Source organism: Thermoleptolyngbya sp. PKUAC-SCTB121, assembly GCF_016919485.1.
Classification (GTDB): Bacteria; Cyanobacteriota; Cyanobacteriia; order Elainellales; family Elainellaceae; genus Thermoleptolyngbya; species Thermoleptolyngbya sichuanensis.
Genome location: NZ_CP070366.1, coordinates 2,126,730 through 2,184,400 on the forward strand (window position 1 = coordinate 2,126,730; position 57,671 = coordinate 2,184,400).

At 55.9% G+C, this 57,671-nt stretch carries 43 protein-coding genes (2 of these 43 cut by a window edge); 27 read left to right on the top strand and 16 right to left on the bottom strand.

Features of this window, described 5'->3' with window-relative positions:
• Both JTM80_RS23330 and JTM80_RS08970 read right to left on the bottom strand, forming a co-directional pair.
• A protein-coding gene (locus JTM80_RS23330; protein WP_172358408.1) for a calcium-binding protein crosses the window boundary here: on the bottom strand, positions 1-1,097 show its 5' portion. The gene continues 895 nt to the left of window position 1, outside the view; 1,097 of the gene's 1,992 nt are visible here — the first part of the coding sequence; its start codon is at positions 1,095-1,097; its stop codon lies off the left edge, out of view.
• Positions 1,098-1,313: 216 nt separating this feature from the next.
• Positions 1,314-2,300, bottom strand: a complete 987-nt coding sequence (locus tag JTM80_RS08970; protein WP_172358407.1) for a GntR family transcriptional regulator — start codon at positions 2,298-2,300, stop codon at positions 1,314-1,316.
• A 450-nt stretch (positions 2,301-2,750) separates the two neighbouring features.
• Here JTM80_RS08970 and JTM80_RS08975 point away from each other — a divergent pair, with 450 nt between their 5' ends.
• Positions 2,751-3,797, top strand: coding sequence for a hemolysin family protein (locus JTM80_RS08975; RefSeq protein ID WP_172358406.1), 1,047 nt, complete (start codon positions 2,751-2,753; stop codon positions 3,795-3,797).
• Positions 3,798-3,828: 31 nt separating this feature from the next.
• Positions 3,829-4,704, top strand: coding sequence for an RNA methyltransferase (locus JTM80_RS08980; RefSeq protein ID WP_172359102.1), 876 nt, complete (start codon positions 3,829-3,831; stop codon positions 4,702-4,704).
• Between the two features lie 25 nt (positions 4,705-4,729).
• Here the strand turns inward: JTM80_RS08980 and JTM80_RS08985 are convergent, their stop codons facing one another.
• A complete protein-coding gene (locus JTM80_RS08985) occupies positions 4,730-4,957 on the bottom strand; it encodes a hypothetical protein (RefSeq protein WP_172358405.1) in 228 nt (75 codons plus the stop codon).
• Positions 4,958-6,291: 1,334 nt separating this feature from the next.
• Here JTM80_RS08985 and JTM80_RS08990 point away from each other — a divergent pair.
• On the top strand, positions 6,292-8,370 hold the full coding sequence (locus tag JTM80_RS08990; protein WP_205371012.1) for a choice-of-anchor Q domain-containing protein: 2,079 nt from the start codon (positions 6,292-6,294) through the stop codon (positions 8,368-8,370).
• Between the two features lie 281 nt (positions 8,371-8,651).
• Positions 8,652-10,781, top strand: a complete 2,130-nt coding sequence (locus JTM80_RS23335) for a bluetail domain-containing putative surface protein (RefSeq protein ID WP_276568589.1) — start codon at positions 8,652-8,654, stop codon at positions 10,779-10,781.
• A gap of 262 nt (positions 10,782-11,043) precedes the next feature.
• Here JTM80_RS23335 and JTM80_RS09000 read toward each other — a convergent pair whose 3' ends face one another.
• The gene (locus JTM80_RS09000) at positions 11,044-12,483 is read right to left on the bottom strand and encodes a hypothetical protein (RefSeq protein ID WP_205371014.1); all 1,440 of its coding nucleotides are present in this window, start codon (positions 12,481-12,483) and stop codon (positions 11,044-11,046) included.
• 642 nt (positions 12,484-13,125) lie between these two features.
• Here JTM80_RS09000 and JTM80_RS09005 point away from each other — a divergent pair.
• The 3 genes from JTM80_RS09005 (at position 13,126) to JTM80_RS09015 (ending at position 17,214) form a co-directional block, all read left to right on the top strand.
• The gene (locus tag JTM80_RS09005; protein ID WP_172358402.1) at positions 13,126-15,852 is read left to right on the top strand and encodes a C45 family autoproteolytic acyltransferase/hydolase; all 2,727 of its coding nucleotides are present in this window, start codon (positions 13,126-13,128) and stop codon (positions 15,850-15,852) included.
• A 232-nt stretch (positions 15,853-16,084) separates the two neighbouring features.
• Positions 16,085-16,615, top strand: a complete 531-nt coding sequence (locus JTM80_RS09010; RefSeq protein ID WP_172358401.1) for a hypothetical protein — start codon at positions 16,085-16,087, stop codon at positions 16,613-16,615.
• Between the two features lie 227 nt (positions 16,616-16,842).
• A complete protein-coding gene (locus JTM80_RS09015; protein ID WP_172358400.1) occupies positions 16,843-17,214 on the top strand; it encodes a phage holin family protein in 372 nt (123 codons plus the stop codon).
• A gap of 41 nt (positions 17,215-17,255) precedes the next feature.
• Here JTM80_RS09015 and JTM80_RS09020 read toward each other — a convergent pair whose 3' ends face one another.
• Entirely contained in the window at positions 17,256-17,570 is a 315-nt protein-coding gene (locus tag JTM80_RS09020) for a TMEM14 family protein (RefSeq protein WP_172358399.1), read from the bottom strand.
• A gap of 147 nt (positions 17,571-17,717) precedes the next feature.
• Positions 17,718-18,002 (bottom strand): DUF4090 family protein, encoded by a 285-nt coding sequence (locus tag JTM80_RS09025; protein ID WP_225906807.1) that lies wholly within the window; start codon positions 18,000-18,002, stop codon positions 17,718-17,720.
• Between the two features lie 322 nt (positions 18,003-18,324).
• On the opposite strand from JTM80_RS09025, the gene JTM80_RS09030 reads away from it, so the two are divergent.
• Together JTM80_RS09030 and gndA are read left to right on the top strand one after the other, a co-directional pair.
• Positions 18,325-20,205, top strand: coding sequence for a CHASE4 domain-containing protein (locus JTM80_RS09030; protein WP_205371016.1), 1,881 nt, complete (start codon positions 18,325-18,327; stop codon positions 20,203-20,205).
• 179 nt (positions 20,206-20,384) lie between these two features.
• Positions 20,385-21,821 carry an NADP-dependent phosphogluconate dehydrogenase gene (gene gndA, locus JTM80_RS09035; protein ID WP_172358397.1) on the top strand — a complete coding sequence of 479 codons (1,437 nt, stop codon included), beginning with the start codon at positions 20,385-20,387 and terminating at the stop codon, positions 21,819-21,821.
• 226 nt (positions 21,822-22,047) lie between these two features.
• Here the strand turns inward: gndA and JTM80_RS09040 are convergent, their stop codons facing one another.
• On the bottom strand, positions 22,048-23,742 hold the full coding sequence (locus tag JTM80_RS09040) for an NAD(P)H-quinone oxidoreductase subunit 4 (RefSeq protein ID WP_205371018.1): 1,695 nt from the start codon (positions 23,740-23,742) through the stop codon (positions 22,048-22,050).
• Between the two features lie 340 nt (positions 23,743-24,082).
• On the opposite strand from JTM80_RS09040, the gene JTM80_RS09045 reads away from it, so the two are divergent.
• The 3 genes from JTM80_RS09045 to JTM80_RS09055 all read left to right on the top strand — a co-directional run bounded on the left by JTM80_RS09045 (position 24,083) and on the right by JTM80_RS09055 (position 25,663).
• Entirely contained in the window at positions 24,083-24,727 is a 645-nt protein-coding gene (locus JTM80_RS09045; RefSeq protein ID WP_205371019.1) for a hypothetical protein, read from the top strand.
• Between the two features lie 5 nt (positions 24,728-24,732).
• On the top strand, positions 24,733-25,182 hold the full coding sequence (locus JTM80_RS09050; protein ID WP_172358394.1) for a hypothetical protein: 450 nt from the start codon (positions 24,733-24,735) through the stop codon (positions 25,180-25,182).
• 139 nt (positions 25,183-25,321) lie between these two features.
• Positions 25,322-25,663: a hypothetical protein gene (locus JTM80_RS09055; RefSeq protein WP_172358393.1), complete on the top strand. Its 342-nt coding sequence runs from the start codon at positions 25,322-25,324 to the stop codon at positions 25,661-25,663.
• A gap of 258 nt (positions 25,664-25,921) precedes the next feature.
• On the opposite strand, the gene rpsU is transcribed toward JTM80_RS09055, so the two are convergent.
• From rpsU to JTM80_RS09075, 4 genes are all read right to left on the bottom strand, one after another.
• Positions 25,922-26,101 carry a 30S ribosomal protein S21 gene (gene rpsU / locus JTM80_RS09060; protein WP_058881784.1) on the bottom strand — a complete coding sequence of 60 codons (180 nt, stop codon included), beginning with the start codon at positions 26,099-26,101 and terminating at the stop codon, positions 25,922-25,924.
• Between the two features lie 207 nt (positions 26,102-26,308).
• On the bottom strand, positions 26,309-27,616 hold the full coding sequence (locus tag JTM80_RS09065; protein ID WP_172358392.1) for a hypothetical protein: 1,308 nt from the start codon (positions 27,614-27,616) through the stop codon (positions 26,309-26,311).
• 609 nt (positions 27,617-28,225) lie between these two features.
• Positions 28,226-29,920 (bottom strand): hypothetical protein, encoded by a 1,695-nt coding sequence (locus JTM80_RS09070; protein WP_172358391.1) that lies wholly within the window; start codon positions 29,918-29,920, stop codon positions 28,226-28,228.
• A complete protein-coding gene (locus tag JTM80_RS09075) occupies positions 29,917-31,749 on the bottom strand; it encodes a hypothetical protein (protein WP_205371020.1) in 1,833 nt (610 codons plus the stop codon). Before JTM80_RS09075 ends, JTM80_RS09070 begins: the two co-directional genes overlap by 4 nt.
• A 132-nt stretch (positions 31,750-31,881) precedes the next feature.
• Between JTM80_RS09075 and JTM80_RS09080 the strand changes: the two genes are divergently transcribed.
• Positions 31,882-33,687 (top strand): DUF6798 domain-containing protein, encoded by a 1,806-nt coding sequence (locus tag JTM80_RS09080; RefSeq protein ID WP_172358389.1) that lies wholly within the window; start codon positions 31,882-31,884, stop codon positions 33,685-33,687.
• 35 nt (positions 33,688-33,722) lie between these two features.
• On the top strand, positions 33,723-35,420 hold the full coding sequence (locus JTM80_RS09085; RefSeq protein WP_205371021.1) for a glycosyltransferase family 39 protein: 1,698 nt from the start codon (positions 33,723-33,725) through the stop codon (positions 35,418-35,420).
• Here the strand turns inward: JTM80_RS09085 and JTM80_RS09090 are convergent.
• Together JTM80_RS09090 and JTM80_RS09095 are read right to left on the bottom strand one after the other, a co-directional pair.
• Positions 35,367-36,380 carry a lysylphosphatidylglycerol synthase transmembrane domain-containing protein gene (locus tag JTM80_RS09090; RefSeq protein ID WP_205371022.1) on the bottom strand — a complete coding sequence of 338 codons (1,014 nt, stop codon included), beginning with the start codon at positions 36,378-36,380 and terminating at the stop codon, positions 35,367-35,369. The genes JTM80_RS09085 and JTM80_RS09090 overlap by 54 nt on opposite strands.
• Positions 36,381-36,643: 263 nt before the next feature.
• Positions 36,644-37,621, bottom strand: a complete 978-nt coding sequence (locus tag JTM80_RS09095; RefSeq protein WP_172358386.1) for a two-component system response regulator — start codon at positions 37,619-37,621, stop codon at positions 36,644-36,646.
• A 1,217-nt stretch (positions 37,622-38,838) separates the two neighbouring features.
• On the opposite strand from JTM80_RS09095, the gene JTM80_RS09100 reads away from it, so the two are divergent.
• The 5 genes from JTM80_RS09100 (at position 38,839) to JTM80_RS09120 (ending at position 42,691) form a co-directional block, all read left to right on the top strand.
• Entirely contained in the window at positions 38,839-39,738 is a 900-nt protein-coding gene (locus JTM80_RS09100) for a sulfurtransferase (protein WP_225906808.1), read from the top strand.
• A gap of 420 nt (positions 39,739-40,158) precedes the next feature.
• Complete coding sequence (locus JTM80_RS09105) at positions 40,159-40,674, top strand: NYN domain-containing protein (protein WP_172358384.1); 516 nt, start codon at positions 40,159-40,161, stop codon at positions 40,672-40,674.
• A 296-nt stretch (positions 40,675-40,970) separates the two neighbouring features.
• A complete protein-coding gene (locus JTM80_RS09110; protein ID WP_172353202.1) occupies positions 40,971-41,180 on the top strand; it encodes a hypothetical protein in 210 nt (69 codons plus the stop codon).
• Entirely contained in the window at positions 41,177-42,169 is a 993-nt protein-coding gene (locus JTM80_RS09115; protein WP_172358383.1) for an NAD(P)H-dependent glycerol-3-phosphate dehydrogenase, read from the top strand. Before JTM80_RS09110 ends, JTM80_RS09115 begins: the two co-directional genes overlap by 4 nt.
• Positions 42,170-42,199: 30 nt before the next feature.
• On the top strand, positions 42,200-42,691 hold the full coding sequence (locus JTM80_RS09120; RefSeq protein ID WP_172358382.1) for an ureidoglycolate lyase: 492 nt from the start codon (positions 42,200-42,202) through the stop codon (positions 42,689-42,691).
• A gap of 465 nt (positions 42,692-43,156) precedes the next feature.
• Here JTM80_RS09120 and JTM80_RS09125 read toward each other — a convergent pair whose 3' ends face one another.
• Positions 43,157-44,329: an FAD-binding oxidoreductase gene (locus tag JTM80_RS09125; protein ID WP_205371024.1), complete on the bottom strand. Its 1,173-nt coding sequence runs from the start codon at positions 44,327-44,329 to the stop codon at positions 43,157-43,159.
• Positions 44,330-45,614: 1,285 nt separating this feature from the next.
• On the opposite strand from JTM80_RS09125, the gene JTM80_RS23450 reads away from it, so the two are divergent.
• From JTM80_RS23450 to JTM80_RS09145, 5 genes are all read left to right on the top strand, one after another.
• Positions 45,615-45,806 carry a hypothetical protein gene (locus JTM80_RS23450; RefSeq protein WP_068509894.1) on the top strand — a complete coding sequence of 64 codons (192 nt, stop codon included), beginning with the start codon at positions 45,615-45,617 and terminating at the stop codon, positions 45,804-45,806.
• A 245-nt stretch (positions 45,807-46,051) separates the two neighbouring features.
• Positions 46,052-47,632, top strand: coding sequence for a hypothetical protein (locus JTM80_RS09130; RefSeq protein WP_205371026.1), 1,581 nt, complete (start codon positions 46,052-46,054; stop codon positions 47,630-47,632).
• A 159-nt stretch (positions 47,633-47,791) separates the two neighbouring features.
• Entirely contained in the window at positions 47,792-48,871 is a 1,080-nt protein-coding gene (locus JTM80_RS09135; protein WP_205371028.1) for a glycosyltransferase family 2 protein, read from the top strand.
• 88 nt (positions 48,872-48,959) lie between these two features.
• Positions 48,960-49,277, top strand: a complete 318-nt coding sequence (locus JTM80_RS09140) for a hypothetical protein (RefSeq protein WP_205371030.1) — start codon at positions 48,960-48,962, stop codon at positions 49,275-49,277.
• Between the two features lie 27 nt (positions 49,278-49,304).
• Complete coding sequence (locus tag JTM80_RS09145; RefSeq protein ID WP_205371032.1) at positions 49,305-49,652, top strand: hypothetical protein; 348 nt, start codon at positions 49,305-49,307, stop codon at positions 49,650-49,652.
• Positions 49,653-49,720: 68 nt separating this feature from the next.
• On the opposite strand, the gene JTM80_RS09150 is transcribed toward JTM80_RS09145, so the two are convergent.
• On the bottom strand, positions 49,721-51,427 hold the full coding sequence (locus tag JTM80_RS09150; RefSeq protein WP_172358378.1) for a hypothetical protein: 1,707 nt from the start codon (positions 51,425-51,427) through the stop codon (positions 49,721-49,723).
• Positions 51,428-51,513: 86 nt separating this feature from the next.
• Between JTM80_RS09150 and JTM80_RS09155 the strand changes: the two genes are divergently transcribed.
• From JTM80_RS09155 to JTM80_RS09165, 3 genes are all read left to right on the top strand, one after another.
• Entirely contained in the window at positions 51,514-52,920 is a 1,407-nt protein-coding gene (locus JTM80_RS09155; RefSeq protein WP_172358377.1) for a 16S rRNA (cytosine(967)-C(5))-methyltransferase, read from the top strand.
• 95 nt (positions 52,921-53,015) lie between these two features.
• Entirely contained in the window at positions 53,016-53,876 is an 861-nt protein-coding gene (locus JTM80_RS09160) for a hypothetical protein (RefSeq protein WP_205371034.1), read from the top strand.
• A gap of 31 nt (positions 53,877-53,907) precedes the next feature.
• On the top strand, positions 53,908-54,324 hold the full coding sequence (locus tag JTM80_RS09165) for a DUF1824 family protein (protein WP_172358376.1): 417 nt from the start codon (positions 53,908-53,910) through the stop codon (positions 54,322-54,324).
• 306 nt (positions 54,325-54,630) lie between these two features.
• Here JTM80_RS09165 and JTM80_RS09170 read toward each other — a convergent pair whose 3' ends face one another.
• Positions 54,631-57,671 carry the 3' portion of a phycobilisome rod-core linker polypeptide gene (locus JTM80_RS09170; protein ID WP_172358375.1) on the bottom strand. It continues 370 nt past the right edge of the window, so only the last 3,041 of its 3,411 coding nucleotides appear in the window; its start codon lies beyond the right edge, outside the window; its stop codon occupies positions 54,631-54,633.

Here is a 57,671-nt window from a genome sequence, read left to right on the forward strand (position 1 = left end):
GTGTCGTTGCCAGCGCCGCCGCGCAAGGTGTCGATGCCCACACCGCCATCGAGATAGTCGTTGCCAGCGCCGCCGTTGATGATGTCGTTGCCTGCCAGACCAAACAGGAAGTTGTTTCCTGCGTTGCCGTTGATGATGTTATTCAGTGTGTTGCCCGTGCCGTTGATATTGGCAGCACCCAGCAGCGTCAGGTTTTCAACGTTGGCAGAGAGGGTATGGCTGACGAAGGAGCGGACTTCATCAATCCCTTGCCCGGCGAGTTCAACCACCACGTCTGAGGCAGAATCGACAATGTAGGTGTCGTTGCCAGCGCCGCCGCGCAAGGTGTCGATGCCCGCGCCGCCATCGAGATAGTCGTTGCCAGCGCCGCCGTTGATGGTGTCATTGCCTGCCAGACCAAACAGGAAGTTGTTGCCTGCGTTGCCGTTGATGATGTTATCTTTGGCGTTGCCTGTGCCGTTGATATTCGCAACACCACTCAGGTTCAGGTTTTCCAGGTTGAGGGAGAGCGTATGGCTGACGGAGGCAATCACTAGGTCGATACCGCCCGCCACTTCACCCGCCACGTCGCCTGCCGAGTCTACGATGTAGGTGTCATCTCCAAAACCACCATTCATCGTGTCATTACCTGTCCCGCCATCGAGGTAGTCATTCCCATCGCCGCCGTTGAGTGTGTCGTTGCCTGCTAGGCCAAACAGGAAGTTGTTGCCGCTGTTGCCGTTGATGACGTTGTTCAGGGCGTTGCCTGTGCCGTTGATGTTGGCAGTGCCCAGCAGCATCAGGTTTTCGACGTTTAGGGGGAGGGTGTAGCTAATAGAGGAGCGGACTTCATCAATGCCTTGTCCGGCTAATTCAATCACAACATCGCCGGGCGCATCGACGATGTAGGTATCATTTCCAATACCGCCGCGCATGGTGTCGTTGCCTGTGCCGCCGTCGAGTAGATCGTTACCTGCAAGTCCTTCTAAGATATCGTTGCCTGCTAATCCAAAGATGGAATCGTTAAGTAGGGTGCCGACTAAACGCCGTCTGAAAATTAGAGGAATCCCGTTGACGGTGTCGTTGTCATTGAATTGAGAGCCGATGATAGTGGCCATGTTGAAATTCTCCTTTTGAGGACGCAATATCCGGGCGTCTTTGGTATGGGAGGTTTGGCTGTGGGGTGAAGCCCCCTGTTTAACCTCTGAGGAGTTATCGGAGTGGGTGCGGGGAATTACGCAGGTTGTGCGAATTTTTACAAAAAGAAATCCCTCGCTTGAGTGAAACGAGGGATGAGTGATTCAGATTAAGTATTGAGAGACGAGGTGTTCGAGCTATTCCAGTCCTAATTCTCGCTTGAGCAAACTGATGGATTTTTCACCAATGTAGTTTTCACAGCATTCGATTTTGGGTGGACGAATGATGTGGTCGCGGGAAAGCTGGATGGCGGCTTTGACGCTGGGCAGGCTGGCCTGGTCGCAGATGATGACCTGGGCGCTGCGAACCATTGCGCCCAGCTTGTAAGCATCGTCTGCCTTGGCGGTCATGATCAGCAGTTCTTCGCCCCGCAGGCTGTGAATGATGACTTCGGCTGCTCGCAGAATGCCGGAACTAAGGCTGACGAAGCCGATGCAGGTGTCTTTTGGGAGTCCTTTCATCAGCTTTAGCTCTTTGCCGTAGTCGTAGATATCGACCGGGATGACGCGGACGGATTTGGGAGAGGCGATCGCCTCTGCTTCGCCAATGAAATAGCGACTGGTGACCACTGTGCCGCCCCGCGCCTGATCCAGCACACTTGCCAACTCCTCCATCGGCACCAGTTGGACAGGGATTTGCAGCGCCTGCTGGAGTTCGCGCACCATGAGTTCCCCCGCGCCGATGTCGTAGCCCGGAGCCGTGACCAGCACCCGCGCACTGCACCGCAGCCGCCAGTCGATTTCTGCCAGAAATAGCTCCCGCGCCTGACTGAGGGAACAGCCCTGGTTGAGCAGTTCATCCAGGCTTTTTTGCACCAGCTTGTAGGCCTGGGGATGTTTGGCTAGCACGGGCGATTGGTTGCCTTTGGTGTGGCCTTCGTCGCCTTGGGATTTAACAAAGATGCCCGCACCCGCCTTGGCATCTACAATGCCGTCGTCCTCCAGCATCCGGTAGACCTTGCTGATGGTGTTGCGGTGTAGCCCGGTCTGCATGGCCAGGGCGCGGGTGCTGGGGAGCCGCTGTCCGGGGGGAAACTGGCGGGAGGCGATCGCAAAGCGGATCTGGTTGTAAAGCTGGGTAGAGGCGGGGATTTCGCCGTCGGGCTGGATATGAAACTCGACCATAACCATCTCCAGGGGAGTGTTGAGAGGCTTGAGACAGAGGCAGGGGCGATCGCACCAAGACGTGCACTCGAATACACGCTCAGCAACTTTAGCAAAACAGGCTTAGAAAACAGGCCTAAGAAAAGGCTCAGGAAGCCGCTTTAGAATCGCGCCTGTTAAACATGCCATTGAGACCTGTCTAATCTACGTTACGAAAAGTGTCTACATACCGGATGTGACAGTTTCCAGAATACACAGCCTGAGAAAGTTTGAACCTTTTGCCAAATATTTTTTGAGGGAGCCGCTTCAAAGAGATGCCCCAAGCAGCGCATGAATCCCTCGCCGCCTCTATGAACACGCATCCCAGGCTTGCCGCTAATCGGAGATAGCTGCCCATCGAAGACAATAGAAGGAATGCGCTAGGCTAGGTCGCAAGCCTGGGCACCTTCCATCTGGGTCAACCTCCTTGCCATGTTGCCGCTGCTGACTGTCACGCTGTTTGTCATTTGTGGTTCTGCGCTTTGTTCTTGCACCGAGGCAGCCCTGCTGTCGATGCCGATCCTCAAAGTGCGGCAACTGGCGCAGTCTTCTAACCGGGCTTCTGCCAAGGCGCTGCTGGCGATTCGAGAGAAGATGAATCGGCCGATCGCCACGCTGGTGATTTTCAACAACCTGTTCAACATTCTGGGAAGCATCGTCATCGGCTCACTGGCTGCGTCTGTGCTGAACAGCGCAATGATTGGCGTTTTTTCTGGCGTTTTAACGTTTCTGATCATCATTTTTGGGGAAATCTTGCCGAAAACCATCGGCGAGCGCAACGCCGAAAGCATTTCCCTGCTGGTTGCCATTCCGCTCACCTTGCTGACGCGCGTGTTTACGCCCGTGGTGCTGCTGCTGGAGAAGGTGACGGCTCCGTTTGTCAGTGGCAACCATCGCCCCACAACCAATGAAGCGGAAATTCAGCTTTTGACCACCATTGGCCGCGACGAAGGCGTGATCGAAGACGACGAAGCCGAGATGATTCGCCGTGTGTTTGCGCTCAATGATGCCACGGCGGGCAAGCTGATGACCCCCCGCGTGGCGATTACGTATCTGGAAGGAGAGCAGACGCTCGAAGCCTGTAAGCCCGATATTATTGACTCGCAGCACAACCGTCTGCTGGTGATTGGGGAGACGATTGACGATGTGCTGGGGATTGCGCTGCGGCATGAACTGCTGACGGCGCTGATTGAGGGGCGGGGCGATCGCCCCATTTCTTCCTTTGTCCGCAAAGCCTGGTTTGTGCCGACGAGCCTGCGGGCCGATCGCCTGCTGCGGTCATTTCAAACCAGCCGCGAACATCTGGCCGTGGTGGTCGATGAATATGGGGGCGTGGCGGGCGTGATTACGCTGGAAGATGTGCTGGAAGTCATTACGGGTGAAATCGTGGATGAAACCGATTACATCATCGACATGCAAGATGTGGCCCGTCGCCGCCGCGCCCGCATTTTGAATGAAAATCCGAGCCTGCTAGACTGATGCGCCGACTGCTGTTGCCGTGGAAAACGTTGTGAATACTGGGCTGGAGCAGATTCGCATTGTGCTGGTGGAACCCGCCGGGCCGCTGAATGTGGGGGCGATCGCCCGCGTCATGAAAAACTTTGGGCTGCGGCAGTTGGTGCTGGTCAACCCCCAGTGCGACCCACTCAGCGCCGAAGCGCGGTTGCTGGCTGTCCACGCGGCCGACGTGCTGGAAGCCGCCCAACAGGTTGCAACGCTATCGGAAGCGCTGACGGGCTGCCAGCGAGCAGTTGCCACGACCGGGCGCGATCGCACCACGCTGCCCATTCGCCTGGAATCTCCCCAAGACTGCCTGCCCTGGCTGCGATCGCCCCTAGCTGACGGCACTTTGCCCGCCGCCGCCCTCATCTTCGGCCGCGAAGACTCTGGACTCACCAACGCCGAACTTAACCTGGCCCAGCGCTTCGTGCAAATTCCCACCAGCGAAGCCTATGCCTCCATGAACCTGGCCCAGGCCGTCGCCGTCTGCTGTTATGAACTGGCCGCAGGTCAACAGTCCGCCGCCCGCCGCCCGCAGGCAGGCTGTGACCACGGAACCGATCAAGTCATCGATCAAGTCACCGATCAAGCTATCGATCAAGCCATCGACAAAATCGACAAAGCAGAGGTAAGCAGGCGCAACCCCCACTCCTCCGCTACTCCTATCGCCTCCCTCGACACCCTAGAAGCCTACTTTAACCAGCTCGAAGCATTGCTGCTCGACATTGGCTACCTCTACCCGCACACCGCCGCCAGCCGCATGGAAAAATTTCGCCGCCTGTTCCTGCGGGCCCAGCTTTCAGAGCCAGAGGTGGCGATGCTGCGGGGCGTGCTGAGCCAGATGAAGTGGGCGATTGGGCGGGGGAGTGGTGAAGTTAGGGAATAAAGTTAGGGAGTCGGAGAAACGGGTTCTACGATTCCAACCGGCTGTCACTTGGTTCCCCGCTGCTTTGCCCTTGATCCTTGTTGATGCAGCCAGGGCGCTTGGCATACTGACAGACGCGAGTCCAGAGGGTGGCGCGAGTGCCCGGTGGGCCAGCAGAAAACAGGACGCGATCGCCCGTGATGCCGCCGGGGGCAATCTTGACCCCGCAGGCAGGACAAACTTTCAACCCAGATGATTCAGCAGACGTAGACATAGAAACGGCTCCTCATGCGAAGGGGGATAACTTACCTTTCAGCGCGACGGGCCTAATTTACTCAGGTCGATAGAAAACGTTAACTTTGGAGGTTGCTGCTTATCAGTAACCGCTCCAGCGTCAAGATGTGCTGCGGTGTGTGCCACATCCGGAGTAATTGACGAAGTGGCTGACAACAGTGGTCGCAGAAGTGCAGGTGGCAATTAACAATGCTGAAAAATAAACATTTTCAGCGGTTTCACGGAATGTTTTATGCATGGTGTGGGCTATTAATGAAAGCGTGGAATCAGATCGGGTGCCTCGTTCTAGCAGATCTGGTCATGTTCGTAGCCATTTTCTCTGTCAGGATCTTCCACCCATTCTTTTAATCAGGGTTTCTGAAAGATCGCTCACTGGACTTCTCTGCTGTCCGCTCTAGACTGCATTTCTTAGATATTTCTTGGGGTGTTATTTACGCAGTCTACTCGTCTTCCTTATCCCCTAGTCCAGACTTTTGGGTGCTTTTTGACTCGTTTCTTGAATACTTCTTGCATCGTAAAACAAGACGAAGTTCGTATCCTATTTCATATTTCGAGCAGTCAAGAATTACCGTTTAATCGTGAGTTCTTGAACCATTACTCTGCGTCTATGGCTTCATCCAGAATTCCCGTCTCAGTATTTTCACGGTAATTTTTGCAGGATCTTGATTGAGTTGGACGGGGCGATCGCCATCGAGTGCATCCCACTTTTGGAACCCTCACCCTAAATCCCTCTCCCGCTTTGGGGAAGGGACTGCCAATCCGGCTCTCCTTCTCCCTTTTTGGGAGAAGGGGCTGGGGGATGAGGGCAAACTTGCAGAACTAGGATGCGCCCTCGCCATCTCGTTTTATCGTGAACAAAATCCTGCACTTTGCGTCTACTCAATTAACCCAATTACGTTCTAAAACCTGACTTGATGCAACTTGATTTCCTGCAATCGAAAGAACCTAATCTGGAATGAGAAATGTTTCTTTTTTTGTTTGCAAAAGCGATGATTTTGCCATCCCTGTGTCAGGGGTAAAAAGGTTCGGCGTTAATGCAAGTCTTCCTTCATTGGAGAGAATATAAAGCAAGTAAATTGACCGTCTTCTAGATGAGCATTGACGTTCTAGTAAGGTGAATTACAGCCTGCATCATTGCGTCCGTTTTGCCCCCCTTTTTTGCCCTTTTCGCGTATTCCGTTTCGGCTGATTAGCTTCCATAAACACTTATGAATTCATCTGCTGAGCGTTTGCTTTAGCGTTCCTCAGGACGATTTCTAGCGTGTCAACCTCTGGTTGCACCCTTTCCAGCTAACCATCAGAAAGGAAACATTCATGTCTACAATCATCACGGTGACAACGACCGCTGACAGCGGTGCAGGATCTTTGCGGGCGGCGATCGCCCAAGCCACCAACGGAGCCACCATCCGCTTTGCCGCCAGCCTCCAGGGAAAGACCATCAGCCTGACCAGTGGCCAACTCACCCTCAACCGCTCAATTACGATAGACGGCTCGACCGCCCCCGGCATCACCCTCAGCGGCAACCGCAGCAGCCGCATTCTGCAAGTTGGGGACAATGCCAAAGTGACCCTACGGGAGCTGACCCTGAGACACGGGCGGGTCACGGGCAACACCGAACAGTCGGGCGGCGGCGGCGCAATCTTGACCGGAAACAGCAGCGAGCTGACGGTGATCCGGTGCCGTTTCCAGGAAAACGCGGCTGGGTTTGGTGGGGCAATCTACACCGGATTTCGCGGGCGGACGCTCGTGCAGGGCAGCACGTTCATCGCCAATGACGGCACGCTTGCCCAAAACGAACGAGGCGGAGGAGCGATCGGCACCAAGAGCGGCGGCGTGCTGACCGTCCGCAATAGCCGATTCCTCCGCAATCGCGGCATCAACGGCGGCGCAATCAATAGCCTGCTGGGTGAGCTAACGGTTGAGAATTCGATCTTTCGTGGCAACGACTCCACGCCAGGCGCGTCTCAACGGGGGGTGAGCGGCTACGGCGGCGCAATCTACACCGACGGAGCCAATGCATCGGGCCCCAACAGCAGCTATGGCCCCATTGGCGGCCAAATCACCCTCCGCAACAGCCGCTTTGAAAACAATCGCGGTGCGGCCCAGGGCGGCGGGCTGTTTCTCTTTGCCTATCCGCCCGACAAGGTGCTGATTGAAAACTGTGCGATCGTCGGCAATACTGTGATTCGCGGCGCTGACGGTGAGGCGCTGGGCGGCGGGCTGCGCCACGGCAATGCCGAACTGACCCTGCGGAACAGCACGCTGGCCAACAACACGGCTCAGGGGCAGGGCGGCGGATTGTGGATTGGCGAATCGTCGCCGACTACTATCGTGAACACAACGTTTTCGGGCAACCGGGCCGACGATGGCAACGGCGGCGGGCTGGGCGGCGCAATCACCTTTGGCAACCGTACCACGTCTGCTGCAACGCTGACCAATGTCACCGTTGCCTACAATCACGCCGGATTCCAGGGCGGCGCGTTTTGGATGGGCGACCAGTCAATTACGCTCAAAAACTCCATCGTTGCGTTCAATACTGCTAGCAATCCCTGGAAGACTCGCGTTCAAACGCGCAGACCGCTCATTGACGGTGGCGGCAATATCGAATTTCCAGGGCTGCAAAGTAAAGATGATCCGCGCGTTGTGGCTAACTCTCGCATCATCGACCCCAAGCTCGATCCACTCCAGGCAAACGGCGGATTGGGGCAGACCCATGCGCTGCTAGCCGGCAGCCCCGCCATCAACACAGGAACGGGCGCAGGCGCACCTCCGATAGACCAGCGGGGGCTGAGCCGGGATGCTCAGCCTGATGTCGGCGCGGTCGAGTTTGGGCGGGGGCTGCGGTGGGAAGGCAGCGCCGGGGATGACTGGCTGGTGGGCAGCACGGGTGGCGACACGCTGTTGGGCAGTGGCGGCAACGATCTGCTGTGGGGCGGCGCAGGCAGCGACACGCTGACGGGCGGCGCGGGGGCGGATACGTTTGTCTACGTTGGCGCAACGCTGAAATCGGCTCTGGCTCACTCGCGGCTGTCGAGCCTGGATCGCATCACGGATTTCAACCCTGCTCAGGGCGATCGCCTCCTGATCGAAGTCAACGGCGAATCAGTGTTGCCCAAGAAACTGTTCCATGCGGGAACCGTGCAGGGCAGCACCCTGAGGGGGGCGATCGCCGCTGCCTACGCCGACAAAAACCAGCAGCAGGCAGGCAAGCAAGTCCTAGCGATTGGTGAAGCGGTGCTGTTTTCCTGGGGCAGTCGCACGCTGCTCTCGATCAACGCAGAGGGTGCTGGCTTTAGTGCGGCCCAGGATGGCGTGATCGACGTGACGGGGATTGCGCTGTCGCCGCGCCAGCAGCGGGCGGGCGTGCTGCCTGTGCAGACAGTTTTCACTTAGGTGAAAAAATCATGAACCCGTTGGAATGTTTCCTGAAGGAATTTTGGCGTTCCCGGAAAGTCGATCAGGGTCATGCGACTTCGTTCGGTTTTGTGTTTCCTCGACTCGGTTGCTTTGGTTCCGTGTGCATCTACTAATCTCTCCGGAAAGCGTTTAATCTCACGTTCTGTGGCTTGATTTCTAACGTGTTGATAGTTGCTTTATTTCCTGTGCATTTCTTGTGCATTTCCTGTATATTTCTCCTGCATTTCCTACAGCTAACCATCAGATAGGGAACACTCATGTCCACAATCATTACGGTGACGACGACCGCCGACAGCGGTGCTGGATCATTGCGGGCGGCGATCGCCCAAGCCACCAGCGGCAGCACGATTCGCTTTGCCAGCAGCCTGGCCGGGCAAACCATTACCCTCACCAGCGGCCAGATCAATATTCCCGCAGGCAAAAATCTAACTATCGACGGCAGCACTGCGCCGGGGCTAAAAATTAGCGGCAACAACAAGTCGCGCATTTTTAACCTGCAATCGACCTCGGTGCAGCCCACCAGCCTGTCGGTGAAAAATCTGACGCTGATCAACGGCTTCACCACCGAGCGCGGCGGGGCGATCGCCACGGAACACCAGGGCAAGCTAACGCTGGAAAACGTTGTTTTCACCAACAATGTCGCCAACAAGGGCGGCGGCGCGGTGTTCAGCGCCTTTGAAGGCTCCCTGACGGTGACGGGCAGCAAGTTCACAGGCAACCGGGCCACGGCGGGCAATGACGAACGGGGGGCAGGGGCGATCGCCTTTTGGGGCCCCGGCCCGCTGACGGTAAGAAACAGCGAGTTTGTCAACAACCAGGGCATCAACGGTGGCGCGATCAACAGCCTCAACGGCAAGCTCACCATCGAAAATTCCAAGTTTCTCAACAACAGCACGACGGCTGCTTTTTACGACACAGGCAAGCCCAACCCGTTTTTGCGGGGCTTTGGCGGCGCAATCTACACCGACCGCGCCAGTTCCACCAGCGAAGCGTCCGGCTTTATCCGCATTGTCAACAGCGTGTTTGAGGGCAACAAGGGCAAGGGCGAAGGCGGCGCGGCCTACCTCTATACAGGCAAGCAAGATAGCGTCACTATTACGGGCAGCCTGTTCAAAGACAACGCGGTGACGGCACTGCCCCAGGGCAACGGGGGCAACGGCGGGGCGATCGTGGTCATGAGCAACGACCTGAACCGGGGGCTGACCATTAGCAACACGGCGTTTGTCGGCAACAGCGCCACAGGTCAGGGCGGCGGCATCTGGACGATGAAGGCTCCTGCCACGATTACCAACAGCACCTTTTCTGGAAACTCGGTCACTGGCCGCGGACCGAGCAATGTGGGCGGCGGCATGGCGCTCTACAACAACGCCACGATTGTCAACACCACGATTGCCCTCAATACCGCAGGCTGGGTCGGCGGCGGCGTTTCGGTGGCAGGTGGCAGCACTGCGACGCTACGAAACACTGTCTTTTTCAACAACACCGCAGCCAACGGCGGCAACACCTGGAATATCCAGCAGCAGAGCAGCGGCACGTTTGCCAATGGCGGCGGCAACCTGCAATTTTCCACCTTTGCGGGCGGTGCAAACAGCAGCAATCTGGTGTTTTCTGGCATTCGCATTGCCGATCCGAAACTGGGCGGTTTGCAGCAGATGAGTGACGGTTTTCTGCTGTTTCATCCGCTTCTGGAGGGCAGCGCTGCGATTAACGCAGGCGTTAGCTCCGGCGCACCCACGACAGACAAGCTAGGCCGCACCCGCGACAGCAAAATCGACATTGGCGCAGTGGAGTTTGGCGCAACGGGCACAGTGGTCAACCCGCCCACCGAAATCACGGGCACGGCGGCAGACGACATCCTGCTGGGCACTGCGGGTGCGGACGTGTTGCGGGGCGAAGGCGGCAATGACATCCTGCTGGGTAGGGCAGGCGGCGATACGCTGGTCGGCGGCGCGGGAGCAGACTGGTTTGTCTATAGCGCGGGTCGGCAGGGCAAGGCGCTCAGGCAATCGCTGGTCACTGCGCCCGATCGCATTTTAGATTTGAATGTGCTGGAGGGCGATCGCCTCGTGTTCGACTTTGACAACAACCTGACCACGCTGAACCGCCCCAAAGCGCTGTTCAACGCAGGCAACATTAGGGCAAAAACCCTAGAAGATGCCGTCAAGCTGGCCTACGCCGACAAAAATCAGAAGCGAGGCGGCCGTCAGGCGCTCAAGGCAAACGAAGCAGTCATGTTTCGCTGGAAGCAAGAGCTATACCTCTCCGCCAACAACGGCACTGCCAGCTTCAATGCCAAGGATGACCTTGTAGTCAACCTCACGACCGCAACCCTCGCAGAGGGCCACGCCACCCTGGGCGCACTGCCCGTTGCTACCTACTTTGCCTGATCCGACCTATAGCAAAGCGTTTTTGAAGCTAGTGAGGCATAAGACTAAGACACAAGCCCTCGCCTTTCCTATCTAGCGCATGCCTCACCTCGCATAAAAATGCTGTACCCCCGCTTGTAGCAATAGTTGGGGACTTTACCAAAGCGCTGCGCGATAACGACTCCTCGCGCAGCGCTTTTTGGGTATCAGTAAACGCTGTTTGGTAAACGTTCGATATTGCCAGAAGTTTTAATGACAGCGCTTCTTAATCGCTTTTTAGTAATTAGTAAGGCGAGAATGTATAAACCAAACCCAGCGTTGCGCCCACATCGAAGCTATCAAACAGCCCGACGTTGATGCCCGTCGTCAGTGCCAGAAAAGCCGTGAGGGGGATATCAAGACCGCCCGTCAGCAGCAGGTCTAACCCGCTGTCATCGCCAAAGGAGAAGGCAATTCCTGCCCCAACGTAGGGAGCCAGCGTTGTGTATCCCGTCCGAATTGGCTCCAGGTCAAAGGTGACAGGCAGTAGCACTTCTACGTCGTCCTCGATCAGCAGACCTGGGCGAATCGACAGCGTGCGGTTCAGGGCAAACTTGCTCAGGATGGCGAAGCTGGTGTTGCCCAGCGCAGAGTCGCCGCCGATGCCCAGGTTCGCCCCAGCGCCAATAAAGCTGGGGTTGATGCGGGATCTGCGGCCAAGCGTATCAGCCGTGCCGCCGACCGCATCCTGCACATCGGCGATCGTGGGACGACGCACCACCGCCCGACGAGCGCTAAAGGTGTAGCCCAGACCCAGCAGAATGCCAAAGTCTACTTCACGGCCAAAGGGCGCAAGGTTGGCTGATGCTGTGGCCACTAGTGAACTGTTGATCGGAAAATCTAGCCCGCCTGTCAGCAAGAAGTCTACGTTGTTGTCATTGCCTGTGAAAAACGTGAGGCCCAGGCCGGCAAATGGCGCAATGCCCGTGCCTGGCCCGGCAATGCCAAAGTCGTAGGTCACAGGAACGAGAATGCTCACATCGTCTTCGATCAGCAGGCTGGGACGCAGGGAGAGGTAGGGATTGAGGGCAATTTTGCTGAGGACAGCAAAGCTGGTGTCGCCGATGGCGGCATCGCCCGCAATGCCCAAGTTGACCCCCACGCCGATGTAGCTGAAGACATAGCGGACTTCGCGAGGGCCTGTTTGAGCAATTTCGATGGGGGCGGGAACTGAGAAGCTGGGATCGGATAGGTCTGGATCAAGCTCTGTATCAGTATTGGCGATCGCCGGATTGGTTGGCATTGGCTCTAGATCTGCGGCCGTGCCCATCGGAATCTCGATTTCAGCGGCTTCGACTTCATCTGACCCAACCTCAGCGCTCTCGATGCTGGGTGTTGTAGTTAGCCCTGTGGTGCTTTCAGAGTCCGGCTCTGCGTCTGGAACAACCACGACGGGTTCGGGAGCAACGGCTGCTTCGGGAGCCACCTCGACAGATTCCAGTGGTTCGACAAGCAAAGGTTCGACACTCAGTGAGCGAATCGGTGAAAGCGGGGGAATCGTGCTGCGAACTGAGCCAGATTTGGTCGTTGATTCTGCGGCAATCGATTCTGCGGCCGCTGCTTCTGCAACGATTGCTTCTGAAGCAACGGCCGCCTGTCCCCCGACAATGACCGTAGACACCAACACGCTGCCCGACAGCAAGAGGCACTGCCATTGGCGGGTAGATTGCAAATCGGATTTCATGGACTCACTCCTCAAAAGATTTCCTCAAATTTCCTCAACACCAGATGCGATCGCAGCACTACCAAAATAAAGGCGCACCAGCATGTAAACCATTGGAAACTCAGTGGTAATAACGGTAATAACCACGTCAATGTATTGCCTATGAAATACTGCCAGGGTCAAGAGATACCGGAAGGAATGACTCAACCCTGCTTAAAAATGGATGGCGATCAGCCGTCCTGCGCCTTTTTTCGGTAAGTGCTTGCTAATGTCGCTATTTTGTAGGATTTTACAAGGTGATACGTGTCTTTGCTAGATATACCCGATACTTTACTGTCGATCTCATTTACACTACGGGTGTGCTTGAAGTGACGCTAAGGGTATTTTCTCGTAGAGCTAGACCGTTTTGAGTCTTCGGTTTGGAAATTTAGGCTAGAAGTTTTTAGTCCAGGAATTTCTTGAAAATTGACTAGCTCCAGGTTGCAAATTCCAAATTCAAAGGCTTGTGTTTGAATTTCTTAAGGGTGCCTCGATTAATTGCCTTATTGAGAATTTTGGGAGCCTGAAACTCTCGTTTTCTCGTAGCTATTATCAAGAAGATCTGAATTTTTCGAGGTGCCCTTAACAGAGTTGATTTTTTTAACAGAGTTGATTGAGAAACCTATGAGGCATGGCGTTTGGGATGTTCGAGGATTGCGAAATTGGGCGATCGCCCGGTTCTTGCGACTGCGGCAGATGTTTCATCGTCCTTATCGTCCGTCTGTAAAACTAGGCGTAGGACTGGGTTTGGGGCTGCTGCTGAGCCTGCTGCTCAACCTGCTGATGGCTCATCGCGTCAGCGCTGCCCAAACGGTGATTCTTCAGTTTCGGGATCAGCGGCTCTCAGTTCCCTATGCCGAATTGGCGACCTTTGCAGCGCAGAAAACCCTTTCAGAACCAACCCAGGCATTGTTGATTGCCGCAGAGATTGAGCCAGACGCAATGCACCACTGGCTGACGCAGGCGATCGCCCTGCCCAATTTGGACGCACTGCCAGAGCGCCAATTTATCCTTCTCCAGATCAATAAAACCGTGGGCGATCCCCTCGGCAGTGAGCGGCTCGACGAGGTGGAAACGGCCCTTCGCCGCGCCCTCCGAGATGACGGCACGTTTTCTGTGCTGGAACTGCTGCAACAGTATCCCCAACCTGCCGTGCGGCTGGAAGTGGGACGACTGGAGCAAGCCTATACGGATGTGGAACTGGTGGTGAATCGGCTGCTGCCCGTGCTGCGGACGGTGCAGACGCTGCTGCCGGAGTTGGTGTGCGACTGCGCTGCAACGCTTGAAGCCACTCGTCTCAACGTCCAGCCTGGTGACCAAGCTCAAACGGCCGCGGCTGGGTGGACTGAAGCCGCTGCGGCGATCGCCCCTGCCATACACTCGCCCCCCATCGAGTCGTCTGTTCAAACCACTGCTCTCACGGGGGCGATCGCCAGCGCAAAAAACCGCCTGATCGCAAACACAGGCATTCTTGCCGACCCCAGCGCCAGCCCAAAACAGACCGCCAGCCCAAAACAGACCGCCAGCGCTCAGGCTGTGCCCCCGCTGCCAGACTTTGCCAATCGGCGACTGGTGATTGCCTTGGGCCCGCTGCGCCCGTCTATCAGCATTGGCGAACTGACCACCTTTGCCGAAACGGGCTACCTTTCACCCGGATGGCGATCGATGCTACGGATTGCCAAAATTGCGCCTGATCAGTTTCGGGAGGCTTTGAACGACTCCATTAGAGCCAACGCAGTTAACTTAGATGAAGATCTGAATTCCATATTGGGAGAATACGCGCTATTTAAGATTGGCGAGGTGATTCAAACCCCATCCAATCGGGCAAATATCCAGGCGCTGCGGTCTACGCTGGTGCTGTCTGCGGCGGGCGACGGGCAGTTCACCCTGCTGGAACTGTTGCAACGCTATCCGACTTCACAGATTGTGCTAGACGGGTCGCGGCTAATTCGCTTGGGGCAGTTGGTCAATCGCGCACCTTCAACGGCCGACGGGGCGATCGCCTTTGAATCGTGGCTGCTAAACCTGCAAGCCTCCGCCGCCGAAACCGTCTGCGATTGCAATATAGCAACCCCAGGATCACCCGCGCCTAAAGTGGCGATCGCCCCCGAAAAAGTCGCTGAATTCCTGCCCGCCAATTGGCAGCCCGTCCCCGCCCACCGAGAAGAGCGCGGCTTAATCAAAATCGTCTGGCTAGCAGGAACCCCCTACGACATGGGCTATCAGCACGGTACCCTACTGCATGATGAAATCGCCAGCATTGGCGAACGGCCGCTGCGGATCGCTCGGCTGGCAGGTGTAGGGCTGGGGCTAGGGCGACTGGCCAAAAACCGAGCCTTCCCAGAGCTACTAGAAGAATGCCGGGGATTGGCCGATGCGACCAGCGATATCGGCATTGATATGGACGTTTGCATGATGATGTCCTACGCGGACGTGTTCCAAGAAATCCTCGGCTACACGCTGCCGCGAGAGCTGTTTTGGGAAGGCTGTAACCAGTTTGTGGCAACCAACGCCGCAACCAGAGACGGCTATCTCTACCACGGCAGCAGCGTCGATAACAACGAAAAACCCGTCGATTACGTCGTCTACAACCCCATCCTGTTTATCCGGCAGCCGCTTGACGGCCTGCCCCATGTGTTTGTCACCTATCCCGGTGTAATCTGGCCAAACTCTGGGGTGAATGTGGCAGGCATTTCGCTGGGCCTGGATACGGCCCACGCGGCGGATATCACCGAACTGTCGCGGGAAGGGCGCAGCAATGTGCAACTTATGGGGCAAATCTTGAAAACGGCCACTAGCTTTGCCGAAGCCCGCAGCCTCATGGAAACGCAGCCTCGCGTGCGGGGCAACATCATTATGATTACTGATGGCAAGTCGCGGGAAGCAGGCGTATTCGAGTTTACGGGGCGGCACTTGGGCGTGCGTCCCCTCCAAGACAACGGCGTGCTTTACGCGACCAATCATTTCGTCCTGCCGGAGATGTTTGAGCGCCAGCCGCTGCCAATTGACCTTTCGAGTGATCTCCGGTTTCAGCGCTTGGGGCAGCTTTTGGAGCCAGATGGTATCAGTTCTCGCTATGGCGAAATCGACCCGACGGTGGTAGCAGACATTTTGCGCGATCGCACTCATCCCATCACGCTGGAAGCCAGCCCGTTTGATGTGTTTGACGACGATGCTAGTCCCGGCGGCAATGGCGCGTTGCGACAGGCAATTTATGACCCGATGCGGCTCAAGGTGTGGATTGCGGCAGGCGATCCGCCTGTGCCCCAAAATCCGTTTCGCTGCTTTGCCGTTGGGCAACTGCTAGGGTTCCCTGATGCAGCGGGCTGCAACGCCCCGATCATCCCCTAGACGGAAGCCTTGCAGGCGGCTTTGCACCGCCTAAGAAATTGCAACCGCGAATGTACGCAGGAAACCTACACAAAAAGCGTTGTTTTCCAGTATCCTGCTGTAATGCATACGGAAATTACTGAGATTTTTTGAAAGCTCCTTCCGGCGTGGTTGGATCGGTTCTCAGAAAACGGGTTGTTTTACAAAGCTGTTTTCTGGGGCGCAACTCGAAGAAACGATTGAGGAAACAGTTATGGTGCAACAATATTTCTCAGAAGAGGAGTGGGCAGTTTTAACGCAAGCGCCTATGCAGGCAATTATTGCGCTGACGCTGGCTGATAAGACCGATCCCGTCTCTTTTATGAAAGAAGTGCAGGCGGGTGTCAAAATCCTGGCTGTTGAGCAGCAGCGTCAAGATCTTCCGCCCGATGGGTTGGTGAGTTCGGTAGTCTCAGCGCTGAATGAAGTTGACCTGGCGGATAGTACTCCGGCTGATTCACTTTTGCTTAAGAAGGAGTTTCAAATTCTCCGCTATATTCGTGATTTGAAAAACGCATCTGAAGGACGAAATGCGGCGATCGCCCATTTTGATAAAGTCAAATCGGTGCTGGCGGCGAAGGTAACGGGGGTGCAAGCCAATGAGTACAGGGGCTGGCTATTGGCGATCGCCACCAAGGTCGCCGAAGCCGTGAAAGAAGGCGGCTTTCTGGGGATTGGCGGCGAGAAGATCAGCCAAGCCGAAGCCTCGGTTCTCCGCAAGCTTGAAGATGCCTTAACACCCTAGTCTAGCCTTGGTTCACCATTAATTTTGGTGCTAATCATCAGTGCAAAGGTCTGACGGTTTCAACTAGAAAGAACGGCTTCTTTCGCAGTGCTATAGGGACTTAAGAATAGAAAGACTGCTCCCTTTTACCGAGCCAGATCGTTTTAACGTTGATTGCATGAATCGTCCTAACCTGTTGTTTGATCTCGCTGATTGGTTTTTAAGTAGTTAACTTTGGAGGAGTGGCTATGATTGGACTTTTAATTTCGATTTTGGTGTTGGCAATTAGCCTGCTGATTATCTCTAAACTCCCTCTGGGAATTGACATTGACAATCCCGGTGCGGCCCTGTTTGCGGGTGCCATTATTGGGGTGCTGAATGGCATTTGGTACGCCTTTCCGCAGTTTATTCGCACGGCCTCCTGGCTGTTTACCCTGGGCATTGTGCCGCTGCTGGGTTCGGTCATTGTGTTTGGTCTGGCGGCCCTGCTGACTCAGGGCTTCCGCCTGCGCTGGGGCATCGGCAGCGCCATTTTGGGGGCGATCGCCCTAGCCTTCGTTAGCTCGATTTTGAACTATATCCTGTCGGCAACGGGTCTGCTGCCTGCGGGTGCGGTGTAGGTTACCCCGATTCAGCCGGTTTCACGACGCGATAAAGCCCATCACAAGATAAAGCCCGTCACAAACAGCGATGCCAGTCCTGCCACGATCATCAGCAGGGCTGGCATTGGCTTTCGGGTTTTAATCCAGCGCATAATAAAAACGACCACCAGTGTCCCAGTGATCAGCGCGGCCAGCCCCCGCGCCCAGGGTATGCCCGCTGCTTGCAAGATCCCTGACAAAAGGAGCAGCGCGCCGCTGATGCCGCCGGAGATGAGCGAGGCCCGGCTGCTCGCCTGCCGATAGCCAATGATGCCGCCGACCAGCGCCAGTAAGCCATAGGCGATCGCCGCAATTGCGCTGGGAGTAGGCACCATTGGAGAAGTTCATGTCTAAAAAACTTTGGCGAGCAATAAGCAACTGGCGATCGCACGCTCCCCAGCTCGATCTCCAACTGCTTACTGCCTGCTTAACAGTATTACAGCGTTTGGTGACAAATCCCTGCGCTCTGTAACGCTTGTTTATTACGATTTACCACCGTAAAAGAAAGCGATTTCTTTATCCTTCAGCGGGGCAAAGTCGGCCGCAATCAACATCTGATTTAGCTCGTCCTGAGGAATGTGCTTTGCGCCGATGCGGACGATGCGCGATCGCATGGTGTTGCTTACGCCGCTGCGCTGCCGACCCGCCTCCAGCCCCATCACTCGACTGTAGAGGTCTAATTTGGCTTGGGGAATGGGCGACCCGTCAAAATCAATGCCACGGGCGATCGCCTCGTCCACTGCGTCAGCCCCTCCATAATTAGGCATTTCTGTTGGTGTTTCTGAATTAGACATTTCCGGGCTAGCCATAGAAAAGCGTGTAGTTTTGGTCATCTGGGAGCATTTTATCAATCGATGTCGCCTCCTCTCAGGAGGCTGGGCACTCTGAGCTTAGAGAATTCAGGAGATAGCCAACGCAGGGCCTTGGAGCGGTGCTATATTCCAGTCTCTAAGTAGTCCAGCCTCTAACTTTGTTTTGCCCTGCGTCCGAGTCTTCTCAATTCAGGTTCCCAGAGTATTTAGAAACCTTGCACCGCTGTTTTTCAAACCGCACGTTTACATGCGAGTTCCGCTTCCAGTTAGCATCTTCTTGATTCTTGGAGGAATCACAACCCTGCTGTTTGCTGGCTCATCAACGATTCTGCTCAACAGCGCCCGTCAGGTCGAAAGGCTGACCCTGACGAGAAACTTGGATCAGGTTGAGCGAGCACTTCAAAATCAAATCGACATTCTGGGCAATGCCGCTACAGACTATGCCACTTGGGACGAGACCTACGCCTATGCCCAGGGTCAAAAGCCAGACTACATCAGCAATTCGATTGGCGACGTTACCTTCACATCGACTCAGGCAGACTGGATGGCGATCGCCCGCGACCCCCAAACCCTACTCTATAGCGCCGCCTACGACTATTCCAGTGGACAAATCAACAGCCCTGCTGATGAAGTCTTTCAGGATGCGCTGATGGCGCTGCCCAAGCTGTTTCAGGTAGGGCGAGAACCGTCAAATCCTCAGGGCATCGTGCTGATTTCTGGACAGCTAACGCTGCTCGTCAGTCGCCCTATTCTGAGAAGTAACGGCAGTGGCCCCGCTGTCGGCAGCTTTATTTTTGGACAAACGCTAGATGCCGATAAGCTTGCTAAGCTCTCCGAATCGACCCAACTGTCGCTATCGCTGCATCCACTCACAGGCCCCACCCATCAGCAAGCCCTAACTCAGCTAAAAACAGGGCAATCGGAGATAGTCATTCCGCTTACAGCGCAGGCGATCGCCGCTTACCGCCTTATCTATGACCTGCACCGCCGGCCCGTCATGTTGCTGCGGATCGATGCGCCCCGACCTGTCTATCAGCAGATGTTGCTGGGTCTGCGCTATTTGGGGTTGTCGCTGATGGGCGCAGGAGCCGTGTCGGGGCTGATTATCTGGCGGCTGCTAGAGCGATCGCTCCGATACCTGCGAGAGCGCGATCGCATCCAGCAAGCCCTCCAGCAAGAAGCCGCCCTGCGTCAGTCAGAACTGCGCTACCGCGAAAAAGCTGAAGAACTCGAACGCACCCTCCAGGAACTTCGCAAAACCCAGGCCCAACTGCTCCACAGCGAAAAAATGTCCGGCTTAGGGCAACTCGTCGCAGGCATCGCCCACGAAATCAACAACCCCATCGGCTTCATCTACGGCAACATCACCCACGCTCGCCAATATGCCCATGCTCTGCTCGACCTAATCGCTCTTTATCAGCAGCACATTCCCCATCCCCCACAACCCGTGCAAGAGGCGCAAGCCAGCATAGATCTACCGTTCATCACTGCCGATCTGCCCAAACTGCTCAACTCCATGCGGGTCGGAGCCGAGCGCATCCGTACTATCGTCCTCTCACTCCGCACCTTTTCCCACATGGATGAGGCAGGACTGAAGCGAGTCGAAATTCATAACGGCATCGACAGCACACTGCTAGTCTTGCAGCATCGGCTTCAAACGTCTGCCAGCGGTTCTGCTATTCAAGTTACAACTGACTACAGCGATTTGCCTCTTGTAGAGTGCTACCCCAGCCAAATCAACCAGGTGGTTCTGAACATCCTCAACAATGCCATTGATGCTCTTCAGACTCCGCGAATTCCCAGCGGATTCCTATCAGATTCCTCCCCTCCCCTGATCCATATTCAGACTCGATATCTGGAGGACAGGGAGGGCAAAGGAGGCAAAGCGGGTAAGGAGGGAAGCACTGATGGACACATCCAAATCCGCATCGCCAACAACGGCCCCCCAATCCCCGAAGATCTCCAATCCCGCCTGTTCGATCCCTTCTTCACCACCAAGCCCGTCGGCCAGGGCACAGGCCTCGGACTCGCCATGTGCTACCAAATCATCGTCGAAACCCACCACGGCATCCTCCGTTGTAATTCTGCCCCAGGACACCACACCGAATTCATCATTCAAATTCCTGTATCCCAGACAACCAAACGGTTTAAGGCATAAAGAAAATCTTTGATGAACTGCCCTTTCTGAAAAACTTGTCTACTCTGATAAGGAACAGACAGTCCCAAAAATCTATATAAAGCCTTGGGGTCGTGTGGGCTTTGCCTGCATTCGTCCTCTGTGAAGCACTTTGGAATTTGGTTCGGCGTTGTCCAGCAGTAAGCAAGTAGGCAGAATCTATGGCACAGAGCTTTGGTCTCATTGGTTTGGCCGTGATGGGCGAAAACCTCGCACTCAACATCGAGCGCAACGGCTATTCAATGGCGGTCTACAACCGCACTGGTTCGGTTACAGAAGAATTTATGAGAACGCGGGCCGCAGGGAAAAACTTCGTCGCCTCCTACACCCTGCCTGAGTTTGTGCAATCCCTAGAGCGCCCTCGCAAAATCCTGATCATGGTCAAGGCTGGTGCCCCTGTTGATGCTGTAATCGAACAGCTTAAGCCCCTGCTTGAACCCGGCGACATGATCATCGACGGCGGCAACTCCCTCTACGAAGACACCGAGCGTCGCGTCAAGGATTTAGAATCCACCGGATTACGCTTTATTGGCATGGGCGTGAGCGGTGGCGAAGAAGGCGCGCTGAACGGGCCCAGCCTCATGCCCGGTGGCACCGAAGCCGCCTATCGCGAAATCGAACCCATTGTCACCAAAATTGCCGCCCAAGTAGACGACGGCCCCTGCGTCACCTACATTGGCCCCGGCGGCTCCGGGCACTACGTCAAGATGGTTCATAACGGCATTGAGTACGGTGACATGCAGCTCATTGCCGAAGCCTACGACCTGCTGAAAAATGCAGGCGGACTGACCAACGAGCAACTCCACGCCGCCTTCGCCGAGTGGAACACCACCGACGAACTCAACTCGTTCCTGATCGAAATTACCGCCGACATCTTCCAGAAGATTGACCCCGACACAGGCAAGCACCTGGTGGATTTCATCCTGGATGCGGCTGGGCAAAAAGGCACGGGTCGCTGGACGGTAATGAGCGCCCTAGAACTGGGTGTCAGCATTCCCACTATCATCGCAGCGGTGAATGCTCGAATCATCTCCTCCATCAAAGAAGAGCGGGTTGCAGCATCCAAGGAACTGACGGGGCCCAGCGGACTCTATGAAGGCGACCAGCAAACTTTTATTAACATGGTGCGGGATGCGCTCTACTGTTCCAAGATTTGCTCCTACGCCCAAGGCATGGCGCTGCTGGCCAAGGCTTCGCAAGAGTTTAACTACAACCTTAACCTGGGCGAAATGGCCCGCATCTGGAAGGGTGGCTGCATTATCCGTGCGGGCTTCTTGAACAAAATCAAGAAAGCCTACGACGAGAACCCTGCTCTCCCTAACCTGCTGCTGGCTCCAGAGTTCAAGCAGACCATTCTGGATCGTCAGGCGGCCTGGCGTGAAGTTATTATGACCGCTGCTAAGGTTGGCATTCCGGTGCCCGCCTTCAGCGCCTCGTTGGACTATTTCGACAGCTACCGCCGCGCCACCCTGCCGCAAAACCTCACCCAGGCTCAGCGCGACTACTTTGGGGCGCACACCTACCAGCGCATCGACAAAGCAGGCACGTTCCACACTGAATGGGCCCCCGAAGCACCCGCACTGGCTAGTGTCAGCTAAGGGTTAGAAGCGCTTTTCCTGCAAGAAACCGCCGCTTGGGTTGCCAGGCGACGGTTTCTTAATTCTCAAAACTTTTTAGTTCTAAAAATTTTGAGGTTTGCAGCGCAGCACTCAGAGATTCGTAACAGACTGGCAGCAGTCAGAACTATCAAAAATTCTGGAAGCTTTGACCAAGCTAACTGAACAAGCTAACTGTCGTCCAAAGCTCCTGCCGTCCACCATCCGGCTATTCCACCACACCCAAGACCGGTGCTTTGGCGCTGGAAACAACTCCATCAAGCAATCCACCCGCATAGGTTGAGGAATGCGTGAGTGCAAATTGCTGATAAGACGTTTGCATTTGAGCATTCACGGCAACAGTCTTGGCATCATACATCTGCATGGCAGGCTTGGGATATAGCCCGATCGCCACAATCAGCGCTAAGAAGCAAACGGCGATAAATAATTCTCGTGGTTTAGCATCCTCAAATTTCGCATCTGCTGGCAACACGCAGTTGGTGCCAAAGCAGGCAGCTTCCTCATTGCCCTGACGCTTCATTTCAAAATCGCCCAGGTCACAGGACGGAACTACGTCGCACATTAGCTCGGCGCTCGTGCCAAAAAAGACCTGACGTAGCATTGACAGTAAATAGATTGGCGTAAGGATTAGGCCGACTGCGGAGAGAAACACCGTTACCGTGCGGAAGGTAGAACCGTAGACATCGCTCGTCGTCATGCCCATGAACACGGCGATTTCTCCAGCAAATCCGCTCATTCCGGGCAGCGCCAGCGAAGCCATTGCGCCAGCCGTGAATAGGGCAAACACGCGAGGCATCACCTGTCCGATGCCGCCCATCTTGTCCATCATCATGGTGTGGGTGCGGTCGTAGGTTACGCCGGCCAGGAAGAACAGCATCGAAGCAATCAGCCCGTGGGAAATCATTTGCAGCATTGCGCCGCTCACGCCGATATCGGTGAAGGAAGCAATGCCTAGCAACACAAAGCCCATGTGGGAAATGGAGGAGTAGGCGAGGCGACGTTTCATGTTCGTCTGCCCGAAGGAATTGAGCGCACCGTAGACGATGTTGACTGCACCAAGGATAGCCAGAACCGGAGCGAAATAGACGTGAGCGTTGGGCAGAAGCTCCATATTCAAACGGATTAGCCCATAGCCACCCATTTTCAGCAGCACACCTGCCAGGATCATCGATACTGGGGAGGAAGCTTCGCCGTGAGCATCGGGGAGCCAGGTGTGCATCGGGAAGATGGCCAGCTTAACGCCGAAGGAGATTAGCAGCCCTGCGTAGAGCAGCAGTTCCATTGGCAGGGAGAAGTCCTTGAGGCGGAGGGCGGCAATGTCAAACGTAGTAGTGTCGCCGGAGAAAGCCATCGCCAGACCGGCCACTAGAATAAAGATAGAGGCGATCGCCGTGTACATTAGAAACTTCATCGCCGCGTAGCGACGGTTTTGCCCGCCCCAGATGCACACCAGCAGGTACACGGGAATTAGCTCCACTTCCCACATGATGAAAAACAGCAGGAGATCCTGAGCAACAAACACGCCCACCTGCGCCGCGTATAGCACCAGCATCAGCGCGTAGAACAGGCGCGGTCGCCGATCGACACCCCAAGCGGCAAACATCGACAGCGTGGTCGCAAAGCCAGCCAGCAGCACCAGCGGCACCGACAAGCCATCCACCGAAACCGTCCAGCTTAGCCCAAGCTGCGACATCCACCGGAAGGTTTCCACCATCTGAAAGTCTGCGACAGTGGGGTCATAGTGAGTCCAGAAGGCGAAACACATCAGCACAAAGTCCGCCAACCCCACAGCGAGGGCGTACCAACGGACAATTCTGCCGTCTTTGTCCGGCAGCAAGGGAATTAGGAGCGCAGCCGCCAGGGGCAGCAGAACGATGGAGGTTAACCAGGGAAAGTCGGTCATGGCGATGAAGCGAATGTAATGAGAATAAATACCTATTGGTATTGTAAAGTTATTTTACTAAACTTTTCGACTTGCACACACCAATTTTTTCAAGGCGAATCAGTATTAGATTTTGGGTCAACCTTAGAGAGAACTCTGGGTTTTTGTCAGAACCGGAGAATTTCTCTCTCAAAACATTCCTCACCCAAACATTCCCCAGATTGTCCTCAAATGCCCCAAATGGGATGAAATTTAGGCAGAGACAGCCTATTTCATGAAGCTTTTATGTAAAACCAGTGCAGTTGTCCCCTGTTCTGGGCATTCTGAACCAAGATCAGGATAGATAGTGAACCTCCGAGCTATGGCTTTTTCTGACCCTTCTCACCAAATTTCGTCCGAGCAGACCGCCAGCCGCACGCCCGACTGCTTTCGCCCGGCGACCGATTTCCCCAGAGACGTGTCCCAACTTCAGCGGGCAGAGCTAGAGCGCACCTACCTGGAAATGCGAGAGTGCCTAGTTTTTACTAATCGCAGCCGGGGGCAACTGCTTCGCCGCAACGAGGAGCATAAGCAAACGTCGCTGCAACTCAGAGCAGATGTTGCCAAGCTGCAAGTGTCTATCCAGAAGCTAGCGCAGGAAAAACAGCAGCTTGCTGCTTCGAGCCAAGAGCTGCTGCGAGGAATGGAGCAAGAACTGATGGCGATGGGCAGTCGCCTAGAAACGCTGTCATCGGCTTTCGATGCGGTGGCGGATGTGGAAACGGCAGACCGGATGCAGTGGAGCTTTTTGACGCTGCCGCAGCGGTTTTTGAATTTCCTGAATGCGGTTCGCGGTATTGTAAACTGGTGGCGCGAGGAGCAGGGCATCGAACCTACGCCGCCACAGCCTGTGCTGCCTTCTGCGGAGCCAAAGCTGACCCCAGAAGAGGAGGCGCAGAAGCGGAAGGATGATTCGCAAATGTACACAGACCAAGCTTCTGTAGGGCGATCGCTCCTTGATCGATAACTCTCATGGGCAAGAAGCGCATCAACCAACTGCTGAACCAGCTCAAGGAAAACCAGCAGGCCGAACTCCGCAACGCCGCCGCGATTTACTCTGTGGCACAGATTGCGGTGGATGAACTGGAGGCGATCGCCACCACTGGTTTACCCAAGCCAGAACGGGCGATTCGCGAAGCGATCCCTGCGGGAATCGCCCCTGCGACTCCAGCGCCTGCCTTGCCTGCGGCTGTGCCAACCCAACTCACTCAAGCGGAACTGCTGCAACGCTACGGTTCGTATAACGGCTGTCGCAGCGCGGCCAAAGCGCTGGGCATCCATTTTCCTAAAAATCCTAGTTGGCCCCAGCTCATCGCTGCATTTTCCTACATCGATACGTTTCGCCAACTCATCCACGACTACGCCCAACAGCAGGAGATTCGCAATCTTGCTGGTGTCTGGTTCACAGTCACGCTGAGGTAAGCCAAAGTAACCAAGCTGAGTCCTCAGGGTATGTATAGTGCATGTATAAAGTAAACTCTTTAGCCTAATAGCTATCCGGATTTCTGCGGTTCGCATTTGTTTCTCTCTATATCGAGTCGCTGAGGCAGACAGGCAGAAAATGGACAGATTAATCGTAAAGCTGATCGGGCTGGCGCTTTTAGTAGGCGGAATCTACTTCCTGGGCAAGAACGTGTTTTTTGCAACTAGCCTGGCCTTTTATTGGCGCAATCTTCCGGCGACGGGTTCGCTGCTCTGTCTGATGGGCGGCGTGGTCTCGCTGATTTTTTTCCCTCGGCAAACCGGGAGTTTGGGCTGGGGTCTGCTGGCTGTGGGCATTTTGCTGGTCTTTTTGAGTGGGGGTGCATACTTGCTGCCCACCAGCCTGTGGCACTTTGTGGTGTCTTTTGGGGCGATCGCCGCTGGTTTCAAGCTCTTCACCGAGGAGCGCATCCGGTTTTAGAACTCCTGTCTTTCGGGGCCAATCGAGGTTCAGCCATCGCTAACTCAGCGAAAAAACAGGCAAAAAACAGCAGTGGGGAAAGAAACTGGCTTTCTCACCCCACTGCTTAAAATTTATTTGCCAAAACTTATGTGCCATGCATACATCACACGTACACATGAAGTATTAAACTGAGCCTTCGCCTTAAACCTGCGATGCAAAGACTTGCTGCAAAGACATATCGAGGCTTAACACTAAACTCGTAGCTGATCACCAAACCTAACGGAAACGGCGCTTCCGACGAGCCATAATCGCCTTGCGCTTGCGCTTTTCCAGAGGAGTCTCGAAGTGACGGTGGCTCTTCACATCGGCCAAGATTCCCGCCTTGGAAACCTGACGCTTGAACCGTCGCAGTGCCGACTCAATCCCTTCGTTTTCTCCTAAGACCACCTGGGTCATGCAAAACACTCCTTAACTGATTGCAGAAAATGGTTTAGTCACTTTTCTAAGAATACCGCGTTTTATCCATCCTATGCTACCCTTACCGCGCAGTTTGAAAGGTTAGCATGGGAAGGCGCTTATGAAGAACTGAACAAAGCCGGAAACCCGGCAGCGTTGTGATTTGAGGGCAAGTGATTTGAAGTTAAGTGGGTTGAGGTCTAGAAATTAAGTTAAGAAGGACAAATCGACGGAGCCAAAATTAACGCTGAGCGCTACGTTTAGATTTTCCAGCGCCTCAATGAGCCAGCTCACTGCATCACGAGAACAAGATTCGTAATGGCTGAATAAAATTGAGAAGCGCCGTTCCAGGGCGGGCTTGACCTTGCGACACAGCAGCACAATCTTGAGCAGTAGTCCTGTCGTCAGCATCGGGCCAAGATTCGTCAATAGATCTACGAAGACAAAATGCTTAGGGTGCTGAGCGCTGTCTACCACCAGGAAATTCAGCAGATGACTACAGGTGCGAACGAGCAAGAAGTCGTTAAGGCGCTGGTCGTCGCTGTCGGGCATGATGTCCTTTAGATAGCCGTAGAGTTGGTTGTTGAACTGTCTGCGCCCATACTCCGGATCGACGGACGACGTGATGTATTCGTACAGGTCGTTCTTAAAATCGGCGAAACAGTGCGTGTAGTTGCTCTGGGCCAGAAAATTTTGAGCCAAATCTTTGTAGCTGCGGCTTCCTTCGATTTTGCCGGTGTAGTGGCGCACCACGCGATTCAAGTCTTGATCTTCTAAGAGGGTGGGGTTAGAGACTGGGTGAATCAGTCGAGGAGTCGAAGGCGTGGCGATCGCCCCCACAAAGGCATTTTCGGCCGCCCGATCTTGACGCACCTGATAGGTCAGATATTGCGACAGGTCAACCTCAAACTTGTGCTGCCGCGATGCCCGTACTTGGCGAACCGTGTTCTGCTGCTCACGGGTGCAGTCTTCGCTGATCAGGCAATGCTCGTATAGGTAGGGATAGCGCGGAATCAAAGTGCCCAGGGGGCGTTGTCCGTTGCCCTGCTGCGCCTCGGCGGCCTCGCTCAACACTTGGGCCAGGCGACGCAGCGTCAAATATTGCTCGGTTTCGGTGAATTGGCGAGTCAACTCCCGGAGGCGGCGGAGCGATCGCGAGCGGTGGATGCTGATCTGGCTCTGGGCTTGGGCAGCATTGTTTTCAAACAGTTCAATTAGCTTGGGGATGGCCAACTGAGACTGCGATCGCGCCTGCCAGCGGTTAATCAAGATGTGGCAACAGCGGTTTAAGACATAGCGAAATTCTTCGGACGCAAGGCGAGAGGCTGTGACCTTATCAAGCGCCGCCACGATATCGGGATCACTATAGCGAGAGCCATCAATAAACAGCGCATGAAAGCGATCGACCATCTGCTCTGGCGTTTCATGCTCAATCCAGTGCAGGAGATGGTCGTAGATCGTCTGCTCTTCCAGACTAATTTGCCGATAATAGTGATCAACTTGCGTGGTTACCACAACCTAATGCTCCCTTGTCAAACCAAGCCTCAAACTCAGCTTCCGAACCCGCTAAAGCGAACTGTGATAGTAGACAAACCCCAGTGATCAAGCAGCGACTCAGCGGCTAGAACTCAAATGTGAAACCCGAAGTGCAAATTGAGAGCTGCGCTGAGAGCAATACCGAAAGCAACACATTCCTGGCGTTGAGCCTTGCCGTCGATCTCTGCGTAACTTGCTGCTTAACCTTTGCATGTATTTACCCGATTGCATTAAATGCTATCAGAGGCTTTTACGCCTTCGGTGTGACTGAAGTCACGCCAAGCTTAAAGCTTTGATGAACTTCATTGGCGAGATCCTGACATCTGTCAAGGAACCCCATGCGTCTTATATCTACGCTTTGCGTGGGGGTTATGCAAAAACACCAGCCCTCGAATACTGAATTCTCCTGTCGATGTTTGTGTATCAAGTTTTAGAGCAAGGTTCCGTAATAATCTGTATTTTTTAAAGCTTTTGTCAAGTTTTCAAGTTGAACTGTAACCCAAGTCGGCAAGTTCTGTATAGAGGGGACGAATGTTTTAGCAGAATAGATTCCACTTAAACCTACAGCTTTGGTCTATCTTGATGGATTCATCTGCCGCGCAGACAGGCGGCATCTAACACTGTCCATTCCTCAACTTGCAAAACCTGGCAGCGGTTGATGCGTCTCGCCAGGATGGGTTTTGCGGTTTGCAGATTAGCCTGGGCTTCGGTCAGTGCCTCCGGATATTGGCGAAACTTGAGCGCTTGCAGCGTGCCGAGACGAAACGTGGCGCGGGAGATCAGCCAGAAGTCGATGCTGTAGCGGTCGATCGTGGCTCGCAGCAGCGCCGGATCGAGGGTGTATTGGGCGCGAATCAGGTCGATCGCCCGCTGGCGCATCTGCTGTCCGTAGGCTTTGTGGTAGGGAATGGCGTACTCCCGTCCAAACAGGATCGAGCGACTGGAAAAGACCGGAATAAAGTCGGCTTCGTCTTCTAGAGAAGCAATCACAATATCTTTAGGCTGCTGGGCAAAGAACTCATACAGGGCGGGGGCACGACCCACCCGAAACTCGTCGGCGGGAAAGGGCGTAATGTAGCGCGGATAGAACCAAACGCTGGCGGCGATCGCCCCGATTCCCCCAAGCAGCACCACCGCAGGCAGCCACCGAACTTGTGCCCTATGCAGCCAGCGTAGCCCCGCATCCAGGAACAGCGTCAGGGCGATCGCCGCCGCAAAGCACAGCACAAACCGCAGCGTGTAGCCCGTATAGCGACTGGGCAGGTGCAGCCGAAACAGCAGCGCATGGGCCGCAACAAACAGCACCAGTGCGGCCGCCACAATCCGCAGCAGCAGCCCCAGATGCTTGACCTGGCGCACCAGTGGCGTGGGCAGCTTCCACAGCAGCAGCGGCAAAAACACGCCCAGCCCCATGAGCGGCGGCTTGAAGGTGGGAAACAGACCGCTGCGATGTCCCGACAGCCAGAACATAGTGGCATCGTCTAGAAAGAAGCGGCCGCGCCCGTCGCCCAGAAATTCCGGGTCATCCAGCACGTCGGCTGCGGTCAGCGCCGGGCCATAGGGATTGGCCGCCAGCAGGTAGGGCAGCAGCGTCGCCACTGTGATCCCCAGTCCGATGCCCAAAAACACCCAATCGGCGCGGCGGTGCGTCAGATCCATCTGTCCCTTTTGCCACTGCACCAGCGAGAACGCCAGCACGCCGCCGCACACCAGCGCGTATTGCGGGTAGAACAGGCCCATGAGGGCGATCGCCAGCCAGCAGCCCCAGTGTCGCCGCAGCAGCGTGTACAGAAACGCCAGAAACAGCGGAATCATAAAGGCGCGGGGCGTGGCCGAAGCCAGATCATCGTGGGACCAAAACACCAGGTTTAGCAGCACCGCCGCAAAGAAGCCGCCGATGGGCACCGGGAGGAATTGCATTGCCACGCCAAAGCCAAAACCCGTCGCCACCAGCGCCAGCACGGGCGGCAGCAGTTTGCTGAGCAGCAGCGGGTCAATGCCCAAGGCGGCAAATAGCCGATAGAAAGTGGTAAACCCCCAGGGCGCAACGGACTGAAAATAGTCGGCAATCAGGTCATTAGCAAACAAGTCGGGGTCTAAAAACCGCTGCATCCAAAACAAGTGCTGCCGCGCATCATCCTGCACCACGTATTCGGCGCGAAAGGCCCGTTGCAGCACTAGGCTGCTGTAGGCGATCGCCACCAGCAAGCTTGCGCCCAGCCAAAACCATCGACTGCGGCGCGTGTTTGCCAGAAGCGGGTGAGCATTGGATTGGTGCGTCACGCCGGGTTCCTCCGCAGGCGGTTCAGCGTCAGCACACAGTTAGCGTCGATTATTTGATAGGTCTGATCTTCGTAGCCAATGCAGCGTCGGGGAATGCGCGAGAGCGCCGGAACGATACCACTTTCAATCTGGGCGAGCAAGTCGCCAATGCGGTCGGCGTATTCCACCAGCGACGGATTGATCCGGAAATATCCGGGACGAAAGGCGTTGCGCTGGAGTAGCCAGAAATCTACCTCCTGCTGCTGGATGAACTGCTGGAGTGTGTCCAGGCTGGGGGTGTATTGCGCCTGGATCAGCGCGAGCGATCGCCCCACAACCTCGTTGTAGTAGCCCAGGTGGTAGGGAATGGCGTAGCCCCTGCCGCCCGCCACGAGCGATCGCCGTGTAAAGCTGGGCAAATTGTTCATCTCTGGCGCAATTGAGGCAATGCGCGTGTCCTTGGGCTGCGCCGCCAAAAATTCATACAGTTCCGGCTGTGCCCTGCCGATTACGTAATCCGTGATGGGGTAAGCATTTTCGTTGATTCGCAAAAACAGCGGATAGCCCAGCAGCAGCGCCGTCAGTAGGCCCGCCAGCCCCAGCGGAGCCAGCCGCACCCGCGCCGATTGCATCCACCGCAGCAGCGCATCGAAAATTAGCGCCAGCCCAATTCCCGCCGCCAGAATCGCCACCACGCGAAAGGTATGCTCGGTATAGCGGTTGGGCAGGTGCAGCTTGAAGCGAACCAGGTAGGCCAGGACGTAGAGCGCTACTGAAGCGGCGATCGCCTGTCCAAATACATGGGCGTTGCCATTGACCCAACGGGCCAGCGGAAACCGTCGGGGCAGCCGCAGCAGCAGGGGCAGCAGCAGCGCAAAAATCACCTGTGGTAGCCCAAACCGCACCCGGCTGAGGTGAATAGGCGGCTGGGTGGGGTCGCCGTTGTCGGGATAGAGCCAGTTCAGCGGGCCATAATCGACCGAACACCAGTCGCCGGGGAGCATTCCCGCTCGTTTGCCGCAGAGCCAGTAGCGGAGGTAGTACTCAAACGGGTCAGAGAGATAAAACTCTGACCAGTTCGGCTCCCAGAAGGTGGGCATTTGCAGCGACTCGGCGGCGGAAACGGTTGGGCCAAAGCCGTGGTTTCGCAGCACGTAGGGCAATAGGACAAAGAAGGCAACGATCAGTCCGGCGATCGCCCTGCGATAGTGCTGACGGTCATAGGTCAGACCCGGTCGCCAGCCGTCAAACCGCAGCAGCCGCACCAGCAAAATGCCGCAATAGACAAACAAGACTTGTGGGTAAAACAATCCCTGTAGCGCAATGATTCCTAGCAGGGGCAGTAATTTTTGCCGCAATAAGAAATAGAGGAACGCAAAGAAAAACGGGTAACCGAAGGCGACAGGAGTCGCCGACACAATATCATCCCGCATCCAAAAGCCCTGGTTGAGCAGCAGCGCCGACAGGAACCCGGCAAAGGGCACGGGCAAAATTTCTAGCACAGTGATGAAACACAGCGCCGTCGTCGCCAGCGCCAGCACGGGCGGCAGCAGCTTGTGCAGCAGCAGCGGATCAACACCAAGCTGGGCAAAGACCCAGTAGAGCGTGGTGTAACCCTTAGGCGCAACCGCCTGGAAATAGTCGGCGTGAATATCGTTGGGGAACAGATCTGGATCGACAAAGCGCAGCATCCAGGTGACGTGCTGCCGCGCATCGTCCTGCACCACGTAGGCATGACTCAACACCTGAATCAGCGCAGGCAGATAGTAGAGCAGCGACACCAGCAGGCTTAGCCCTAGCCAAAACCAAACGTGTGGTTCCCGCAGGGATTGCTTCGCGAATTTCGGCATTTTATCAGTTGCCGTCGCTAGAGCAGATGGGTAAAACCAGGGGCGGGAACGTGACATGGCAGAGCGAGGTTACAAAACTTTGCGGACGCGACCCAGAGTAGTGTAATAGTACCTTAGGTTTTGACGGTCGCCATGAGTACCCTCGGCAAGGATTTTCAGAGAAAGTTTGGAAAGCAGATTCGAGCCCCCCTCGCAGCAGTTGCATCGCTCTGGCTGCCTGTGCTGCTGCTGGTAGGGCTGGTCAGCCTGCGGTGTCTCTTGGCTGGCAACATGGGCCAGGTGAATGAAACGAACATCCTCCCCTTTGCCCGCCAGCAGGCTAATCCAAACTGGCTTCCCCAGGACTGGTATCTGAATCAGCCCCCTGGCTATCGCGTTCCGTTTATTGCGATCTTTGGACGCATGGCGGATGCGTGGGGGTTCCTGCCTACCTCGATCATTGGCAGACTGCTGGGCTACACAGGGTTATCGGCAGGGCTGGTCTTCCTCAGCCGTCGCATTGGGCTGAGCCTGCCGCTGCTGCTGCTGTCGATGATTCTGTTCCTCTATGTCAATACGGGCCTGAGCGGCGCGTCGGGGGCACAGGGCACGGTTTCCCGCGAGTGGCTATTTGGCGGCATCGAGCCGAAAATTCCGGCCTACACCTGCATTTTGTTTGCCCTTGGGCTGCTGCTGGAGGGGCGCATCGTGCTGGCGGGGCTGCTGCTGGGCGTGGCGACTTCGTTTCATACGCTGGTGGGCGGCTGGGCCTTCCTGGTGGCGATCGCCTGGCTGGGGCTGTGGCGGCGTGATCTGCTCCGCAATCTGGGCAATGTCCTCAAAATGCTGGCTCTGTACGCGGTGGGCGCGGTGTTTTCGATTCGCCCCGTGCTGCAACAGTTGACCACGCAAACGCCGGAGGGACGCTTTTCAGAATCCTTCGTTTACGTGTTTATCCGCACGCCGCATCACCTGAACCCGCTGTCCTGGGACGGGGGCTGGTGGCTGAAGCCAGTGATGCTGTTGGCGATCGCCCTCGGAAGTGCCGTTTTACTGCACCGCATCGCCAAACAGCGGCGACAGTTGCACACCCCCCATTACCAGGCGCGGATGGGCCTCACTGCGTTTCTGCTGTGCAGCCTGATTCCCTTTGTGGCTGGACTGCTGGCCGCGCCCTTCGACACCGAAGGCAAGTTCTTGCAATACTACCCGTTTCGGTTTGGCGATATTATGCTGCCGCTGAATGCCTGCCTGCTGGGGTGCTGTGCGCTGGAGCAGGCCATGAGCGGGCGATCGCCCGTTGGATCGTTCAGTCAATTGCACGGTGAATTACCCAATAGATTGCCCAGTGAATTACCCAATAGTGGTGCAAGTGCAACTGGGCAAGCAGCAAAACGACTGCGGCGCGTGAGTTTGTGGATTGTGGCGGCAGTCTGTGCAGCGCAGGCGGTTGTGTTTGTGCAGCAGGCGATCGCCCTGCAAGACTTCCCCAGTCGCGCCCAGCGCATCGACCGGGCCGGCAAGGAATTGTGTGAATGGATTCAGCAAAACACGCCCCGCGATGCCATCTTCGTGACACCGCCCGTGGAGTTGGACAACTTTCACTGGCTGGCAGAGCGGGCAACGATTGCTAAATTTAAGCTCGTGCCACCCGCTTCAGTCGGGATTGCCGAATGGATTGACCGTTTAACTCGCTTGAGTGGCAGTGTCGATCCGTGGGTGGGGATTCAGCGCGATCGCAACAACAGTCTGGACATTCAGCGGCGGATGACACAAGGCTATCGCAACCTGACCACCGAGCAGGCGATCGTTCTGATGCAGACCTACAGCGCCGCCTATTTTCTATCCAAAGGGTCACCCAAACTCGATCTTCCCGTCCTGTACCAAAACGAAGACTACACGCTCTATGCAGCACCCAATGCGGCTGCCCAACAAGGCGCTCAGGTTCCGCCGCCGTAGGATCTTCGGCTGATCGCCACTCCATCAGGGTCTCTATGCACACTATCGAAACGCCAGGTTCTGTCAGTCAACTCCTATGCCCAAAGGTTCCGACTTGGCTCCGCTATGCCGTCATTGCGCTACTCATCGCGGGCATTTTCTTCCGCTTCATCAACCTCAGCCAGAAGGTGTATTGGACAGACGAAGCGCTGACCTCGCTGCGATCGTCGGGGCATACCAAAGTGGAGTTTGTGGAGGAGCAGTTTACGGGTACAGTAATTTCGCCCGAAACGGTGATGCGCTATCAAAGCCTGGAGCCAGAAAACGGCTGGGGGCACACGCTGGCGGCGCTGATGAGCAATGCAGAACACACGCCGCTGTACTTTTTGGGCGTGCGCGGATGGATGCAGTGGTTCGGCAGCGGGTCGGGGGCGGTGCGGGGGCTGTCGGCGGTGTTTAGCGTGCTGGCCTTGCCGTGTGTGTTCTGGCTGGCGCTGGAGTTGTTTCAGTCGCAGGTGGCTGCGTGGGTTAGCTTGGGGCTATTTGCCATCACGCCGCTGCATATTTTGTATGCTCAGGAGGCGCGGCCCTATAGCCTGTGGACACTGTGCATTGTGCTGTCGAGTGCGGCGCTGCTGCGGGCGATGCGGGTGCGAAGCTGGCAAAGCTGGTCGATTTACGGGCTGAGCGTGGCGCTGGGGTTGTATACACAGCTTTTGTTTGCCCTGGTGGCGATCGCCCATGCGCTCTACATCCTTGGTGTTGAGCAGGTTCTGCAAAAGCGGCGGCTGACGGACACTGCTCGTGCCTACGCGCTATCGGCAGGCGGGGCGCTGCTGTCGCTATTGCCGTGGATGGTGCTGCTGGTGGTGCGGGCCGACCGCATTCGCGACACGACGGCTTCTCTCAACGAGGTGACCTCGTTTGACCATTTGATTAACCGTTGGTTTTTGGGCCTCAGCCGCTCTTTGGTCGGCATCGACTTGGCCGCCGCGAATCTGCTGCTGGTGCTGCTCGTGGGGTGGGCGCTGGTGGTGCTGTGTCGCCAGACGGTGCCGCGCTGCTGGCTGCTGGTGCTGCTGCTGGTGGCGGTGCCGTTTTTGGGGTTGGCGCTGCCGGATGTGCTGTTGGGCGGCAGGCGCACGGTTCGCATTCGCTACCTGATCCCGTCTTACGTTGGGCTGCAACTGGCGCTGGTGTATCTCTTTACTAGGGCGATCGTTACCCAGGCGAGCGGGCAGTTGCATCGCTGGCAACCCTGGTTCTGGCGCGGCGTGCTGGGTGCAATGGTGGCGATCGCCCTCAGCAACACCCTCGACAGCGCCAACTCCGATCTGTGGTGGAATAAGAGCATTTCCCGCAGCGCCTACTATCTTCCCGTGGCAGAAATGATTAACCGCGAGGCCAAGCCGCTGGTGATTGCCGATCGTCATCCCAGCGCCATCCTAGCCTTTAGCCGTCGGCTCGATTCCCATGTGCGGCTGCAACTGGTGGGCGATCGCGCTCGCTTTCAGGTGGCACGGGGCTATAAACCCGTCTTTTTGCTCAATCCCTCCGAAAAATTGCGAACCGTTCTGGAACGCCAGGGCTATTGCCTCAAGATGGTCTACCGCGATCCCCATGCTCCCGATGCCGAGGCCGACCGGCTCTGGCGCATTCAGCGACCCGCCAAGGCGCAGCCCCTCCAGCAAAAACCCGCCTCAGCCCCGGCGGATCTCCCGCGCAACGCTGAGGTATTGTCCGAGGAAGGGTAGGCCGGCGATCGCCGGAATGAAGTAACGCGATGTACACAGCACCCCCAGCGCCGCCGCCGTTGCCGCATTGAAATAGGGTGCATAGAACAAAATGAGCGCTGCATCCCGCGTGCCCACGCCCGCAAACGTCAGCGGCAGCAGCCCCGCCAAAATCGCCAGCGGCGACAGCGCCAGGTTCGTGACAAACGGCACCCACGCCCTCAGCGCCAGAATGAAAAACCAGATTTGCAGCAGGTGCAAAAACCAGATGAAAATTGATATCGCCGAGATTTTTGCAAGCCGGGGGCGATCGCCCCAAAAATAATCGTGCATCTCCTGCCAGGAATGGCTTAGCGTCACCAGCTTTTTGCCCATCTTTTTCGGCGCAATCCGCTCTGCCTGTCGGAAGAAAAACTGGGCAAAGCGCGGCCAGCCCAGCAGCAGCAGCCCCAGCACCAGCCCACTCAGCACGCTCACCGTCATCACCCAAAACAGCCAGTCCTTTTGGGGATAGAGCAGCAGCCCAAACACGCACCACAGCAGCAGCGACAGCATATCGCAGGCTTTTTCAAACACTACCAGCGACAGCGCCAGGAAACCTGTCAAATGCCCGCGATCGCGCATGAAATAGGCCTTGGCAATATCCCCCATCTTCGACGGCAGCACCATGTTCAGTGAACTTGCCGCCAGAATCAGTTGGTTTGCTTCCCAAAAGCTGAGGCGGGCGGGATCAGGTTTCAAATCCCAGGGATCGGGGATCAACTCAGGCTCTGGCTCATAACCCTTACCCCCCGTCCCAGGCATCAGCATTTGCAGCCGTCCCGCCGTTAGCATCGTCAGCGGAATCACCATGCCCAGGCTGATGGCCATCCACGGGCGATCGCACTCGCGGAACACTCCGATCAGCCCAGAAAAGTCAATCTTCCAGTAAATCAGCAGCAGAATCACGCCGCTGACGAGAATCGAAACCAGTCTTTTCATGCGTGCCTTATCATGCCTTGTCTAGCGGCAGCGTCTTGGGCGCTGATGCGACGAAGTTCAGTCATACCGCAGCGCTCAGGCCCGCTTGATCCCGCTTGATTATGACATGAGCAGTTATCAGGTTTTGCGCGCGCATTTTGCACACGCACCGCCACGACTGGGAAACCGTCAGAATCCTATGGCTTGCTGGGCTAAGCGGCGATCGCCCTTGCTAACAACTCGTTAGTTAAGGCAGCTTGCTGGAGTTGAGGCAGCTTGCTGGGCTAAGCGGCAATCGCCCTTGCGCCAATAAAGCTGGAAAACTTATCCATCAGGTCAGGATTGCGCCACCCTTTCGCCGTTTCTTCCATCATGATCTTCAGCGCCTCTTCGGGTGAAAAGGCTGATTTATAGGGACGCTCGCTGGTCAGCGCGTCGTAGATATCGATCAACTGGAAAATCTGAGCCAGGTAGGGAATCTCATTGCCCTTCAGTCCGTCTGGATACCCCGACCCGTCCCAGCGTTCATGATGATGGCGGATAATGGGAACCACTCCCTGCATCGTTCGCAGCGGTTGGCAGATGCGCTCACCAATCAGCACATGCTGGCGCATGATAATCCATTCTTCGGGAGAAAGCTGACCCACCTTAAGCAGCACTGCATCCGGAATCCCGACCTTGCCAATGTCGTGCAGATAGCCGCCCCACATCAGGTCGCGCACTTCCGTCCGCGAGAGGCCCAGAAACTCGCCAAACGCCTTGCCCAGTTGCACTAGCCGCTCGCAGTGGTCGCCCGTGTTGGGATCTCGACTCTCAATCGTGCGGGCAATCGAAAATAGCACCTGCCCCGCATGATCCAGATCCTCATTCAGCCGCTTTTGGCGCACCAAAGAATTCACGCGGGCCGAGAGTTCTAGCTGATCAAACGGCTTCGACAAAAAATCATCGCCACCGGCCTCAATGCCTCGCAAGCGGGCGCGGCGATCGTTTAGTGCAGTGACAAAGACGACCGGAATCAGGCGTGTATGCTCATCCTGCTTGAGCTGGCGGCAAACTTCGTAGCCGTCCATTCCTGGCATCATCACGTCCAGCAGAATCAGGTCTGGATTAGCCTGCGCCACGCAGTCCAGCGCGGCAGTGCCGCTGTCTGCCTCTAGCACGTCGTAGCCTTCCACTGACAAAAGCGCAACCGCTGTCATGCGGCTTGATGGGTGATCATCTACGACAAGGATTTTAGGCTTTTCAGAATCAGAGTAGTTCACAGGAAGATCTCGCTTTCGCTCGCTGGAGGGGCTAGGAAGATTTTGGAGCGCAGATTTTCTATGTGTCGATCTTGAGGAGGGCGCTCGAATAGCTCATAATTACTTCAGTATGTTGAATGACTGAACACCAGAGATCAGGCTTTTTACGGAGATTTTCTGCATTTAAGGCTTAACAATCCCGCCGGGGAGGTAACAGAATTTATAGTCTTAGACTGGAGAGTTAGACCAAGCCTAAATGTAGTCTATACAACGCTGAATTTTCCCAAATCAGAGGATTAAAGGGTTTTCGGGGTTTACTGCAACACCAGGAAACAGCCGAGAGGCGCTCCCTCTCTCTGGAATTAATTAAAAAACTGACAGGATTTACGCACTTGTGGTAGGTTTCCTGGGTTTTGGACGATTTCTCGCGGGCTGCGCCCGCGAGAAATCGTCCAATTGCGTAAGTCCTAACTGATTAAAAAACCAAATGAAAGCGGCGAGAACGGCAAGAATAGCAAATCAATGTATCGCAGTCTTGAATGACTTCTAAACCACGAATCTTCATTCGCTTTTCTAGCTGGAATCGTTTTTAATGCCTCAGGGTGACCAGAGGCTAGTGAGAGATTAACCACTTGTATTTTAGAGCTAATTTGTAAAGGAGCCTGAAAGCCTTGTTAATCAAGGATTTCCGAGAAACCGCTTTTCCTGGGCAAGCATGACCTCAAAGCCACACATCTGACTGCCTGACACATCTCTGGAAACCCCTGATTTCTCGTAGGGGACGCTGGCCCAAAAGCTCCTCTGACCAAGCCCTCCGGCTGCAACTCAGGAGCTATGGGCTTCGATCCCAAGACAACGAATTTTCTGGGCTTTCGGGACTTGTGTCAGGCAACCAGGCCACACATGCCAAGAGTTTCAGGCTTCTTAAGATTTGCTTCATAAATTAGCTCTTAGAGATTTCTTCTAAGTATTTGCAGCGGTGACCAGTGGTAGCGGATTTGTGGCGGATATGCTGGTGGCATCGGCAACTGGGGCGATGCTCTACGCCCGTTTCGCTTTACCTGTGCCCTGCCTACAGCCCAATGTACCCACACCTAGTCCGTGCCCAACCGAATTTACCTTAACCAGAAAATATACCTTGAATGGCTGAAGAGATTTCACAAAGGATTTCACAAAGGGTTTCACAAGGGGTTTCACAAGGGGTTTCACCCGATCCCGTTCCTAACCCTGCTGCTGTCGTGACCGCAGACTGGCTGTTGGATCATCTGGATGATCCGGGCGTGGCGATCGCCGACTGTCGGTTCTCGCTGATGGAGCCAGACTTGGGGCGGCAGCAGTATTACCAAGGCCACATTCCGGGTGCGGTGTATTTTGACCTGAATGCTGACCTGTCGGGGCCCGTGCAGCGCCACGGCGGCCGCCATCCCCTGCCCCACCCAGACGCTCTGGCGCAAACCCTGGCGGCAGCGGGCATTACCCGCGGCGAAACCTGGGTGATTGCCTATGATGACTCCCGTTTGGGCTTTGCGTCTCGGTTTTGGTGGCTGTTGCGGTATCTGGGGCATGATCGGGTGGCGGTGCTAGACGGTGGCTTCGCGCACTGGCAGGCGGCAGGATATCCTGTGACAGCGGCGACTGCGCCCAGCACCCCACGGCAGGCAGGGCAGTTTGTGCCTGCGTTACGCCCAGAGATGGTAGTGGATATTGAAACGGTGAAGCGGCGCAAAGATCGAGCAGGCGTGGTGCTGGTGGATTCGCGGGAGGGCGATCGCTATCGAGGAGAGCGCGAACCCATCGATCCGATCGCGGGGCATATTCCTGGCGCGGTCAACTATCCCTGGCAGGGCGTGACAGACGATCGGGGCAGGGTACTCTCCGTTGAGGTGCAGCGTCAGCGCTGGCAGGATTTATCCAAGACCAAGACTAATGCCGATACCAATGCTGATACCAATACCGATACCAACGAGATTGATGAAGTGGAGGAGATTATTGTCTACTGCGGCTCTGGCGTGACGGCTTGTGTCAACCTGCTGTCGCTGGAGATGGCAGGGCGGGGCAGCCAGAGCAAGCTTTATGCTGGAAGCTGGAGTGACTGGTGTTCGTATTTAGTTGATGAATCGGGAACGCCACCGGGGTAGAAGCGGGAGAGCGGGCGATCGCCCCCGTGGCTCCGCTGTCATCGCCTCCAGCAGTTGCATCCCCCGTGCAGCTTGAGCTTGTCTCTGTGTCTCAGGGCTGAATCTTGGCGCAAAGCTTGAGGAATCAAGTGATTCTGCCAAATAGCTGAAAAGACCGTGGGATGAGCCTTTCTGGAGGCTGACCGCAACCGTAAAGCTGATTCAGCACAGGACATTCCTGTGCGTTGAAAAACAGCGACGCTGGGCGCAGTTGCTATACTGAGAGCATTTATCAGCCCCTAGTTCTCCAAAAGTTTCTAAATTTATGCCGCTCAGGAATCTCCGCCGGAGTAGATTGTGCCTGCTTTGTGCGATGCCTGACTTACGTTAAGCAATAGACTCTAATTCTCTAAGCTCCCTAATTTTTAGGTTCTAACTTCTATGTCATCTGTTAGCCGCCTTTCGATTTTTGTTGATGGGAACAATATGTTCTACGCTCAACAAAAAAATGGCTGGTTCTTCGACCCGCGACGAGTCCTGGATTATTTCACAAACGACCCCGACGTTGAGTTGATCAACGCTTTCTGGTACACGGGGCTGAAAGATCCGCAGGATCAGCGTGGGTTTCGAGATGCGCTAATTAGCCTGGGATACACCGTGCGAACTAAAATTTTGAAGGAGTATTACGACGACAACTCCGGGCGCTATTCCCAGAAAGCAAACCTGGATGTGGAAATCGTGATCGATATGTTCAACACGGTCGATCAGTATGACCGGGTGATCCTGTTTAGCGGCGATGGCGACTTTGAGCGGGCGATTGAACTGCTACGCTCTAAAAGCACCCATATTACAGTTGTGTCTACTGAGGGCATGATTGCCCGCGAACTGCGAAATGTGACGGATAAATACATTGACCTCAACGATATCCGCGACCAAATCGAAAAAGTGGATGGCTGATCAAAGTGGACCATTGCACCAGTTGAAGCCTTCTCTGGTTGTGGGTTCTGGGCGATCGCAGACTCGACGGAACCTCCAGATCAAGTCCCTCCGGCAGGGATCTTGAACAGCCTTCTTGAACAGCCTTCTTGAACAAAACTATTGAACAGACGGGCACCTCGAAAAATTCAGATCCTCTTGAGAATAGCTACGAGAAAACAAGGGTTTCAGGCTCCTAAGATTCTCAATAAGGCAATTAATCGAGGTGCCCAGACTTCTTAAACAAACCCCTTTAATAGCGTGTGAGGCGTGGTGCAATGGATCGATCTAAAGTGGTAGCGGTGATTACAGGGGCGATCGCCATTTTGCTGAGCATTGCCTACCTGCTGATCGTGCAACTGCTCGACTGGCGAGGCGAGATGATCCCTGCACCCGTCGATCTCTCAGCCCTACCGTTCGCCCACAGCAGCGGCTGGGTGGCGCGGATGATCTCCTGGACGGCTTCGTTGGGTGGACGGCTCCTATGACGGCTCAGCCTGCGAATTTTTCTGCGGAAAGCGTGTCTGCTGCAAGCCTGCCCAAGCCAGTACCCCTTCGACCGACCGTGAATCTGACAGTGTTGGGGGCTGGAGCTTGGGGCGGCACTCTGGCCACGCTAGCAGAGCGTAATGGGCATCGGGTGCGGCGCTGGTCGCGGCGGTTTCATGCGCCCATCGAAGACAGCCTAATCGGGGCTGAAATTTTGGTGTCTGCGATGTCGATTAAGGGCGTGGTGGAATTGGCACCGCGTTTGGGACAAATCGGAATAGACCCGGCGACTATCCTAGTCAGCGCCACCAAAGGGCTTGATCCAGAAACCGGGCGCACGCCTACCCAACTCTGGCGGGATGCCCTGCCGCAGCAGGCGATCGCCGTCCTCTCGGGCCCCAACCTGGCCAAGGAAATCATGCAAGACCTCCCGGCAGCAACGGTGGTGTCCAGCAGCGACGCGGCGGCGGCGCAGTTTGTGCAGCGGGTGTTTGCCTCCGAGCGCTTCCGGGTCTATACGAATACCGATCCACTGGGCACTGAACTGGGCGGCACGCTAAAAAACGTGATTGCGATCGCCGTGGGCGTGTGCGACGGGCTGAAACTGGGCACGAATGCCAAATCTGCCCTGATTACCCGCGCCCTGGCAGAAATCATTCGCGTGGGCACCTATCTGGGCGGCGAAACCGATACATTTTTTGGACTGTCGGGACTGGGCGACCTGCTGGCCACCTGCAATAGTCCCCTCAGCCGCAACTATCAGGTCGGCTATCAGCTTGCCCAGGGGCTTTCTCTGTCGCGGGTGCTGGCAGACCTGGAAGGCACGGCCGAAGGCGTGAATACGGCCAATGTCCTCTTTGATGTGGCCCAGCGGGAGCAAATCCCCATGCCCATCGCTCACCAAGTCTATCTGCTGTTAAATGAGCAAATCACGCCGCAGCAGGCAGTGGAAGCGCTCATGGAGCGGGATTTAAAGTCGGAAGATTAGTGCAAAGAGCAAAGACAGGGAGGGTGACCCATGCCAACGTCAGTCGTTCGTCAGCTTGTGGTGCAGCCCATTTCGGTAGAGGCGTTTCGGCCGTTTGGGCAGGTGATTTTTGCCAGTCCTGATGGGGCGCGGTTTGGCCCCGATGATGCTCAGCTTTGTTTGGATCGGGGCATTCCTCGGTTTTACATCATGCGGCTGCACCAGCGAGGCCGGCAGTTTTCTCGGATTACGCGCCATCGGCAGTGTACCCAATGTCTGGGGTCGCTGGAGGGCAAGGATTGGCTGATTGCGGTTGCGCCGCCGTCGGAATTGGATCAGCCGGAACTGGAGGCGATCGCCGCCTTCCACATTCCGGGCACCTGCTTTATCAAGCTGAACCTGGGCACCTGGCACGCTGGCCCCTACTTCGACCAGGACACGGTGGATTTTTATAACCTGGAACTCAGCGATACCAACCTCATCGACCACCAGACCCACGACTTTCGCCAGAGCCACGGCATTCAGTTTGAATTGGTGGGCTAATTTCTCGATTTTGGATTTGCGATTTTGGATTTCCGATTGTGTGATTTGCGGTTCACAGTGACGTAAATCACGCGATCGCCCTGTCACAATCACCCAGTCGGGTTTGCCCATGTCACTGGCTGGAAGGGTTGCACCCCGCATACTAGACGGTATAGACACCTAGCTAACAACCAAGCTCCTCGCCTAGCCAGAACGTCTATAAACCTCCTGAATATGCTCCTCAAAGCCACGCCGCAAGGGTGGCTTTTTTGTTGGTGGTTTGTTAGCACTCCGTTGCTGGCTTTCCAAACGGGTACATCCCACTTTGGGAACCCTCACCCTAAATTCCTCTCTCAGAGCGGGAGAGGGACTTTGAATCCGGCTCCCCTTCTCCCAAAACGGGAGAAGGGGTCGGGGGATGAGGGCGAATTTGCATCACTGGGATACATCCTTCCAAAGCCGCATATCCAAAATCAAGAACCTACGCTACGTTCCAAACCGTCCCGGACTCAGACCCTCCAGCAGTGGATCGGGCTGTTCCACCAGGTGGCGGGCATAGCGGCGGGCCAGGGGCGGCATGATCGCAAAGGGATTGCTAAACCCAGAGAAAAGATGCATCCCCTCCACGCCCGGAACCGGCCCCACCAGCGGCAGGCGATCGCCACTAAACGCCACAGGACAGCGACTCCAGGTTCCCGGAACCTCCTTGAGGCTGGGCAAGAACCGCCCCACGGCCTGGCGTAGCGCAGACTCGCTGGCCGCCGCATCAACCTCCGGCTCCAAGCTGCTAATCATGCGCGTCACCTGACCAATCCGAATCCGCCCGTCTTTGAACTGGATCACGCCCTCGTCCAGAATGGGCGGCACGACTTCCTGATTGGGCTGATTCCACCGCGCATCTGCTGCACCGGCCGCGGCCTCCTGCTCAAAGCGTTTTAGCGCAGCAGGCATAATCAGCGTGTGCGTCTGAGTCGGCGTATTTGGCGGTGTTTCAATTAGCTCTGCCTGAGAAAAGTAGATCCGCACAGACAGCCCCGCCTGCCGCAGTAGGATGCGACTCCATCCCCCCGCGCTGACAATGACTCCGGTCGCGCTCAGCGTTCCTGTTGGGGTTGTGATGCCCGTCGTGCGATCGCCCTCCCGCACAAAACCCGTCACCTGCGCCAGCCGCATCTCGCCGCCTAGCCGCCGAAATGCCTGCTGATAGGCCAGGGTTGTTGCTTCAGGGCTGACGTGGCCGTGCGTGGTGTGCAGCGCCCCACCCAAAGCCGCCGGGTTCAGCAGTGGCTCCAGTTCGCAGGCAAATTCTACGCTGATGGGCTGCGGCGGAATCCAGCACGAGCGATAGGACTGGGCGATCGCCCCCACATCTTCCCCTGGCTCGATCACCAGCACCAGGTCTAGTTCACGAAACTGCGTGTCTCCCTCCAGCTCGTCCGACAACTGGCGATGAATCTCAATTCCTTCCTGGCAAAGCTGCTGAGCCAGGGGAGTATTACCCGACCAGTAGGCAATCCCACCATAGCTATAGCGTGTTCCATTCTTGGGCGCAGCAAACTGCTCTAGCAGCAGCACAGAACTCCCCAGTTTGACTAACTCGTAGGCCAGTGCCGATCCAGCAACCCCGCCCCCAACCACAATCCAGTCATACGTTGTCATGTGCAGTCCTGATCTTTCCTAATCTTTCCTAATCTTTGTAGAGTCCTGGTAGCGTCCGTTGAATCCACATTCTGGCTTTTCAGAGTAGCGCGAGTTTCTCCAAACGCAAAATTCAACGCGCAAAACTCAACGCGCAAAATCAGGATGCAACCCGATGAGTTCAAAGGGATACGTTCTACTTTTGCGGAAATTCTGTATCTGTGCTTAGCACAATCATTATTTTTGCATAGCACAACATTCAGGATATGACAGGAAAAACAGTGTTTCTGAAATAAAGCGTTACGCCATCCTGCGGGCACGGCCAGAGCAGCATCAGCATCCGCAAATTCTGGATGCAATTTCTAACAAATCGCAGAGATCACCTGACTGTTAATTCGTACAACTCGATACCAGTTTTGCGTCTTAAATGATACAAATTTTATCGCCTGAGCAATCTATTTTTGCCTATGACTTGCAAATGCCAGATTTTAGTCACAGCGCAGAGAGCAGACACTCCAAACTCTATACAAAATATTTAAATCTCGCCTTGACAGAAGCAAATCAAGAAGCAAATTAATTGATGTTCAAAGCGTAAACTCTCACGACGAAGCTTGTAACATTTTCTTTAGAAGTCTTGCACGTCCATTAATTATGTTCAACAATGATAAGTGGAGGACAAGACTAAGCATTATCTTGCGTGATTGATTCTTTGGTTGACTCTTTGGTTAATTGTGAGATTGATCTCGATTGAACTAAACCGTATTTTTATCTGTCAATCAGCCGTCTATCAACTAGCCTTCTATCGGCCAGCTAAGTCGATTCATTCTGAAAAACTTCTATCCTTCATCCTTTCTTATCCTTTTTCATCTTCATTGGAAATAGTCTGATTCTGGAATAGTTCAAGTCTAGGAAGTCAAATTTTTCTGACTAAGACTGCGAAATTAAGAACGCAAGACTAAGCTTGTGAGTCTTGGACTGCTGGGGTTCGGCTAGAGAGGGCAGTAATTCGTGTTCTTTAGAATCTTCCTCAGGGACGACCTCTGAAAATTCGATTGTGTTTCTCTAGAAACTTTTCAGGTTTTTGTTGAACGCTAGACTTAAAGAGAAGGTTTTAGAAACATGCCGTTAAACACATAACACATATTTAGACGCATTAGACGCATTTCTTTATCGACCTAACCGATTGAAGTAATGCTCGGCGAGAGCTAAAGAAACTTACTCGGATAGCTTCTTCAGGCAGATCTGAATCCTGCATTCCTCGTTGTCTGTATTTCTCACTTCATAATCAAGCGCTCCTTATAAAGCCATGAACCTTTGCCCTTGCTGCTCTGAGCCTTTGTTGCGCCATGCGCGACACAATCGTGTCTACTGGTTTTGTACGCACTGCTGGCAAGAAATGCCAAACCTCGCAGATGTAATTCAGGCGCGGCAGCAAGTTCAGCTTGCTGCACCTGTGGCGTTGAGCCTGCGAACCAACCGCGTGCTTCAGTCGGTGTAGCCCAATCTGTGTCATGTTGCGTTGTGCCTGTCGTAATTCTGCGTCGCAATCTGCATGACTATCTGCACCACAGTCCGCGTTATCAGCGGCGGCGACGAGTTTGATGTATCATGCCGAAAAACTACGATTAAACTAATAGGCGGGCTTCCGGTTTTGGGGGCCCGCTTTTGGTTGGGGCTTTTTGATAGACGCTTGGTTTTTAATTTAGAGCGATCGCCCATTGGGGCAGGGTGAGGGGTTGCGCGATGAGTCTGCCGATCATTTTTGATATTACGCTTGGGGTTATTTTCCTATTTCTTATCCTCAGCTTGCTGGCTTCAGAACTTCAGGAACTCCTCGCAACGCTGCTGCAATGGCGGGCCGACCATCTCAAAAAGTCCATCGAGATTTTGCTCACGGGTAATGCAGAAGAAGTCAGCACTTATCAAACCTTTATCGACAATTTGTACAGCAGCCCGTTGATGCGATCGCTCAACCAGGAAGCAAAAGGAACCCTGCCCCTATTGTTTCGCCGGGTGTCTCGCAATATCGGGGCGCTCTATCGCAGCGTCACGGGCGCTCGCAATGTGTTTGGCAACCAGTTCAGCGGACCTTCCTACATTCCATCCAAGACGTTTGCCGATGCGCTCCTCCAGCAGTTGGATGTCGAACGCCTGACTCAAAAAATTAGCGACTACACTATGTGCCGATTGGGCGAAGAAAAGCTGGCGCTGGTAGAAGATATCCTCAAATCGCTCCGCAACAGCGTCGGCGACGACTCGCTTCTAGAAGCGGAATTTGAAGGGCTGCGGCAGCGACTCCGAAACATTCGCGACGACTTTCGCAGCAACCGGATTTCGCTGTCTCGAAGTATGGATCTGGCGACGGAGCAGATTCGCCTGTTTATCGACAGCACCGAGGCGTACCTAAAGAACAACCACCATTGTCAAGACATCATCCTGGGGCGGCTGCCCTACCTGAAACAGGCCGTGCAAATGAAAAAACTGGAGCCGACCATTGGCGAGGTGATGGCGCTTGTCCTGAACAATCGCAGCAATTTGCCTGCCGAGCTAGAGGATGCAGTGATTCAGGTGCGATCGCGCATCAGCCAGCTTCCTCCCCATCTCAAGCAAAACCTGATCATCCTGGCAAACCAGGCGCAAATGCGGTCAGACGGACTCCAGGACGGGCTACGCAAACTGGAGCAAGAAGTAGAGAACTGGTTCAACCGTTCGATGGATCGAGCATCCGGCGTTTACAGACGCAATGCCAAAGGGGTGGCGATTATTTTGGGCATTTTGCTGGCAGCGGCGACCAATGCAGACACGTTTCTTGTGGTCGATCGCCTGTCGCGAGATTCGGCGATTCGGGCTGCGGTGTCCGAAAGCGCCAACCAACTCCTGAGCCAGTCGCCCCAAGCGCCCACCCGGTTTCGTGAAGCCTTCTCCACCACTGGACAGCCATTGCCAATTCCAAATTCTCCCAGTTTTGGCGAGTCCAGTTTTGGCACGCTGGAACCCGGCGCATTGCCGCCGGATACAACGCCCATCTCACCCAGCGCAGCAGCGCCCAACCTTCAGCGAGAACTGGCAGACGTTCGCGATGCGGTCGATACGGTGCTGGACGATATCCCTTTACCCATCGGCTGGAACCGGCGCAACCGCTTGCAACAGTTTCCGCCCAATACCAGTCTGTTTATTTCGATTCCCAAGCGGATTTTGGGCTGGCTGATTACAGGAATTGCGATTTCAATGGGGTCATCTTTCTGGTTTGACCTGCTGAGCAAGGTGGTGCGTGTCCGCAACGCTGGCACACCATCTTTCCCAAATGACCATCGTGTTGAATAATCTTCACAGAGTACCTTGTCGCGTATTTTGTAAAGCGTACTCCGTAACTTTTTGTCTAGGCGTGTTGTCTAGGTAGATTGTCTAGGCTTGCAGCCAGGTTGCCTTCAGGATGCCCGAGGTGGTATGACGACTTCTTTTTCTTCGCAAGATCCGAAATTGATGCATCCAGTTGATGGGCATCCGGTGGATACGCATCCGGTTGAGGGGCGACTAGAGGGGCAGCTAAGGGAGCAGCTAAATGGGGCAGAGAGCTACACCGCTGCACCAGCCCTCTCGGTGGTGGTGCCGATTTACAACGAAGTGGAGAGCCTGCCCCGGCTGATCGAGGCGATCGCCTCCACGCTCCAAGCCAGCGGGATGGACTACGAAATCGTCTGCGTTGATGACGGCTCCAAAGACGGCTCCACTGCCCTGCTGAAGCAACTAGCACAACAGCGCACCGACTTGCGGGCCGTGCTGCTGCGGCGAAATTATGGCCAGACAGCCGCCATGGCCGCGGGCTTTAACCATGCGCGGGGCGCGGTGATCGTGACGCTGGATGGCGACTTGCAAAACGACCCGGCCGATATTCCCATGCTCGTGGCCAAGCTCAACGAGGGCTATGACCTGGTAAGCGGCTGGCGCAAACATCGGCAGGACGCAGCGCTGACCCGGCTGCTGCCGTCTAAAATAGCCAACGCGCTGATCGGCTCCGTCACGGGCGTAAAGCTGCATGACTACGGCTGTTCCCTCAAAGCCTATCGGACAGAGGTGGTGGAAGACATGAACCTCTACGGCGAACTGCACCGCTTTTTGCCTGCCCTTGCCTACATCGAAGGGGCGCGAATTACTGAAGTGCCCGTGCGTCATCATGCCCGCCAGTTTGGCAAGAGTAAGTATGGGCTGGGGCGCACGGTTCGCGTGGTGATGGATCTGTTCACCATTGCCTTCATGAAAAAGTTTCTGACCCGCCCGATGCATGTGTTTGGGCTGTGGGGGCTGGTGTTGATGGGTACCAGCACGCTTGTGGGACTGTATCTGGGCTTTCTCAAGTTTGTGCGGGGGCAAGACATTGGCGATCGCCCCCTGCTGATCCTCGCGGTTGTTCTTTTCTTGGCTGGGGTGCAGTTGTTTTGCTTTGGGCTGCTGGCAGAGCTGCTGATGCGAACTTACCATGAGTCCCAAGGACGACCCATCTACCGAGTGCGCGAGGTGGCCGGGCCAGGGTCATCGCCTCCTCTGCGACAGCCGCCGAACTAAACCCAGACGTGCTGCATTCAAGCCTCTCTCATAGCCTGTCTACAGCCTGTCTTTAGAAGATAATCAGAAGATAATCCCGGTGGAGTAGATGAGTTCCTTCAATCATGCGTCTGTCCCAGAGCAGAATAGCAGCTACGTTCAACCCAATCTGCTGGGGTTAGTCAGCAAGCTGTCGCTCTATGCCCGCAAGCGAATGGTGCGATCGCTCCTCGATCTGGCCCGGCCCACCCCCGACACTACAGTACTCGATGTCGGCGTAACGCTCGATCGCCGCGAAGACTGCAACTTTTTTGAAAAGGCCTATCCCTATCCAGACCGCATCACCGCCGTTGGGCTAGAGGATGCATCCTTCCTCGAACAGGAGTTTCCGGGCCTAAAGTTTGTCCAGGCAAACGCCCTAGATTAGCCCTTTGCCGATCAGAGCTTTGACCTGGTGGTGAGCTTTGCCGTCATTGAACACGTCGGCAGTCGGGCACAGCAGCGAGCCTTCGTTCAGGAACTCTGCCGCGTCGGAAAACAAGTCTATATCGCCACGCCCAACCGCTGGTATCCGGTGGAATTTCACACCATCTTGCCGCTGATTCACTGGCTGCCGGCCCGCTGGTTTCGGCGAATTTTGCGGCTTTTGGGACACGATTTTTGGGCAAAAGAAGCCAACCTCAACCTGCTGACGCTCTCGGAGTTTAAGCAACTGTTCCCGCCCGACCTGACGCTCTACTATCGCCCGACCCGGCTGCTGGGCTGGGTGTCGAACCTGTCGCTGTTCGCCGTTCGCCGTTGATTTGGCTCAGTCAGTGTCTCAAACCATACGCACAAGCCCTGGCAACCCTCCAACTGCCCCTTCATCCCTTAAGGAGACGGCGCGGGCGTTTTGAGCTTGGGCGTTTTGAGCTTGGGCGTTTTGAGCCTATAGGGAGCCATCAAATATTTACTCACCTGAATCGGCTCGCCGACTTTCACCAAACACAGTCCAAACTGCTGCATTTCCCTGGGAAATGGATCGTCGGCAGCGCTCACCGCCTCCAGCCACTTTCCCTTGACTGCATAAATCGTCGGTGCAGCGAGGGCACGCCGAGTGCAGCGGGGACAGCGGGGACGGGAAATTCTGGTCAATCGCTCCTGAGAATTGCTGAGCGGGGAGTCTGCATCGCAGGCGGCTTTCCAGTTGACACTTGCGGGAGTACAGTCCAGGTTTGCGGGGTCAACCGCGCAAAACAGATAAGGCCCCCCAGGCTGGGCGATAAAGGCGGCGGGTGCAAGCGTCTGAAGTGGCTGTAGGCGAGCGATGGTGGAGGGCGGGCGCTTGAATGACAGCACGTTTGGCAGCGTTAGGCTGGATACCAGCGCCGTGCCCAGCAGCAGCAGCCCCAAGCGGCGAAACCAGGGGCCGCTGAGGGGCTGCAAAAAACTGAGCGCTGCTAGCCACAGCAGCAGATAGACGGGCACAAAATATCGCAGGCTGACGCGATTGTGATAGACCCAGGCGAGGCAGAGGAGCGCGGCAAAGCTGAGAACTGCGGCAGCAAGGAAGTAGGAGAACCAGGGCGAGAGTCGGAGGGCGTGCGATCGCCCCTTCATCCACAGGTACCCCATCGTTGCCACGCTGCCCAACACCAGAACGGCATGAACCCCCAGCAGCGGCCCGTGCTGAAAGGTAAGGGTTTCCCAGGCGGCGATCGCCAGGTGCGTTGTGGCGGCCCAGATCTGGTCGGGACTGCTCAGGGTGCCATAGTTCTCATTGCGGCGCATTGCCTGACTCTTGGCAAAGGCGATAAACCCAATGCCGGCCAGCGAAGTCAGCCCCAAGGCCAGCAGGTCGAGCCGGGATAGCCCCATACGCTGCCAGAAGGTTTGGTTAGCAGTTTGGTCAGCAGTTTGGCTAGCAGTTTGGTCAGCAGATGTGGGGCGATCGCCCAGCCGGATCAGCACCAGCACGACGGCCAGACAAAAAAAGATCAGCGCTGAAAAGTCGGAAATCCAAATCGCCAGAAACGCGCAGAGGGCGATCGCCGCCAGGGTCAACGGATGATTTAATGCTTCGCCGGGTCTGGACTTGGTTAGCAACTGGCGGCCCAACAGCAGCGCAGCGCCAACCATCAGAAACTGCGCCCTGTAGGGATGGGCGGGCAGCACCAATTCGACAAAAGAGTCGAGCGGCAAAAACCAGACCAGCGCCAGGATGATGCTGATGAGTGGCTGTTTGAAGAATCGGGCAAACATCCAAAAGCCCGCGATCAAAATCGCATACTGAACGATTGAAATCGCCACTACCGGGCGCAGCGGTAGCAGGGTCAGCAAACCGTGCGCCAGGATAGGTTCCAGGCTGCCGAGGCGATCTTGTCCCCAGTAGTAAAAATCGGCGGGCAGTTGCAGATCCTCTGCCATCAGCACATGGATTGCCTGATCAGAGTTAAGACTGGGCGAATAGTATGCCGAAAAGTTCAGACCCGACAGGATGGCAATCAGCGTGCAGAGGGCGATCGCCCAGAGCCACTGGGTTTTGAGGGTCCAGAATTGTGCGAGTCGGGGGGTTGAGCGGGGTATCGAGCGCTGCACCGAGGATTGCGTTGGGAAACAGGTTTTGAGCGCCAAACTAGGGCAGATCTGATTTTCGCACCAGCTTTTTAGCTACGGTAGTCAGTATGAGTCAAACTGTAGGCCAAAACTTGAGGCAGGTTGCCCTAGACGCGCTGCGGGATGTAGAGCGGGGCGCATTTGCCGATGCGGCGCTGGACAAACGGCTGCACCGGGGTGATCTGTCGGAGCGCGATTGCCGCTTGGCCACCGAACTGGTCTACGGCTGTGTGCGGCGACAGCGCACCCTCGATGCCCTAATTAGCCAACTGGCCACAAAACCCGCCGACCAGCAGCCGCCCAATCTGCGACTCATCTTGCATTTGGGACTTTATCAACTGCGCTATCTCAGCCACATTCCCCCCTCGGCGGCAGTCGATACAACCGTAGACCTGGCCAAGGGCAACGGCTTTGCAGGGCTGGCGGGTTTCGTGAACGGGCTGCTGCGGGGGTATATTCGACAAGCCGCAGAGCGCGAGGCGGGTGACCCGCTGAACCTGCCAGCCGACCCGGTTTCGCGCATCGGCATTGCACACAGTATGCCCGACTGGATCGTGCAGCAGTGGATCGCCCAATTTGGCGAAACTGATGCTGAGCAACTCTGCAACTGGTTTAATCAGCCGCCCAGTATTGACCTGCGGGTAAATCCCCTGCGGGCTTCGGTAGAACAGGTGGAGGCCGCCATGCAGGCGGCGGACGTAGCCGTGGAACGGTTGACGGGCTTTCCCCAAGCGCTGCGGCTGCGAAACCATCGGGGCGCAATTCCAGCGCTACCGGGCTATGCAGAGGGCTGGTGGTCGGTGCAGGATGCCAGCGCCCAGCTTGTGGGGATGCTGCTCGACCCGCAGCCTGGGGAAACGGTGATCGATGCCTGCGCTGCGCCGGGCGGCAAGACGACGCACCTGGCAGAACTGATGGGCGATCGCGGCGTGGTTTGGGCGGGCGATCGCAGCGCCAACCGCCTCAAAAAAGTGCTGCAAAATGCCGAACGACTGCAACTCACCAGCATCCAACTCTGTCCTGGCGACAGCCGCACCCTCACCCAGTTCCCCAAGCAGGCAGACCGGGTGCTGCTGGATGCGCCCTGTTCGGGACTGGGCACGCTGCACCGCCATGCCGATGCCCGCTGGCGGCAAACCCCCGACTCTGTGCAGGAGCTTTCCCAGCTACAGGCTGAACTGCTGCACCGCGTCGCTACCTGGGTCAAACCGGGCGGTACGCTGGTCTATGCTACCTGCACGCTGCATCCTGACGAAAACGAGCGCGTTGTGCAGGATTTTCTGGCCGCCCAGCCTCAGTGGAAAATCGACCTGCTGCCCACCGATCATCCCGCTATCCAGTTTCAACAGCCGCAGGGCTGGCTTCGCATTTTGCCCCATCAGCACGACCTGGATGGCTTTTTTATGGCAAGACTGATTTCCAGCGACCGCACCCTGCCTGCTGGCAATCCAGATCAGGGGGATATGGCAAAATAACGTCGATCTCGGTGCGAATCTCGGTTGCGTTTGACCTGCACTGTTACGATTAACAGATAGTGAATGATTGTTGCGGCAGGGTATAGCTGAGCGTTATGGTTGAACGTCCTATCAAAAAATCTGAGCGTCAGACCCAGGAAGCGTCTGAGACTACTTCTAGCACTCCATCCGGCGGCAACAAGCCGCGCCCGGTTAAAAAAGGCGAACGTACAGGTGGAGATGAGTCGCCGCGTGAGCGATCGGATGATTCCCGATCGGGCGATCGCCAGCGTCGCAAGGGCAAAGGCGGGCGTGATCGAGACGATCGCCCCTCGCCCTCGGTTAGCCCTGCCCTGATGCGCGGGCCCAAGCCAAGCCAGAAAAAAACCGTTGAAGAGCCGCCGCCAGAGGAAATCGCAGCCGAGGACGCAGCACTAGAAGCAGTAACAGCAGAAGTTGTCGCCGAAGAAGCTGTCCCAGAGGAAGTCGTTGCAGAGGTGGCTGAAGCGCCTGCACCTGAGCCTGCTGCGGAACCGGAACCTGCACCGGAACCCGCTGCCGAAGCGCCTGCACCGGAACCCGAACCCGCTGCCGAAGCACCCGCGCCCGAACCAGAATCCGCTGCTGATCCGGAACCCGCTGCCGAAGCGCCTGCACCGGAACCCGAACCTGTTGCCGAAGCACCCGCGCCCGAACCAGAATCCGCTGCTGATCCGGAACCCGCTGCCGAAGCGCCTGCACCGGAACCCGAACCCGCTGCCGAAGCACCCGCGCCAGAGCCGGAACCTGAACCTATGCCGGAACCTGCGGCCGAAGCACCCGCGCCAGAGCCGGAACCCGAACCTATGCCGGAACCTGCGGCCGAAGCACCTGCGCCCGAACCCGAACCTATGCCGGAACCTGTGGCAGAAGCGCCTGTTGATGAAGAAACTGCGGAGCCTGAGGCCGCTGCCGAACCGGAAACCTCTAAGGCATAGTTAGGGATTAGCTTAGGGATTGGCCAGAGTTATGACGGATTCTAAGGCGATCGCCCTCACCTGCGACCAGGCCCATCGCCTGCTCAAGCAGTTCGATTGTCAGACTGCTGCGTCTGTGCAGTCGGCTGAAGAAAAAGCGAGTCTCCGTGAAGCGCTGAGGCTGGTCGCACAGCACTCGGATTACCAAATGCTAGGGGTTTGCGCCAGTTCTCAGGCAGAAGGTTGGGCTGCTCTAGAACAATATGCGATCGCCCTTGGCTATGCACCCCAGCCGCCAGCGGTTTCGCTGGAAGGCCCGGTCTATCTCAAGTTCAATCCCAAATCAAGCCTGTGCTACGTAGACACTTATCCTGGTGAGCATCGCGGCGTGCTAGTTTCCTGTCAGTCTGCTGATCCCGACGACATCAACGACCTCTATGGGCATCTACCCCTAGATTTGTGGGATTAGGGTTAGGACTTACGCAGTTGGACGATTTCTCGCGGGCTGCACCCGCGAGAAATCGTCCAAAATCCTAGAAAACTTATCGTGCGTAAGTCCTGAAGGTTTGGGGTTGAGGGTTGGGTCTACCAGTTAACCCTGCCCTCTGATTCCCCTGACTCTTGCCCAAAAAAAGCCTCGGCGGAGAATTATGCCGAGGCTTTTCTATTCAACGGGTCAAATCAGCCTGTGAGCTTGACTAGACGATCCAGCCAGGGCAGCCGCATAAGCCGCATAGACCGACCGCCCTAACTCCCAAGCCCTACTGCCCGGTTCCTACTGCCCAGTCAGATACGAGGGCGACAGGCTAGACCAGGATTGCTTCACCAGGTCGGCATCAGCCGTCACGCTGCCCAGGTAGTTGCCCGCGGGCAAGGACGGGAAGCGCTTGTAGGGCACCACATCTTCGCCAAAGTAGCGCGAGTATTCGGCGCTTTCCACCATCGCGTCTACGGCTGCTTTCAGACCGCTATCGGCCAGCAGCTTGTTGTATTCGCGAATCTCTGCTTGGGTGGCCGGGGCCCGTCCCAGCAGATGGCGGAACAGAAACTCGATCACCTTGGTATTGGGATAGGGCGTGTAGAACCGCTTGCGGTAGATATCCGAACCCGCCAGCGTCTTCACAAACTCGCGCACGGAGATTTCGCTATTCCGCAGCTTGCTTTCCAGGTCGCTGCGGCGGAACTCTGCCGGGACTTGTCCGCTGAACACGTCCATCACCTGCACGTAGATGGCATCAATCACCAGTTCCGTCTCGCCCCGCGTCATGCTGGGGTTCATGCGGAAGATCCGAGCAGGCTTGCGGCGAGAGGTTCCTACCCCAATCTCAACGGATTGCCCCTGACCTTCCGCCAGGAAGGAGCGGCCCAGTTCCACAAACTTGGGCTTGGTGGGGTCAGGCTGACGAGCTTGGGCGGATAGATTGGCGATCGCCAGCCCGGTCAGCGGCAGCTTAGTCGGATCTAGCTTCGACTTCACTGGCTCAAAGCTCGGCACCACCAGCGTCTTGTTCTGCTTGGTCAGCGTGTTGTATAAGCGCTGCGTATTGGGGAAGTTGGCAGCGGGCAGCGTCAGGAAGCGGTTGTAGGGAACTGTATCCTCGCCAAAGGCCTGCGCGTATTCAGCGCTGTTGACCATCGCGTTGATAAAGCCCTTCAAACCCTGCGATGCCAGGATCTGGTTATACTTGCGAATCTCCGCCTGATCCAGCGGCGCACGACCCAGGAAGTGCTTCGTACCCAACTCAATCACTTTGGTATTGGGATAGGGCGTGTAGAACTCCTTGATATAGAGGTTCGAGGTTCCCAGACCTTCGATGAACTCCTTCAGGTTGATTTCGCCGTTGCCCAGCTTGCTCTCCAGCGCGGTGAACTCGTTCTGAACAATATAAGGCGCGATATCCCGCTCGAAGATTTGGCGATAGGCTGCACCAATCACCGTCTTCAGTTGCGCCACGTCAGCCGCAGCAGTCAGCTTGAAGACCTTTGTCTGTTCCCGCTTCTTCGACACGCCCTGGCTAGAGCGGAACTGCACATCCGGCTCTGTGCGAACTTCCCTCACCGCGCCCAAGCTCACAAAGCTCGGCGTTTCTTCAGCCACGGGTTTCAGCATACCCTTATCGACAATGCTGCCGACTCGGTTGGTTCGCAGCGACAAGCCCGCTGGCGTGAGATAGCGCTCGTAAGGCACCGTATCTTCGCCAAAGGCTTCGCTGTATTCCATACTGTCGATCATGGCATCGACCACCGCATAGAAGCCCTTCTTCGCTGCAATGTCAAAGTAGGCGTTGATCTCTTTGCGGCCGTAGGTGGGTCGGCCCAATAGGCGGCGGTGGATATACTCGATCGCCTTCGTGACGTACAGCGGAGTCCAGTAGAGGCTGCGGAACAGGTCAGACTTCGCCAAAATCCGCACAAACTCGCGCACCGTAATCTCGCCGTTCTCCAGCTTGATTTCGGCAACCTTCTGGCGCTGCCCCTCATACACATCGCGTCCAATCACTTGCAGGTAAATGGCGCGAATGACCGCCTGCGTGGAGCTTTCGGAATACTTGACGCTGATGCCCTTGGTGTCGCCGCCCTTCTTGCTGAAGGTGCCCGTATAGCTGGGAACCTGATCCAGCTTGAACACTTTGGGGCCGAGAGTTCCAGGAGCAACACCGCGTGCGCCCGGATTGCTCAACTGGTTGTTGATACCGGGGCCACGATTGATCAGAATCCGACGGGTGTCCTTGCCAAAGGGCGCAGGACTGGTGCTGGGGTTGCGCGTCTGTTTCGGGAAGATCGCGCCAAACTGGATTTCCAGCGGGTCGTTGCCAGAACCATACACATGCTGATCGGGCAGCGGCTGATTGTACTTGGCAAAGGTGGTGATGAAGTGCGGCACCTTGCGGAAAGGAGCGCTGTACTTAAACAGGTCTTGCTGCGGGCCCCAGTTGCGACACTCTTGGGCCTCTTGTCCCAAACCGCGCAGGTAAGGCACGGTTTCTTCGCCAAAGTAGTCAGAATATTCCTGAGAATCGACTAGGGCATCCACCAGCGCCGACAGCCCACCCTTAGAAACGATGCTGAAATACTTTTGCACCTCTTCGCGAGAGCTGGGCCCGCGACCCAGGATGTGGCGGAATGCCAGTTCCAGAGCGCGGCTGTTGATATACGGCTCGTAGAAGTTCTTGCGATACAGCGGCGACTTGGCCAGGCGGCGGATAAACTCCTTCATGGAGATTTCGCCGTTCTTCACCTTGGATTCCAGATCAGAAATGCCTAGGGAATAGGCGCGGGTGATGTCCCGCTCAAACACTTGGCGGTAGGCAGCCTTCACCACGTCGTTTTTCTCGCTAGCCGATAGCCCCGGCTTCATGGCGTACTTGGGACGACGCTCTGCCGCGTTGAAGTAAATCTGAGGCAGTTGCAGACCTTGCTGGTCGCCAGAGGGCCGCTGACGCAGTTTGTTGGAGGGGCTGGGGGCAACGAACTCGTTGATCAGCACTTCAAAATATTGCGTCACGATCAGCGCAGCGTCGGCATCATTGCGGAACAGCGTCAGGGCCCCGACCCGCATTTCTTGCAGCGCTACGATGGTGGCTTCGCCGGAGCAGGCGTTCTCGATGATTTCCCGCAGACCGCGCACGTTCACCGAGATGATGTTGGGGTCGCCCGCGACGATGGCATAGGTGACGTAGCGCAGAAACCAGCTTAGATCCCGCAGAGACTTCTGCATGTTGGCAGGGCCGTAGCGGGCGACGTTGATGGGGCGGAAGCCAGGAGGAATGGGACCGGCACTGGGCGTAGTAAACAGGTTCCGTAATCCTTCCAGCA

Coding starts and splice junctions, on each gene's coding strand:
- JTM80_RS23335 (WP_276568589.1), top strand. CDS start 8,652: ATGTCCACAATCATTACGGTGACGACGACCGCCGACAGCGGTGCTGGA.
- JTM80_RS09000 (WP_205371014.1), bottom strand. CDS start 12,483: ATGAAATCCGATTTGCAATCTACCCGCCAATGGCAGTGCCTCTTGCTG.
- JTM80_RS09040 (WP_205371018.1), bottom strand. CDS start 23,742: ATGACCGACTTTCCCTGGTTAACCTCCATCGTTCTGCTGCCCCTGGCG.
- gndA (WP_172358397.1), top strand. CDS start 20,385: ATGGCACAGAGCTTTGGTCTCATTGGTTTGGCCGTGATGGGCGAAAAC.
- JTM80_RS09010 (WP_172358401.1), top strand. CDS start 16,085: ATGGTGCAACAATATTTCTCAGAAGAGGAGTGGGCAGTTTTAACGCAA.
- JTM80_RS09080 (WP_172358389.1), top strand. CDS start 31,882: ATGAGTACCCTCGGCAAGGATTTTCAGAGAAAGTTTGGAAAGCAGATT.
- JTM80_RS09105 (WP_172358384.1), top strand. CDS start 40,159: ATGTCATCTGTTAGCCGCCTTTCGATTTTTGTTGATGGGAACAATATG.
- JTM80_RS09050 (WP_172358394.1), top strand. CDS start 24,733: ATGGGCAAGAAGCGCATCAACCAACTGCTGAACCAGCTCAAGGAAAAC.
- JTM80_RS09090 (WP_205371022.1), bottom strand. CDS start 36,380: ATGAAAAGACTGGTTTCGATTCTCGTCAGCGGCGTGATTCTGCTGCTG.
- JTM80_RS09140 (WP_205371030.1), top strand. CDS start 48,960: ATGAGTTCCTTCAATCATGCGTCTGTCCCAGAGCAGAATAGCAGCTAC.
- JTM80_RS23450 (WP_068509894.1), top strand. CDS start 45,615: ATGAACCTTTGCCCTTGCTGCTCTGAGCCTTTGTTGCGCCATGCGCGA.
- JTM80_RS09110 (WP_172353202.1), top strand. CDS start 40,971: ATGGATCGATCTAAAGTGGTAGCGGTGATTACAGGGGCGATCGCCATT.
- JTM80_RS09075 (WP_205371020.1), bottom strand. CDS start 31,749: ATGCCGAAATTCGCGAAGCAATCCCTGCGGGAACCACACGTTTGGTTT.
- JTM80_RS09155 (WP_172358377.1), top strand. CDS start 51,514: ATGAGTCAAACTGTAGGCCAAAACTTGAGGCAGGTTGCCCTAGACGCG.
- JTM80_RS09120 (WP_172358382.1), top strand. CDS start 42,200: ATGCCAACGTCAGTCGTTCGTCAGCTTGTGGTGCAGCCCATTTCGGTA.
- JTM80_RS09115 (WP_172358383.1), top strand. CDS start 41,177: ATGACGGCTCAGCCTGCGAATTTTTCTGCGGAAAGCGTGTCTGCTGCA.
- JTM80_RS09130 (WP_205371026.1), top strand. CDS start 46,052: ATGAGTCTGCCGATCATTTTTGATATTACGCTTGGGGTTATTTTCCTA.
- JTM80_RS09055 (WP_172358393.1), top strand. CDS start 25,322: ATGGACAGATTAATCGTAAAGCTGATCGGGCTGGCGCTTTTAGTAGGC.
- JTM80_RS09125 (WP_205371024.1), bottom strand. CDS start 44,329: ATGACAACGTATGACTGGATTGTGGTTGGGGGCGGGGTTGCTGGATCG.
- JTM80_RS09085 (WP_205371021.1), top strand. CDS start 33,723: ATGCACACTATCGAAACGCCAGGTTCTGTCAGTCAACTCCTATGCCCA.
- JTM80_RS09015 (WP_172358400.1), top strand. CDS start 16,843: ATGATTGGACTTTTAATTTCGATTTTGGTGTTGGCAATTAGCCTGCTG.
- JTM80_RS09135 (WP_205371028.1), top strand. CDS start 47,792: ATGCATCCAGTTGATGGGCATCCGGTGGATACGCATCCGGTTGAGGGG.
- JTM80_RS09165 (WP_172358376.1), top strand. CDS start 53,908: ATGACGGATTCTAAGGCGATCGCCCTCACCTGCGACCAGGCCCATCGC.
- JTM80_RS09020 (WP_172358399.1), bottom strand. CDS start 17,570: ATGGTGCCTACTCCCAGCGCAATTGCGGCGATCGCCTATGGCTTACTG.
- JTM80_RS09160 (WP_205371034.1), top strand. CDS start 53,016: ATGGTTGAACGTCCTATCAAAAAATCTGAGCGTCAGACCCAGGAAGCG.
- JTM80_RS08985 (WP_172358405.1), bottom strand. CDS start 4,957: ATGTCTACGTCTGCTGAATCATCTGGGTTGAAAGTTTGTCCTGCCTGC.
- JTM80_RS09045 (WP_205371019.1), top strand. CDS start 24,083: ATGGCTTTTTCTGACCCTTCTCACCAAATTTCGTCCGAGCAGACCGCC.
- JTM80_RS08970 (WP_172358407.1), bottom strand. CDS start 2,300: ATGGTCGAGTTTCATATCCAGCCCGACGGCGAAATCCCCGCCTCTACC.
- JTM80_RS09025 (WP_225906807.1), bottom strand. CDS start 18,002: ATGCCTAATTATGGAGGGGCTGACGCAGTGGACGAGGCGATCGCCCGT.
- JTM80_RS09005 (WP_172358402.1), top strand. CDS start 13,126: ATGAGGCATGGCGTTTGGGATGTTCGAGGATTGCGAAATTGGGCGATC.
- JTM80_RS08990 (WP_205371012.1), top strand. CDS start 6,292: ATGTCTACAATCATCACGGTGACAACGACCGCTGACAGCGGTGCAGGA.
- JTM80_RS08975 (WP_172358406.1), top strand. CDS start 2,751: ATGTTGCCGCTGCTGACTGTCACGCTGTTTGTCATTTGTGGTTCTGCG.
- rpsU (WP_058881784.1), bottom strand. CDS start 26,101: ATGACCCAGGTGGTCTTAGGAGAAAACGAAGGGATTGAGTCGGCACTG.